The following is a 57671-nucleotide window of genomic DNA, read 5'->3' as shown; positions in this document are numbered from 1 at the left end:
AATTCTCTTCTCCCTCACCTCTGGAGGAGCAACAACCCCGCTTCACGGTGAGACCTACATCCTTTCTCTCTCCCACAATGGCTCCTTTATTTCGCTCCTAAATAGGAAAACAAAAAAGGAAATCCTTCCACTAAGGGAAAACACCCCCCTTTGGCAAATAGAATTCCTTGACGGAACAACGCTTTCATCAGTTGATGTTGACCCCAAGGATATATTGTGGCAAGAGAAAAACAATTCTATCACACTCTCCTACAAGCATCCCGATGCCGATGTTGAGGCAGAGGTCAAGGGAGAAGGGAAAGGCATCATTATATCTTTTTCTCTTCATCCAAAAAACAAAACCATCCTTACCCTCCGCTCGCCTATCCTCAATTTCCCGCCACCCGATAAGATAGATGTTTATATTCCCGAGGGGCTTGGCTTGGTTTTCAATGAGAAGTTCTTCACAGGTGAGATGGGACTTGCGCCCCAGCTAATCGGGGATGAGGGATTGCGAACGCTTGTAGGTGAGGGATGCATGATGCGTCCCGTTCATGATAGCCCTGTCCCCATAAGTTTGACTGATTTAGGGAAGGAATGGTTGGGCGAGGATGTAGAAGAAAAGATAAAGGGTCATACTATGATTGTCAATAGACCGCCCGAAGGGAAAAAAGAGATAATAAAGCTCGTTGATTCCCCCAACGGCGCTCTCCTTGCGGGATATAAAATCGGCGCTGGTTTGCTTTTCCGAATCGGCGGATGGGCGAGGAGGGAAGACGAGGATGTCATCTTCCTCCTTTTCCAAAGAACCGTTTTACATCTTTTGAAGGATAACTCAAAAGCAAAGGCAATTGCTATCTTGGACATCTCTGGGGGACCGTTGGGCGGTGCATTCAGCGAAATCCTCGTTCCTCAATGGGAGAATAAGCTCCCAGCCCTCCTTCCCTCTTTCCAACTGAAGAAAATATCTACGATTGACGAATTGAAAGATGCTTTAAGTAAACCCGAAGAATATCCTCTTATACTCAATCCCTATGGTGAATTCATTCCCACCGGTGAGAAGGGGGCATGGAGGGAGATATTGAGTTTGATAAGGGCATATCTGGAAAAGGGAGGAATTTGGTGGGAAACTGGCGGTTATTCTTTCTATTCTGAGCTCGTTCCCCAGATAGGAGGCTTTTGGCATACCGAGTATCCACCCGCCTTCTCCGATTTCCTCTATCTGGAAACTCCCGATGGTTCAATCGCAATCTATGGAATTCAAGACCAGAAAATCTTCGTTCCCGTGAGCATGGATGTGGGCAGGGAGGACGAGAATTGCTTCTTGCGTAGGGAATGGAGAACCTATGTGAAGGCTGGAGACCTTTGGAAGTCCCCTTCAGTAAAGCTGAGCATCGGCGTCCCTTTATTATCTGCCTTGGAGGAGTACGGCAAAATCAATGGTTTGAAGAAGAAATTAAAGGAAAAATTATCACCTGCCCTTTTCGAGAAACTGAAAAATAGCGTCTTGGTTAAATATGAGGGAGGAACGTTTCTGGAACAGATAGAAAAAGCGGTGAAACTTCCCGTCCCCTCCCTCGTCCACTTCGCAGATTATCTTCACGGTGGATTTGACAAACAATATCCCGACCACCTTCCTCCCAATCCTCGCAAGGGCTCACCTGAGGAATTCCGCAAGTTCTACGATACCCTCCATAAGCTAGGTCATTTGGTTATGCCGTATACCAATCCAACGTGGTGGTGCGATGACCCCAAGGGTCCCACTTTCTTGAGAGAAGGCGATGCCCCCTTGGCAAGGGATTTGAAGGGTGAGAAAATCAAGGAGGTCTACGGAAACAATTGGGGATGGGCTATCTGTCCCTGGCATCCCGCCGTTAGGGAGGCGGAGAGAAGGATTAGGGAACAGTTCACCAAGGAATACCCCAGCGATATATTGTTCCAAGACCAAATCGGGGCAAGGAACTGGATATACGACATCAACCCCGCCTCACCAACCCCCTATGCTTACACCCAAGGCTGGAAAAACATAATAAAGGAAACAAGTAAGATAGTGCCCCTGGCGACTGAAGGAGGTTGGGATGGCGTGATGAACGAGGAAACCCTATTTTGCGGGATAACATGGTTCCTACTCCCAAACGAATGGTGGCGTCCCGCTTGGGTTACCCTTTATCGCGAGCGATACCCTCCCGATGCCTGGCATTTCTATCCCTTAGCTATCTTCCTCGCCCATGATAAAGTCGGCTTTTATCATCACGATTTGGGACAGTTCGTCACCAACAACGAGACACTGACCTGGACACTTCTTCTGGGTTATGGGTTGAGCTACGCGATATGGCCTTCTGGCTTGGACGACGAGAGTAGGTTCAATTGGCTACATTGGCTAAGCCTGTTGCAAAAGAAAGTCGCCTCACTCTACTTCGCTGAACCTTTGAAAGGCTTTGAGATTCTTCGCCCCGCAAGTAGCAGAAATGGCTGCGGGGTTATGAAGGTGAAATTTCCCAAAATAGAGATAATCGCCAATACCGACCCCGAACCCTATCCCCTTTCTCCCGAGCTCGTCATTGCCCCCTATGGATTCTACGCGAAGGGAAGAAACATTGAGGCAGGGATAGTTCTGAAAGTGGAGGGAAAAGAATATCCTGGAGGTATATCATTTCTGAAGGAAGGGAAAAGCCTTTGGCTTTATAGAGAGGGGAAGTTGGAACGCTTACATTGAAAAATTTATCTATTGCACTTTATAGGGGATTTCTTTAAATTTTAAAAACAAAAATTTCTAAAAATTGGAGGTGCTTATTTATGACTGGTCGTGAAAGGATAATGCTCGCTCTTCAACACAAGGAGCCAGACAGGGTTCCAATCCATGATAGTCCTTGGGGGGCAACGATAGAGAGATGGAGAAAGGAGGGAATGCCAGCTGATGTAAGCGTGGAAGACTATTTCGGTTATGAGATGGCAGGATTTGGGGCCGATACTTCCCCTCGCCTGCCCGTTGAGGTTCTGGAGGAAACAGATGAATATATCATAGTGAGAGATTCATTTGGAAGCGTGAGGAAGAATTGGCGTGATTATACTTCAACGCCGGAGATAATAGATTGGGCGGTAAAGACGAAGGAGGATTGGCTTAGGATAAAGGAGAGGCTCGTTCCTTCTGAGGATAGGGTCGATTGGAATGGATTGGAAGCTGGTTATAAATATCACAGGGAAAAGGGAAGATTTATAACCTACAATGCGGCGGTAGGTTACGATAAACTCCAATCTTACATCTATTCCCCTCAGCTATTGATGCTTATAATAGATGACCCCGAATGGGTTATAGATATGTATTGGACTGATGCCAAGTTGGCGATGGATATGTGCGAGATAATGATGAATAAGGGTTATGTGTTTGATGGAGCTTTTCTTTTCTGTGACCTCGGATATCGCAATGGTCCTCTCTTCTCACCTCGCCATTTCAAGGAACAGCTTCATCCAGTATTTAAGGAGCTCTGTGATTTCTTCCACAAGAGAAATATGCCAGTTTTACTTCATTCCTGTGGAAATGTCGCTCCTTTGATAGAGTTTTTCATTGAAGAAGGGATTGACTGCCTTCAACCTTTGGAGGTCAAAGCGGGAATGGATTTAATAGAATTGAAGAAGAAATACGGGGATAGGATAGCATTTATGGGCGGTATAGATGTGAGGGCAATGGCGGCTGATGACCCAAGGGTGATAGAGGAGGAGATTAGGCGGAAATTTGAAGTGGCGAAGGTAGGAGGAGGATACATCTACCATTCCGACCATTCCGTGCCGAACAATGTCTCTTTTGAACAGTATAAGAGAGTTATGGAGCTTGTTCGGAAATATGGGCAATATTCATAAGATGATGAATAAACTTCTACTGTTTCTCGTCTTCCTTTCTTTAGCGAGCCTTTGTTTCTCACAGGAGGTGAAATCTATGAACGGTAATGGAAAATTAAATGTGCGTGATTTCGGAGCTAAAGGAGATGGGAAAACCGACGATACTCAGGCTTTCCAAAAGGCTTTGGATGAAGCAGGTAAAAAGGGAGGAATCGTTTTCGTTCCCCCAGGAGATTACTTAATAAAATCCCATCTCGTCATCCCTCCCAATGTTACCCTTGAAGGGGTTGCGAAAGCACCACCAACCACCTCTTTGGGCTTCGGCTCAACCCTCCTCGCCGTTGAGGGGAAGGGTAGCACCGAGGGAACGCCTTTCATAACTCTCCAGAGAAATTCTACCATCAAGGGTTTGGTAATTTACTATCCTGAGCAGGATGGGGAAAACCCCATCCCCTTCCCTTGGACGATTCAGGGGCGAGGCGACAACTGTTCAATAGTGGATGTCCTCCTCGTTAACTCCTATCAAGCAGTTGATTTCGGCACCTTCCCCTGCGGAAGGCATTACATAAAGGGTCTTTATGGTCAGGCTTTCCTAAAGGGTCTCTTCATAGATAAGTGCTTTGATATCGGCAGGGTGGAGGATGTTCATTTCTGGCCCTTCGCCACGGGAAGATTGAACAAGTTCTCAAGGGAAAACGGGGAGGCTTTCATCATCGGAAGAACGGATTGGGAATATATGGTAAATTGCTTCGCCATCTCCTTCAAAGTCGGTTTCCACTTCATCCACACAAAGGACGGCGCCCCCAATGTAGTTTTGACCCAATGTGGCTCCGATATAGGACCGACCGCGGTTTTGGTGGAGGATTGCCAAGCCCACGCGGGAATCTCTTTCCTCAACGGTCAATTTATGGCGGGAGTGATTATAAAGCCAACAAATACCGGTCCTGTGAAGTTCACCAACTGTGGGTTCTGGGGAATAGAGACAACCGATAACCACGCGATAGTAGAGGGCAAGGGTCAGGTCACCTTCAACTCCTGCCACTTCATAGGCTGGGCGCAACAGGATAAAAACGCCCCAGCTATCAAGGCTCTCAGCGGAAATATCACGATAATTGCCTGCGATTTTATGGATGGTGGTAAAAATCAGATTTATCTAGGCGAGAAGGTGGAAACAGCGATTATCTTCGCAAACCGCCTAAGAGGAGGAGAGAAAATCATAAACGAGAGCAAGGGCGATGTGCAAATCGGCTTCAATACCAAGAATTAGCATTTTAATCACATTACTGCTTGCCATTCCCCTCTTCGCTAAAGCAAGCCAATTCGCCATCGTTGAGGGAGAAAAAGCCTCCCCGCTGGAGAAATTGGCAAGTAAAGAGCTCAAGAGATATCTCTATCTCCTATCGGGCGAAAATATCCCCATTATCAAAGAAGCTACCTCCGACCGCTTCTCGCAGATCTTTCTCCTTGGCACTCCCCAAAATAACAGGCTCCTGTCAGTATATCTTCATAAGAACCGCTTACCCCTCTCAAATCTCCCCCAAGATGGCTTCATCCTGAAGACGATAAAGGATGGCAGGAAAACGATTTGTCTGCTCGCGGGCAAATCACCTGTGGCTGTTCTCTATGCTGTCTATACCCTGCTAGAGGATGGTTATGGCGTCCTCTTTAACCTTGCCGGCGATTTCCTCCCTCCCAAGAAGCCCCTCACCATCCCCAATCTTGACAAGATTTATAAGCCCGCTTTTGCAATAAGGGGGACCCTTCCCTGGTTCAACTTCTTTGATAGTCCCACCGCTTGGAACATTGAAGACTACAAATTCTACATAGACCAGCTAGCAAAGCAGAAGCTCAACTTCCTCGGCTTCCATTCCTACGATTTTGAACCTTTCTGTGCCTATCCCTTTGAGGGAAAGCTCATCGGAGGGGAGCCATTAGCAAGCACCGCTCAGCCGAATTGGGGAACCCATCCGATGAAAACAAGCGAGTTCGCCTTCGGCACGGACGCCTACTTCTCAGATGAATTCTTCGGGGCTGAGCCATCCTTGAATTACAAAAGCAGGGAAGAAGGAATTAAAAGGGCGCAGGAGCTTCTCAAAGAAGCCTTGAAATATGCCAAATCAAAGGGGATAAAGGTCTGTCTCGGCTTTGAGGTTTCCGGCGACCCAACCAATCCCATTGAGCAGGAAAGATTGAAGGTGAGAATTGAAAACCTCCTCAAAACCTATCCTTTTTTGGATTATGTCTGGATTTGGGAACCTGAGGGCATGGGTTTAAACGGCTGCGAACCTCCACCTATTCGCTCCCCTCTTGGAGCATATTATAGGCGATGGGAAAAGCATTTCTCTTATCTCAACGACCCAAGAAGAATCGCTGAAGCAACAAGGATGACCTTGTATTCCCTTCTTGCTCATCGTTTCCTTAAAAATATCGCTCCCCAAGTGAGGTTGATTGTCAGCGGTTGGGGAGGCGATAAATGGCTCCATTTCAGCGATTTCTACCCCGGTATGGACGAGATTCTGCCAAAGGATATAATCTTCTCCGCCCTTGACAACATCAATCCAACGGATGATGTCGCTTCCGCATATGGAAAGCTTTCACCTCAAAGGGAAAGATGGCCTATTCCCTGGTTTGAATTCGATGGGGACCAATGGTTTCCTCAACCTTGGAATTTGCGATATGAGAAGCTTATGCGAGATGCCTTGAAGAAAGGCTGTCAGGGAATCCTCGCCATTCATTGGCGAACAAGGGGAATAGAAGAAACCTGTTCATTCTTCAGCCAATTTCCTTGGCATCCAAATCTCAGCTTCAGGGGATTTTATGACCGCTATGCCTCTCTTTTAGTGGGAGGAAATGAGGGGAAGGAATTAGCGGATATCTTGAGAAACCTGCAAGAGCTGGGATATCGCTGGATAGGTGGGGCTGGGCAAGCGGAATGTGGAGGCTTCAGCTGGAGCGCCGGCGAGGAGGAGAAAGTGGGGAAAGTGAAGGAGTTAAGTGAGAGATTGTCCAATTTGAAGCAGAGATTGAAAAAAATGGACAGGGAGAATGAGGCAGAAAGATTGGATTATTACATCAAAACAGCCGAGTGGGCGATTCTCTATCATAAAACAGCAAGGGCTATGCTTGCCCTCAACACAATTTTAGGGAAAATGGAGGAATCAAGAATAAAGGGAGACCCATCAACGGCAAAACTTTTAGCCGAGGAAGCCCTTTCCGTTCTTCCCATCTCAACCTTCGCCCAGGCTATGAAAATTTATGGTGAAAATATTGCTTCCAGAGGCGAGCTCGGCGTCCTCGCCACGATTAACGCAAAGGCTTTCTGGGATTTCAGGGAGAAAAAGCGGAAAATAGAAAATATTTTGGGGAAAGAGATTCCCCTTCCCCATCTAAAGCCGGAGAAAATTAAGCCTATCCTGCCATCTCTCCCCTCAACAATCGGGGAAAAAGAAAAACTCTCCCTTCCCCTGATATTGATAAGCGATGAGCCGGTAGAGATAACGCTTTTCTATAAACTCCTTAGCGAAAAGGAGTGGAAGAGCGAGATATTGAAGGAAAAATTGAAAAATACATATAAAATAGAACTTCCCGTCGTTAATGGAGGAGATGTTCTCTTATTTTATCTGGAGATAAAGCAAGCAAAAACGAGATTCACATACCCAAAGGAGGGAGCCGCGCGTCCATTCGCCTTAACTATCTGGACGCCTTTTGTGAGAGAGGAATTCAAGGAACCGATTGATAAATTCCCTCCCTCGCCTCCCTCTAATCTTAAAGCGAAGAAAGGGATTTACAGCGTTCAGCTCAGCTGGGATGAAGGTCAAGATGATGCTGGCATAGATTGCTATTTAATATATCGTTTTGATGGAGAGAAGGAGAATCTGCTCTCTAAGGTGCGGGATAATTGGTTTGAGGATTGTGATATCAAAGAAGGGCTAACTTATCGCTATAGGATATTCAGCATTGATAGAGCGGGAAGGAAAAGCAAAAAAGCGAGCGAACTAACCGTGAAAATTGCCCAATTCCCTCCTCCATCTTCTCCAAAGGGGTTCAGAGGGGAAGCTTTGCCGGGCGGAATTAAGCTGGTCTGGGATAAAGCTGGGGCGGATGTAATCGGCTATAGGTTGGAGAAACTTGAGGGGAACGAGTTCAAATTAGCCAAGGAGATTTCCCCACCTAACTACTTCTCTCAAAATGTTATAAGGTTAAAGGAAAAGCCAGGTGAATCAGTTCAATATAGGGTAAGGGCGATTGCTCCAAATGGAAAGCTAAGCGAGCCTTCCTTGACGGTTTCCCTTATTCCCCTTCCCTTTCCTACAACACCCATCTTCTCCGCATCTTTTGAGGGAACACTAAAAGCAGAACCGGGTGGCGAGGGCTTTTCCTATTCTCCGCCCGTCTTCGCCAAAGAGGGAATCGGTCGCTCAATTTATCTCAATGGCGATAACTGGGTAATGTATCCCCATAGGGAAGAGCTCAATCCTCAATTTGAACTGACGATTGAGCTCTGGACGAAGGTTCTCTCCACAGAGGGGATGCCGATTTTGGTTGGATATGGGATTTGGAGGGAACATGGATACTTCCTCCAGATTCTGGGAGGGCAAATAAGATTCAGCATAGCTGGTGTGGGCGACTTCGATTCTCAATACCGCCCACCTCTCAATCGCTGGCTCCACCTCTGTGCCACTTATGATGGCGTTAAGTTCAGGTTATATGTAGATGGCAACGAGGTTGCGAGCCAAAACGCCGAGGGACAACCTCGCCCCTCCTCATCTCCTCTCTATTTGGGACGCTATGAAATCCCAGACAAGGTTTATTTCTTCAATGGATATCTGGACGAGGTGCGTCTTTACCCTTATGCCCTCTCCCCTGATGAGATAAAATCCCATTATGAGGAGGCAAAGGGAAAATGAATTCTCCTTTTAAAATATTTCTTCCGTTGTTCATCGCATCCTCTTCCTTCTTGGGAATGGCGAAGGAAACACCTTCAATAATCCTGCTTCCCTCCGGCTATCTCGCATTTTCCGATGGACGTCCCTTCTTCCCCTTGGGAGGCTTCTACGCTAATTGGCCAGCTGTTGTCAAGGAAGGAGAAGAAACATTGCAAGGCTACGACCTCTTCCCTTGTGGTCCAAACCCCTACAAGGAAGGCTACCCTTGGTCAGAGGAAACAGAGAAGATTGTGAGGAATTGGCTTGAGTTCTGCCATCGCTCTGGGGTTACCGCCCTCAGATTGATGCTCCGCAATATGGACATCGTCGGCGATGTTGACGAGGTTCAGCTAAAGGCTGTCAAACATCTCTTCGCCCTCGCCAAGCCATTGGGCATCTACTTTGATGTCGTTCTATTTGAGGACTTTGATAAACCTCCCTATGTCAACAGGGAAATACTAGAGAAGATAGTCCTCCCCAAATATGAGGGAAAGGATTTGAGCGTTCTTCCCGAATACAGAAAGCGATTCCTCGTTGAAAAGAGACTGGCGAAGGATAAATATACCGACCCCGATGCCATCGCTTGCCAAAAGGATTACCTCCGCAAGCTCATCCCTCAACTCGCTTCAGAATCCCAAATATTCTGCTATGAACTTGAAAATGAAATGGTCAACCCTCCCGTAGCTTGGATAAACGAAATGGTTGATTTCATAAAGGAGTTAGACCCCCGGAGACTTGTTCTCGCCGACCCACTCTCTTCCGACTTCCAGACCCCCCTCGCTTGGCGGGAAACAAAGATAGACCTTTTTTCCTATCATCCTTACAACGATGGTCTTCCCTATGCTGATTATGGAACGGTGATATATACGAAAAGCAAGTGGTCTGCATTGGTGGGGAAACCTCGCTTCACGGGAGAGGGCGGAATAAACCAAAATAGGTGGCAGCCGGGAGTGAAGAAAGTCTCAGAGGAGCAGGCAGTTAGGGGTGTTAGGGACCAAATCTGGCTCACGATAGCGAATGGAGAATGTGGAGCTTTCCTCTGGGCGCCAGAGCTGAAAGGAGAGGTAATGGAATTCGGTAAGGCGAAGGAAGTTCTCGCTAAATTAGATTTCAAAAAACTCAAGAGGAAGAAGCCGGAAATCGGTTTGGTCATCCCTAAACAAAATGCAGAGGAACTTTGTATGAAGTGGGCTTGGTTTATGTTGGATAAGGGGCAGGATTTTGACTTCATCCCCGAGGAAAGGAACGATTATAGGATTTGTCTAAAGATTGATTCGCCTCCCCGCGATATATCACTCCCTCCAAGCCCATGTAAACCCTCCCATGGCTACCAATCCGCCTACTTGATGAGTGAGGATGGAAGGCAGGTTCTCATCTATTTGAGAAATGCGATGGGAGGCATAAAGGACTTCGGAGACGGAAGACCCTGCTACTTGCGAGACCCTCAACCAGCGACAGCTTCCATTAAATTAAATCTTACAGGAACTTATAAGGTGCTGATTTACGATTTAGATGAAGGAAAGTGGATAAAAGAAGGAAAAGTGCAGGGAAAAGGAGAGCTTCTGTTGGAGAAGGAAACAACCCACGATTACATTGTGGTGTTAAAGAAATGAAAATCATGCGATGGACAGTAGAAAAATAGCGAAAGCTTTTTCAGTAAAGCAAACGAATTTTCCAAGAAAAACTCCCTCAAAAAAGTGATTAGGCTTTGGAAAAAGGCGAACGGTATAAAACCCCGCTTCACCAAAGCGCTATCAGCCTGTGGCTTGGTCAATTTGCTTCCTTATTTCAAATTGGCATAGATAAAGAAAGCAGAAGCGGCAAAGGAATCTTTTGGCGTTCAAATAAACATGATTCTCAAAAAGAGATAAAACTCCAAGGAAGGGATATTCTCCTTTATAGTTAATAGCCAAGCAATATGGGAAGTCTCCTAAGGAGTCTCAAATGTTATATGATGATACACGTTTTTAGAATTACGAAACATTTGGACAATTAAGCTAAAATCTTTATAATTAAAAAGAAGAATTTAACAATAGAGGTGATAGCTTGCTTTTAGGAACCCAGAGAATAAACAAAGCAGGACATCTTGAGATCGGTGGCTGCGATTGCGTTGATTTAGCAAAGCAGTTCGGCACACCCCTCTATGTCTTAGACGAAACCCTCATCAGGGAGAATTGCAGAAGATACACGAATTCCTTGAAAGAATTCTATAAAGAGGAAAGCAGGGTAGTTTACGCTGGAAAAGCTTTCCTCACCCTAGGAATTTGTAAATTGATTGAACAAGAAGGGTTGTGGCTTGATGCCTCCTCTGGAGGAGAGCTTTATACAGCCCTTCGCGCCGGCTTCCCTCCTCAAAAAATCCTCCTTCACGGCAACAACAAATCCCTTGAAGAGCTTGCTTTAGCCTTGGACAACGCTGTGGAACGAATTGTTGTTGATAACCTCTACGAGCTCCAGCTTCTCAATAAGCTGTGTATTGAGAAAGGGAAGAAAGCAAAAATCCTTTTAAGAGTAACCCCCGGCATAGACCCCCATACCCATAGGTTCATCAGCACTGGACAGGTTGATACGAAGTTCGGTTTGAATTTGAAAAATGGTCAGGCAATGGAGGGCATAAGAATGGCGCTGGAGATGGAAGGGGTGGAGCTTCTTGGTCTTCATTGTCATATAGGTTCACAAATGTTGCGGATTGGACCAATTCTAAAAGCAGCGGAAATAGTGATGGATTTTATGAAGGAAATAAAAGAGGAAACGGGAGTGGAATTAAGGGAACTGGATGTTGGTGGTGGATTGGGGATAAGATATCTCTCTTCCCATCACCCCCCTACAATTGAGGAGTTCATTGAGAGGTTGAGCAAGACAATTGAGAAAAAAGCAAAAGCTAATGGGCTCGCTCTGCCTATTCTTCTAATTGAGCCTGGTCGTTCAATAGTTGGTGAAGCAGGAACTACCTTGTATACTGTGGGAGCAATTAAAGAGGTAAGCTTCAGCAAAAATGGTAGACTCCTTAAGAGGATATACGCAATGATAGATGGCGGGATGTCCGATAACCCCCGTCCCCAACTCTACAATGCGAAATACGAGGCTATTGTTGCTAATAAGGCTTCGGAATCTCCCCAGATAAATTATACAATAGCGGGAAAACATTGCGAAACAGATGTCCTCATCTGGGATATCCTTCTTCCTCCTTTAGAGCCAGGCGATATATTGGCAGTGCAATCAACTGGCGCCTATAACTACTCTATGGCAAGCAATTACAACAGGTTCCCTCGCCCTGCAGTTGTGTTAGTGAGGGAGGGTAAGGCGGATTTGCTTGTGAGAAGGGAAACCTACGAAGACCTCATCAAAGCGGATTTAATTCCCCCTCACCTCAAATAATGCAATTAATTCTCACTCATAAATCGCCCGACGCTGACGCCCTGGCTTCCCTCTTAGGAGCATACCTGCTCTTTCCCGATTCCCTCCCAATTTATCCCGAAGGTTCCCCCTACCCTCCCGAGCTTCTCTCCCTTTACGCTGATACATTGCCCCTATATTCTAAGGAGGAAATCCCCTGGGAAAAAGTTAAGCAAGCCATCCTCGTTGATTGCAGTTCACTTCGCAGGACAGGAAACATCGGAGAAGAGGTAAGGAGAAGAAACATTCCCTTAACCATTATTGACCATCATCTTGAATCCCGAGGGGAAATAAATGTGGAAAAGAGTTTGCTCAAGCCTTACGGCTCAGCAACGACTATCCTTGTGAATATGATGAGGGAAAATAGCTTCATCCCCTCTCCTTGGCAAGCTACTCTCTTGGCGTTGGGAATCTACACCGATACAGGCTCTCTAACTTATTCCTCCACAACAGAAAACGATGCTCAAGCGGTTGCCTATCTCATCTCCTGTGGGGCGAATATCCCTTATCTTGTTCCCTTTCTCCATCCTACTCTCTCGGAGGAAGAGAGGAAACTGGAAGAGGAATTGAGAAATAACCTCAGGGTAGAAAATGTAAAGGGGGTAAGGGTGGGAATAGCGGGAGCGAAAAGAGAGGAGATGTCCTTTAACCTCGCCCCGATCGCCACCTCAATCTTAGAAAAGGAGGATTTAGAAGCCTTTTTCCTTTTAGTGGAGGTTGAGGGAAAAACTTACATAGTGGGGAGAAGCAAGGGAGAGGTATTCAAAGTAAACGATGTGCTTACAAAGTTGGGTGGTGGAGGACATAGAAATGCCGCCTCCGCAGTGACTTCAATGCCTCTTGAAGAAGCTATTCAGAGGCTTCTTTTCCTCCTCCCCAAAGGGGTGAGATGGGAGATTGAGGCAGGGGACATAATGTCCTCCCCAGTTAGGGTTATCTCCATTTCCTCATCTGTTAGGGAAGCTTTGGAGGTTATGCGCTGCTTCGGCTTTGGCGGGCTTCCGATAAACGAGCGTGGAAAAATCGTGGGGGTAATAACGAGGAAGGAAGCGGAAAGGCTGGTGAAGTATAGTATGGGTGAACAGCCCTTATCCGCCTTCCATTACCGAGAGCCGATATGCGTCCATCCTCAAACGAGCCTTTCCCAAATTATCAAGTTGATGAGTGAGCAAAATATAGGGAGGGTATTGGTTTGTTCAAAAGAGAAACTGTTGGGGATAATAACAAGGCAGGATGTGATAAACGCTCTTTATGGTCAGCGATATAAAGAGCTAAAAGGCGAACGCATAATTGAGGAGATACCAGCAGAAATAAAGGGATTGCTTCAGAGAATAGGTGAGTTGGCTGCTTCTCAAAAGACGAGAGCATACCTGGTGGGAGGGGTTGTGAGGGATATGATATTGGGGAGGGAGGTTAAGGACTTGGATATATTGGTAGAGGGGAGGGCGATAGAATTTGCCAGAAAAGTCAAGGAGGAAATGGGAGGAGAACTTACAACCCATCAGCGATTCGGCACCGCTACATTGAAGCTTCCCGATGGTCTGGAGATAGATTTCGCAACCGCAAGAAGGGAATTTTATGTAAGAGCGGGCGTCCTACCCACAGTTGAATCGGGCTCTTTAAGGGAGGATTTGTTCAGAAGGGATTTCACGATAAACGCCCTCGCCCTCTCACTTCATCCGAGGGAGTTCGGTTATCTTATAGATTATTTCGGCGGATGGGATGACTTGCAGAACAAAAGGATTAGGGTCCTGCATAGTTTAAGCTTTTGGGAGGACCCAACGAGGATATTGCGGGCGATAAGATTGGAAGCGAAGCTCGGATTCAAAATGGACGAATGGACGGAGAACCTGGCGAGAGACGCCATCAGGGCTCAATCCTTCGCCCCTCTCTCTGGCGACCGCTTGCGTGAAGAATTGATACTCCTTTTGGAGGAAAACCCAATCCCTTGCCTTCTCAGAATGGAGGAAATAGGCTTATCTCAAGCAATATATCCCAGGGCAAGATTGGATAAACAAACTCTGAAGAAATTGGAGAGGGAACCCCTTGAGGGTTTGAACATAGAAAAGTGGCTTCTCTTTCTTTTCACTTTATTTGGACATCTAAGCGAGGATGAGCTCAGGCGAGTTGCCTATAGGCTGAGATTTACCTCAAGCCAAAGGGAGAAGCTGCTTTCAATCGCAGATTTAGATTCAACTTTGCAAAGATTGTCTCTTCCCTACCTCAAAAGGAGCGAGATTTACGAGATTTTGAAGGATTTTCCTTTGGAAACAATAATCTTGATCAAGGTAAAGGGAGATATAAGGGTTAAGAGAAGGGTATGTCTTTTCTTGGAGAAGCTACGATATATAAGTCTTGCGGTGAACGGGGAGGAATTGAAGAGATTGGGAATCCCGGAGGGGCGAATTTTAGGGAAAGTGTTGAGAGAGCTCTTCAATGCCAAGCTGGACGGGAAGATAAAAACGAAGGGAGAGGAGATAGAGATGGCTCAAAATCTTTTAAAGGAGATAAAAAATGGCTGACAGATTGTTTTACTTAATAATCGCCGCTCCCTTCTTCATTTTGGGGATAGTTCTTCATGAATATGCCCATGGATGGGTTGCTTGGAAGCTCGGCGACCCGACCGCGAAATATTCGGGGAGATTAACTCTTGACCCGAGAGCTCACTTCGATCCTTTGGGCGCATTGATGTTCCTCATGTCGGCGCTTATGGGCATTGGCTTCGGCTGGGCGAAACCCGTTCCCGTTAACTTCTATAATTTGAGAAACCCCCGAAGGGACACGATCCTCGTCTCCTTAGCGGGAGCGGGCGCAAATATCCTCCTCGCCTTCGCTTGCCTTCTCATCCATTATCTGTTCAAGAACTCCATCCCTTTTCTTTCTGATTGGTTCGCAATAGGATTCGTCCTCAATCTTTTCCTCGCTCTCTTCAACCTCGTCCCCATCCCTCCCCTTGATGGCTCAAAGGTTCTAATGGCAATCCTTCCTCCCCGCTACGCCTATTCCTACGCACAGCTTGAGACATTCGGCTTCATCCTTCTATTCTTTTTCATCGTCAGTCCTTTCTTCGATATCCTCGTTGCCATTTTCCATAGGCTCGTTAATTTCTTCCTTTGAAATCCAAAAAGAAAACGAGGCGAGGTCATCTCATCTCTTTTTCATTGCCAGCCTCCCTTGCGGGAGGCACGGCAATCTCGATTTCGTGGAGTCAAGAAAAACAAGATTGCTGCGCCAACACAGCTCGCAATGACAGCGGAGGTTGTCATCGCAAGTCCGACGAAGGAGTACCTTAGAATTTCATTTCTTAGCTACGATTAAATACGAGATTGCCACGCCTTTTGCGAAGCAGAAGGCTCGCAATGACAGTGAGGTTATGACCTCGCTATGGAAGGAATTGGCACTAAAACCTATATCAATAGATGCGAGCCCGCCGTAGGCGGGCATGGCAATCTCCTTCTAAATGCAAAATTAAGGAACGAAGTCTACATTAAACCCCAATAATCTTCTTGACATACCTTCCCTCCTCTTTGAAAATTTATAGGAAATTCATTTAAAAGGAGGTCATTGAAATGCAAACTTGGTCTGTTTTAGTCTTGCTTTGTCTTTTCTCTATCGCCTTCTCCGCGAATCTCAACATCATTCCTCAACCTCAATATTTGACCACTAAACCCTTTTCCTTAACTATAGAGAAGAAAGCAACGATAATCGTCGGGGAGGGCTGCGACAAGAATATCGGGGAAATCCTTGGGGAAGATATAAAGAGTCTTGACTTGAATGTTGAGGAGATTTCCTCTTCGTTCATTGAGAAAGTAGAAAAGCCCATCATCTTCGGCATTCCTTCCCTTGATAAGAACATAGCCTCATTTGTGGAAAAGAAAGGAATAGATGTCCCCAAACTTCCTCGCGAGGGCTATGTATTGGAGGTAGGGGAGAACTATGTAGCGGTTATTGGCAACGATAGGGATGGCGTTTTTTGGGGAATGCAAACCATCCGCCAGATGTTGAGAGGCGGGAAGGGGAAGATCGAGATTCCTGGTGCGAGGATTGTTGATTATCCCAAGCTACGCTGGCGAGGAATAACCGATGATGTGAGCAGAGGACCCATACCAACTCTGGAGTATATGAAGAACATTGTGCGAACCTTGAGCGCCTTCAAGCTCAACATGTATACCCCTTACATTGAGCTTCATGCCTTCAATTTCAAATCCCACCCCGATATGTCCGCTCCCGGAGAGGGCTTATCCCCTGAGGAAATGAAGGAGCTCGTCGCTTATGGAAGGAAATATCATGTTGAGGTCTTCCCCTCCCTTCAGTCCTTCGGTCACTCCGACAAACTGCTCCGAAAGCCCCAGTATCGCCATTTGGCAGAGATTGAGGAAAGCCCCTGGAGCCTCTCTCCAGCTTTGGAGGAAACATATAAGCTTTTTAACGACCTTTATAACGAATTGGCGGAGATTTTCCCCTCTCCTTTCTTTAATATAAATTGCGACGAGACCTACGACCTTGGTCAAGGAAAGAGCAAACCTATAGCGGATGAGATAGGTCCAGCAAACCTCTATCTGAGGCATATCACCAGGCTTCAGGAAATGCTCAAGAAAAAAGGGAAGAGGGTCATGTTCTGGGGAGACATTGCCCTCCATTATAGAGAGATGATACCGAAACTCCCTCCCGATATAATCGTCCTCAATTGGGATTATGGCGGTGCTCCCTCGTTTGAGTGGAGATTGCAGCCTTTCTATGAGGCGGGATTGGAGCAATTCGTCTGCCCCGGTGTTTCCTGTTGGTCTCGCATCTTCCCCGATTTTGAGAATGCGACTGTTAATATAAACAATTTCGTGAGGGATGGAGTGAAATTCAAGGCAAGCGGGATGCTCAACACGACCTGGGATGACGATGGAGAGAATCTCTTTGGCTACAACTGGTATGGGATAGTCTTCGGCGCCGAGGCAGCTTGGTGTGGAGGGAACATTGATAGAGGAGATTTTGACAAGAGATTTGATAACGCCTTCTTCGGCTCAACAACACGCATAGTGGAGGCGATAAATCTTCTCAGCCAGACGAATCTATTTATGGCGCCGGGGATGTCTCCCGATGCCTTCTTCTGGGAAGACCCTCTTCAATCCTTGAAGAGAGCGGATACAATTGAAAAGGCAAAGGAGATAAAGAAGAGAGCGGAGAGAGCTTTGGCTATATTGCAGGAGGATGGAGGGAAGGTGAGGAAGAACAAGACAGCGATTCCCTATCTCGTCTTCGCTGGAAACAGGCTTCTATTCCTTGCTGATAAGATATTGGGGATGGCTGAGGTTTCCTCTATCTATGAATCTGTGCGGGAGAACCCTCAAGAAGGAAAAGAAAAGCTGGATAAAGCGAAAGAAATTCTGCAGGGCTTGATAGATAGGCTTTATCAGTTGAGGGAGAACTACAAAACGCTCTGGCTATCCGAGAACCTTCCCTTCTTCCTTAACAACAACATAGATAAATACAATCGTCTCATTCAGTATCTTGAAAGCAAGCGGGAGACGATTTTAAAAGCGAAGGAGGCGATTAGCAAAGGCGAACCAATCCCAGCTTTATAATTTTGACTGTAAGGATAACACTTGCCGACTTAGAATTAAAAAACAGCTTAAATAGTATCAAACAAGAGCAAAACTAAAAATAAAAAGAGGTGCTCTAACAATGTTAATGGAAAGACTTAAAAGAGGTTTTACCTTAATTGAATTGCTGGTGGTCATAGCTATCATTGCCATCCTAGCAGCGATTCTCTTCCCTGTCTTCAGTCGGGCAAGAGAGCAGGCAAGAAAAACCGCCTGCCTTTCTCATATGAAACAAATAGGACAGGCTCTTATGATGTATCTTCAAGATTGGGATGAAACATATCCATTCGTAACCTCTTGTAGCGCTCCAGGAGCAGGTTCTCCAAATGACTTGCCCCAAGGACAACTACATCCCTATATCAAAAATCCTCAAGTATGGAACTGCCCGTCAGCGTCTTCAGCTGTCCAAGCACCTCTCGTGGCGGCGTGGCATCGTCCCGATGGTGCGGTAGTGCCATGGTATCCCAATCCACCTTGGACTTTCCCAAAGGACTTTGTTGGAAGTTTTGTGACCGTCGCCTATGCAGAACCTCTTATGCGGAATGCTCTATGCGACTGGTCCCAAAAACCCGTTCGCCAATCCGAGGTGGTAACCCCTGCCGAAACCGTTGCTTTTGCAGATGCTGCCACATTTGGCTCCTGTGGAGGTAGAAGAGTTGTATATGCCAATATTTGTCAGGCTGCGTGTATACCGGAAAGACGCTTGAAGAGCAATACTCGCCATGTGGAAGGTGAAAACCTCGTGTTTGCCGACGGACACGCCAAGTGGATGAACTTCATGTCTATCGCTAACAATTGTGGAAAGCTCTTCGACCCATTCCGGCGGAGCGACAATGTCACCTTTTGGTCTCAGTTTGGGGGTGGTCCCGCGGATTGAAGCCTGAAAGATTAAATTGGCTTATCTCCAGATGAGATTATGAACAAGAGAGGGGCTGCTATCTTTGCACTGATACTAGCCCCTCTCGCTTGTGTTTGGGTCTTTTATAGCGAGATAGTTTATCGTTCCGCTGACCTCGCCTCTAACTCCCTCCCCCTGGCCGCCGTTATACTCCTTCTCCTCGTCATTCTGCTATTATGGCTCGCTAAAGGCAACCGCTTCGGTCTCTCCCTTTTATTTCTCTTCATCCTCTTCTCCTTTTCCATATTTTATAAATCTCCCAAATTATTGCTCCTAACTTTCGGACTCCTTTTCCTTCTCCTTTGGTTCCATTTCAGTCCCTTTAAAAACAAAGAATTAGCTTTAATCTATGCTACCCTCGCCACGACTGTGGGCATAGCAACTATGGGCTTGGTTCAGTTTCTCGTCACAACCTTGCTCGCACCCTTTTGGTTTGCCAGCCCGGAGAACCGCTGGAAAGATTTTTGGAAGTTTATACCCCATTGGGTTGCGCCAAGAGATGAAGATATAGTCAATGGCTTCTTCCTCGGAGGAATGAACTTCTGGGATGGAATCTGGAAAAAGTGGCTAATTCCTCTAATCCTATGGGGCTTATTCATCTTTGCCCTCCTTTCCGCAATGTTTTGCCTGGCTATGCTTTTCTACAACCGCTGGGCAAACAAAGAACGACTCACTTTCCCCATGATTTACCTTCCCCTTGCCCTCGTCGGCGAGGAGTTCTCTCGCTCCCATAGAGCGAAAAGATGGCTGATTCTTGGAGCGGTGCTGACCATTCTCCTCCAATCCATTAATGCTCTTCATTTCTCCTTTCCCTATATTCCCGAGATAAGGGTATTGCCTACTGAAATCTCCTCACGTTTCCCACCTCCTTATAACGATATCGGTCAGCTCTGGCTTACTTTCTATCCCTGCGTTATAGGTCTCTCCATGCTCGTTCCTACACAAGTGCTTTTCTCCTCCTGTTTCTTCTTTTTTCTCACGAAATTTGAGAATTTAGCGGGGAGAATCCTGGGTATTAAGGGGCAATGGGCTGGTCCCTTTTCCGCAGGCTTTCCCTTTCAAGGCGAACAGGCTCAGGGAGCGATTATAGCGTTGGCTCTTCTCGCCCTTTGGGGAGCGAGGAGGGAGATTTTCGCTTCCCTCAAGGGCGCATTGAAGGGGGAAAAGGACGAAAATATAATCTCTCCTCGTTCCTTATGGCTCGGTTTATCCTTCTCCCTCTTCTTTCTCGTGTTCTTCGCCTATAAGCTCGGGATGAGACCGCTTACCGCTATCTTCTTCTTCTCCCTCTTCTTCCTATCACTCGTCACCGTCTCTCGCCTCAGAGCTACTGTTGGTCCGATATGGAATCCGGGAAACGATGTATCATGGATTCTGCGAGCATCGTTGGGCACGAATAATCTCTTACCCTCTGAGCTCACCTCCTTGGCCTATCTTCGCTGGTTCTCTTTTGGAGATTTTCGCTCCCATCCTATGCCAACCTATCTTGAGATGATGCGTCTTTCCGACTCCGTTGGCTTAAATAAAAGAAAATTGCTTATCCCCATCTTTGTAGGTTCCTTACTTAGCATCTTTGCCAGCCTGCTAATCGCCCTCACTGTTTACTATCGCTATGGCGCCGCCTCCGCGGAGATAGACCAATGGCGCACATATCAGGGAAGAGTTGCCTTTGACCTCCTCAGCTCTTTCTTGAAATCTCCCGCAAAAAGCGACATAAGCGGTATGACAGCGATGGGAGTTGGTTTCGCGGTTTTATGCCTTCTTCAACTCGCTTATACGAAAATTCATTGGTTCCCCTTCCATCCTGCGGGATTCGTTATCGCCCAATCGGGAGCTCTGGAATGGATGTGGTGTCCGATGCTTATAGCTTTGTTTATCAAAAGCTTTCTCTTGAAAATAGGCGGAATGAAGGTATATCGCAACTCCCTCCCATTTTTCCTTGGCTTAATTCTCGGCGATTTCATCATGGCAGGCGCCCTATCCTTCCTATCAGTTCTCTTCCACATACCCTTATATAAACCTTTCCCGATATGAAAAATATCATTAAAATAGGAGGTGCAGAAGAAATGGAAATGAGAAATTTACTCCCGCCAATATTTGCGCTTCTTCTATGCCAGCATCTTTCCCTTCCCCAGCCTAAAGCTTGGAGGCTTTTCCCGAAGGGAAGCGAGTTCTATAATTATTCTGTCTTCTCAATTGAGGAAAAGGATGTTCATCATTTCTGGTGGTGCCAGAATGCCGACCCTTATCAGATTGTAGACCATATCTACTACCGCAAATTCCTCGTCTCAAAGAAGAAATGGACCGCTCCTCAGTTAGCCCTTGCCCCAAGCGAGGAGGGTTGGGATAGCCTCCATATTTGCGACCCCGCGGTAGTGAAAGGGGAGTTTAATTATCAAGGGAAATCCTATGAATACGCCCTCTTTTATCTTGGGACTTATTCGCCCGAAGTAAGACACAACCAGATAGGAGTTGCATTCTCTCACAGTCCCGAGGGACCCTGGGTGAAATATGAAGGGAACCCAATCATTGAGGGGAGCAAACGCACTTGGGGCGTTGGTCAGCCATCAGTGATAAGCCTTGACAAGAAGGGAAAGCTTCTCCTTTTTTACACAAAACAGGAAGAGAACTTGTCAACGAATACATATATGATAGAGATTGATTTCTCAGATATGAGAAATCCCAAATTCGGAAAGCCCATCCTCGTTCCAACAGCGGGATTGAAGGAGAGAGAAGAAGGAATGAAGGTCATTTTAAACGACGCTGATTTCGCCTACGACCCAAAAGAGGATGTCTTCTATCTGGTCAGACCTCAACATCCCTATCCATCAACCCCTTCCGGGGAGATTGCTATCGTCTCTTCACATATTCAGATAGCCCGCATAAAGGGCGAGGACTTACGCTCAGGAAGGGGTGGATGGAAGATAATCGGGGAAATTGGACCGGAAAATAGCGGCTTCCCCTTAAACCACAGCCCTTCCCTCGCTCGTAATTGGTATGGCTGGTTGGAAAACACGAAGCAATTGAGGATAAATTTCTCCGTTGGCAATTTGGAAGATTTCTTATGGTCATATACGAACTACGGGATAATCATACCAGTCGGAGAGGGATAGGTAATCGCGGATTAATAGTGGCGCCGCTTATCCCCCTTTTGCCATCGCTGGCATGGGTTAAAGGTTTTGAAAAATAATGGTGGATTTAAAATAACGTAAAGAGCAAAATGGCTCATGGAAAAAATCTATACCCTCAAGATGCGAGTTTGAAGAAGGGATGGCAATCTCCTCCCTTAGCTGCCATTAAATTAAATACGAGATTGCGAGCCTTCTGCTTCGCAGAAGGCTCGCAATGACAGTGGGGTTATGACCTCGCTATGGAAGGAATTGTCATTAAAAACTATACACATAGTTGCGAATTAATTTTCTATCGCCACCCTGTGAATCCTTCTTGGAAATATCCATCCTCCTTTTATCAAATCAATATGAACAACGACGAATTTATACCACATCTCCTTAATCGCTTTTCAATTTTGAGGTTTTTGTTTATATTTAATTTGAAATGGAACTCAAAGAAAAATTCATCAACCCCCCGATAGAGAATCTCCCTCTCGTCCTTTGGAGATTAAGGGACTCAGATTTCCCAGTCCCATCGTCGCTCTCCTATTGGAAAAACATCTGCTCGGGCATCATCCTTGAGGCTACCCCTAAACAGAAAGAATTAATCAAGCAAATCTGCCTATTAGCGAAAAAAGAGGAAATCCCCATCTTCATTTCTCTCCCTCCTTTCTCCCCCTTCACTTCCCGTTTGCAAGCGACAAGGGCTGGTGCCAAAGAGGGGGAGAAAATAGAGTTGGCGATAAAAGATAAGCCTATCTGGATTGGAGCCCTCTCCTTCAGAACCCCAAATCAACCCACAATCATTGACTTGCAGCAATTTTATCAAGATGGCTATCTAAAATGGTCTGCTCCCTCGGGCATATGGGAAATCCTCATCATCTCCTCCTCAGCGATTGAGAAAAGAGAGAATCCCATAGAGGTCGCAAACTTCTGGATGGAGGAATTAGCAGGTCTATCCCCTCCCCTCACTGGGTTTTATATTCCCGTATTGGAACTCTTCCCCTTCCCCTGGCGAGATGATTTACCTGAGGAGTTTCAAAGGAGGAGGGGATATCCTTTCCAACCCTCCTTCCCCTCCTTTTGCCTAGACATAGACGAGAAGTCACCCAAATTCCGCTATGATTTTCGCAGAACGGTTTACGAGATTTGGGAGGAAAGTCTCCGAGCAATTCAAAGCAGTATGAAGAAAAAGGGACTTTCCCTGCTCGTTTCAATTGACTTCAGCGAGCGCTGCTGGGGAGAAATGCTTCTTCTCTCCTCCCAAATACCTCTTCCCATCCTCACCCCTTCCCCAAATCCCCTCTTGAACGAGCTTGCTTCAACCCTCCTTTCCTCAAATTCCTCCCCTTTTCTAAAAACCGAGCTCAAATGGTCATCATCGCCCGAGGAGATAAAGAGGGATGTCAACTATTTCGCCGCCTTAGGAATAAACGGCACAATTATTTCCCTTCCCTCTATTAAAATCGCTTCCGCACTCTGGGAAAAGCTACTGCCCGTTTTCTCCTCTTATCAATCTCGCATCAACTTTCTCGCTTCTCAATTTCCTAAAAAGAAAAAGACGGTTATGCTCCTCCCTCGCCTTTCTCTATGGTCTCATCAGAGACTGGGAGAGGACGACGAGTATTTCCGAGCCATTGAGAGGGACCTGTTTTTCCTTACCGAGCTTCTCCATAAAATACATTACGATTTCTCCTTCGCCGATGAAGATGATTTGCCAAATATCCCCGATTTGAAAACCGTTATAATCCCCTCCACAACCACTCTTAAAAGGAGCACTTTGGGTTGGCTAGAGAGATTTTACGAGGGTGGAGGCAACCTCATCGCTCTCGGCATGCTCCCCTTCCGCTCAGAGGAAAGAAGAGATACAAGCTTGGAGAACGCTGTCCGTGCATTATTCAAGGTCAACGTGGAGGATATCAACAGTTTATATCTCGTATCTGAAGCCATGGGAATGGGTAGCGGGGTTGTTTATGCTGTGGGAAGGATACACCCATTATCGCAGGGAAAGGTTTATTCCTATCAACCAGCAGCCAATCCCGATAGGGGAGAAGCCCTTCGTCAAACGAGGCAAATCCTACGTAATTGCCATCCACCTGACTTGGATTCCCTCCAAGAGGAAATCCTCTGCCTACCGCGAGGCGATGGTTTGTTCTTTTTCCTGAACAAAGGAGAAAACATATCCAAGCTTAACGCTATGCTTCCGATAACCGGAAAACCCTACGAGTTGGATATTGAAAAAGGGAAAATAAAAGATATATACACCTATTCCTTGATGGAGGATGGACGCATCATCGTTCCATTAGAGCTTCATCCATACGAGCTTTCCATTTTGTTATTAGAAGAAGGAGAGGAATTGCATATAGACCAGGCTAATTTCTTCGTGGAGGATGTGAGGATAGAAGGAGGAGAGATAGAGATTAAGGGGTGGCAAAGGGGAGATGAACCTTGCTTCGCTGTTATAGAATTCAAGGGGGAAAGGAAAATCGTTGAAGCTGAGCCTTCTCCCTCTCCTCCTCCAATCCTTCTTCCCACGGAATGGAGGGTTGAACCCGAGGAGGAAAACATCTTACCTCTTAAAAACTGGGAATATAGGAAAAAGGAGGGCTTTTTCGCCCGTTTATTGGGGAAAGAAGGAAGGGAAGGCTGGGTTCCGATGGCTTCGGATTATGAACCCGAAGGAGAGGTTTGGTACAGAACCTCTTTTTCCCTCAAAGAAATTCCCGAAGATGTCAAGTTATGCTTAGGACATCCCGTTGAGGCGATAATCTTAAATGGGAGGAAATTAAAGGTGAAGGGCGAAATTTCCCTCAAAGGATATCTTCAGGAAGGAACGAACTCTTTGGCTCTCCTCATAAATCACAACCGATATCATTCTCTTCCATTGGCATATCTCAAGGGGAACTTCTCGCTCTCTCATTTGGAGGGAGAATGGATTATCGGGAAAAGAAAACAGAGCCTGGAAGTGGGTTCTTGGACTGAGCAAGGATTTCCCTTCTATGTTGGAACAATGGATTATATAGCGAATTTTTCCCTCCCTTCATCACATCTTGACGCCAAAGCAATACTTTCCCTTGGTCAAATCAAGGAAGCGGTTGAGGTAGAAGTTAACGGGAAGATAGTAGGTAATCTCTTCTCAGCTCCTTGGGAGTTGGAGGTAGAGGATTTTCTTAAGGAAGGGGATAACGAGATTAAACTGAGGATAACGAATTGTCCACCCCAAGTTTTTGGAGAAGAGTGTAGAGCCTCTGGATTGCTTTCTCCCGCTAAAATCTTCTTCTTTAAAAAGGTCCAAATTCGTCTTCCCTTATAGGGTAACGAGCTCTTTCCCCTGTTGGCAGAGGCAGAGCTTTTAGGGAGGGATAGAAAGAAGCCTTGTCTTGCTGGCATGGGTTAAAGGTTTTGGAAAATAGTGGCAATCTCCTTATGAAAATTATTTGTGAATTTTCTCCTCCACCGAGCTTAAACTTGCGATTTCCCTCTCTATTTCCTCTACATTTATTGGATAACGGGCGAACCTCTGCCTTATATAAAGCATCGTGAGATAATTCTCCAGGGGCATTCCCTTGAAGGGGACATTGCTTGTCGTTAGGAAATGTCCTCCTCCGGGAGAAGCATCCCTTATCGCTCTGAGAGTATCAATCATCACCTTCCTTGGTGATTCCATATGCAAGATGGCGCAATTGACATTTCCACAGAGGCACACCCTTTCTCCATAAAGTCTTTTCACTTCCCTTATGTCCACTTTAGCCATCGGGTCAAGGGAATGGAGGGCGTGGGGACGAGCCGAAAGGAGCTGGTCTATTATCGGCATTATATTCCCATCCGTGTGAAGGATTACATATAACCCCATATCCCTTTGCGCCCCTATTATCTCCTGAAGATAGGGGGTGACGAACTCGGAGAACATCTTCGGGGAAAGGAATGGACCGGCATTGAAGCAGTAATCGGTGCATTGGGTAACGCAATCAAGCCCAGCATCCCTCAACCTTTTGCTCCTCTCTATCGCCCAATCGCGCATCTGCCCTGCATATTGATGAGCCTCCTCCCTTTTATCAAAAAGGAAATAGGCAAATTCCTCCATATTCTCGCCCGAGGGAATTCCATAGGTTCCGCCTGCCTCACAAGCTATAAGATATTCATCCCCCACTTCCTTTTTGAGGAATTTAATCGTGAAAATCTCGTCCTCAATAGTGGGAAGCCAGTTTATGCGGATTATTGAATAATCAAGCGCATCCGCTACTCTTATCATAAGAAGGGCGTTTTCTATTAAAAGCTTTTCCCTCTCCTTCCCCGTCGCCCCCTTCAAATCTTCCCCCGTCAGGAACCTTACGCCCTTGCCAAATAGCTCCTCCGTCAACTGGAACTCCAGCTCAAAAGTCGGAACTATATCATCAGGCTCTTGAAGATTTAAGGCAGCTATAGCTCTCTCCTTCGGCTTCAATCTGATTACCTCCCTTCAATAACCGTCCTCCATATCGCTATGAAGTTCCTCAGCAAGATGGCAGGTATCGTTTAAAGCAACTATCTGCCAGCCCCATTCCTCAAAATAATCAAAGATATTGATATTTGCGTTAGCCTGTTTTATTCTCCTGAAAGGCTTTAGAGTTCCCAGGATGTGGCAAACGAAAGCTCTTATCGGTCCACCATGAGCAACTAAAAGAATTTCCTCCCCTTTATGCTTCTCTTTCAATTCCTCTATGAACTCAACCACCCTCCTCTGCATCTCCAGAATTCCCTCTCCCTCGGGCGGCAGCGATTTTCCCTCATACCAAAGCTCCAATTCATCTCCCCATCCGCTCTTTATTTCCTCAATCGTAAGCCCCTCCCACTTACCGAAATCGGCTTCCTGCAAGGAGGGAACAGGTATCACTTCCAGATTATGAGGGCGAGCTATGATTTCCGCTGTTTTCATAGCCCTGCTTAAAGGGCTGGTGTAAATCGCTTTGAGGGGTAGATTGGCAAGCTTTTTGGCAAGCAATCTCGCCTGCAAGATGCCTGCTTCGTTCAAAGGGACATCCGTTCTTCCCTGCATCTTTCCATCATCGTTCCACTCGGTCATTCCATGTCGGGCGAAGTATAGCCTCATCTTATCCATAGATAGAGGTCGCTCAACTCCTTTCCTGGAAAATTTAGGGTTCCAAACAATAATACATTATAACTGAATTGTTTCAAACGGAAAGTAAGTGTATAGATCCATAACATTTACAAGATTTTTTTGACATTGTTCATCCATCGTTGCTTCCCTAATACCGTGTCTCCTATCTAAAGTCCCTCTATTTTAAGCGAGCCTAAACTGATGGTTGCAATCTTCTGAACATCTTTAAAGGGAGTGAGGATTTTCAATTTTTTCGCCGAGAAATCTATCTCTTTTAGAACACAGACATCCATATATTCTCCCCTTTCATCCATTATCCCTGCATACCTATTCAACAATTCCTCCTCCCTGATTATATTTATCCTCCTCCCCACCTCTTTCTCCAAAAGATAAGTGGAATAAAATCTATTTTCGCCGCGAACAACAAGCGTCAGCCCCCATTTGTCCCCCTCACCCCAAAGGATTTTAGCCCCCAATTTCAGTTCAAACCTCAAAAAGAGCGAAGGATGAAGCGGAGGGGAAGAGAAGATGGGAGAGTTGCGAAAGGCTATATTATCTAATGAGAGCTCATAAATCTCCGAATTCGCGAAATGCTCCCTGAGCTTTCTTTCCCTGTTCTCCCTTCGTTCCTCATATGAGCGAGGAGTTGCCATTGGGGAAGGAGGAAGGCGATAAATCCTCAACCAGCTCGTTTTCTCCCAACCCTTTATTATATGCTCAACCTCTCCTCCTTTCTGCAAAGCCACCACATAGTTTGGGCGAATAGCTTCTATCTTGAATCCCTTTAGCTTCCTCGCCACCATCCCGCTCACCAACCCAGTTGTATCAACTATAACGAGCTCGGCTCCCAAGGAGAGAGCCTTTTCCACCATCTTTTGGGTCCCCACCACCATATCAAGGAAATGACCCTGCGGGGATATATCTCCGATGAAATATAATGCGGAGAGAGGGATATCTCCCAATTCATTCATACCGGGATGGGCGAAACCCATCCCGATTGTCCCCGGTGGTCCGATATCGGATTGACCCACATCCGCATCCACCACAGCAACAATCTTATGATACTGGAGGGCATGGAAGGCTACGGCGGCGCAAAATGTGCTCTTCCCTATGTCCACAGCGCCCACCACCATTGCCACACCACCTTCCCTCGCTATCCTATCGCCTGCTTCCTCCCAAACAGAATGAAGAGCAAATCTCCTCATTTATAGTTATCTATTAGATAGATAAGAACCTCCGTAAGGAAAAGCAAATCATCCGCCTTCACCCATTCCCTCTGGGAATGAGCTATAGCCAAGTCTCCCGCACCGAAAACGACGGGTTTTATCCCCTTCCTTATTAGATTAGCCGCGTCCGTCCAGCTCCTCATACCTCCGAATCTCTTTTCCCTTTCCTTTTTCTCCATAAATTCCCCTATGATATCGCATATCTTAGGGGGCTCGGATATCTCAAAGGGGTGCGCCACGTCAATCAAGCGATAACTTACGCCTTTTGATAAGAGAAATCCCTCAATCTCTTCCCTCGCCTTCTCTATGTCTACATTTGGGAGTATATGGATGTCAATCTGAATCTTACAGGATGAAGGAACGAGGGTTATGAAGTCTCCTCCCTCTATCTTCGTCAAGATTATAGATGGTGGTGGGAAAAGGGGATGGCGAGCTTTCATAATTGATAGACTATGAAGCTCTTGATAGAGGGAATAAGCCTTGAGGATGGCGTTTTCCCCTCTTTCCGGGGTTGCGGAATGGGTTGCCCTACCCTTTACCTCAATCTCATATTCCAAAGAACCGGCTTCGGAAAGGCAAAGCTCAAAATTCGTAGGCTCCAAGACGAGCGCTTCCTCAGCTTCTATCTCCAAAACCTCTGAGCCCTTTCCCTCTCCCTCCTCGTCCACGGTAAGGGCAAGCTGGCATGCACCCTTTGAGTGTTTCAGGGCTACTAAAAGGGATGCCAACTGCCCCTTAGCATCCACCACCCCTCTGCCAATAAAATTGCCATCCTCCTCCAACAACTCAAAGGGGTTGGGATGTCCGTAAGAATGAACAGTATCAAGATGGGTGGAGATGAGTAGCGGGCTTTCCCCTCTTTTGGCAATCAAATTGTAGGCTCTCGGTCTGACCTCCTGTCTGGTGAGGGAGAATCCCATAGATTTGAGGATTCCCTCAACTTCAAGGCAAATCCTTTCCTCTTCCTTAGTTGGGGAGGGAATAGCGATAAGCTTTTTCAGAATTTCTCTTATTTCCTCTCTCATTTCTCACCTCTGCAAATTATGGAGACACCGAAGGGAAAGGATATCCCCCTTTCTATCAATTTCGCTTCTCCTAATAAGATACGAAAGAGGATTTCGTTGAGGATGGTAGGGAGGATTATGAGCGATGTCTTCGGTTCCCTATTAGTCCCTCTTGTGAATCTTTGCAGGAGACGAAACAAAGCAATGGGAAAGAAAGGGAGGACGATTGCGTGAGAGAGGAATTTTATTTTGAAGCCGACTCCCTCCATCTTCCCTTTCAGCTCACATTTGGAATATCTGCGGAAGTGATGGAGCGCCTCATCGTGCTCGCTCCAGAGGAATTTGTATGCCGGCACGGTAATCAATACATTTCCGCCTTTCCTAAGCACCCTATGCATTTCCCGCAATCCTTGTATATCATCTGGAAGATGTTCAAGCAAGTCCAAAGCGAGGACGAGGTCAAAGGAGTCGTCCTTGAAGGGAAGGTTCTCCGCTTCCCCTCGGCAAAGGATTGCTTCAGGCTTTCTTTTCTGGGCTAATTTCAAAGCCTGGAGGGAAACGTCCAAGCCGACAACAAATCCATTGAATAGGGTTAGATTACCTCCCGTGCCGCAGCCAACATCCAAGACATCTTTCGCCTCTATTCCCTTTATCGCTGAGAGGAGGATTTCTCTTCGTCCCTTAAACCACCAATAGAAATCTTCAAGTAGGAACATCCTCTCGTATTCTTCCTTGTTCATTTTACCCCTCTGAACCTCGTTTTGAAGATGTCAAAAAAGGAAGTTATGCCGTTCCTCAATACTTTGACTTTCGAGCCTGGCGAATGCCTCCAGATGACCGGCACTTCCTTAATTTTATAACCCAACCTTTTTGCGATATATAAAACCTCAAAGTCAAAGGAGAAACCGCTAAATCTCTGCCTCTGGAAAATCTCCCTCGCTACTTCCCTGCGAAAGAGCTTGAACCCGCACTGCGTATCGTAAATGCCAGGGAGAAGGAAGAGCCTCACGAGAAGATTGAATAATCTCCCCATAAACTCCCTATAAAAAGGTTGATGAATCTCCAGATAAGCTCCTGGACACGCCCTTGAGGCAATCGCTATATCGTATCCCTTTTTAATCCAATAAAAAAGCTTTGGGAGCTCCTCAATAGGGGTTGATAGGTCGGCATCGGAGAAGAGGATGTATTCCCCCTGCGCGTTTAAAATTCCCGTTTTAACGGCGTATCCCTTCCCTCTATTCGCGTGAAGCCTTATTAGTTTGAGCTCCTTATGATTCCTCATCCTTTCCTCAACAATTTGCGATGTGGCGTCCTTTGAGCCATCGTCAACCACTATAACCTCAAACGAGTTATGCCACCTTTTCATAAACTCAAGAATCGCATCCAAGCTCTTCCCCAACCTCCCCGCTTCATTATAAGCGGGAACGATGACAGAGAAATCCATTAGAAATCGTATTCCAGCCTGACCTCCCAGTTAACTCCCTTACTCACTTTGCCCGCGGATTCGCTTCTATAGGGAGTAAGGGTTAGGCTGATGGATTTATCCGAACCCAAATCATAAGGAAGCAGAATGCCAAGAGATGTGGTTTTTATGGAATCGGGTTGGCTTCTTCTTTGGGTAACCTGCCCCAATTGGAGGATGATTGGTAAGCCCTTGTGAAGCTCAAAGCGTGCGAAAATTCCACGGGAATCTGGTCCCAAGGGATATCCCATCAGATAACCCTTGTAAAGATAGTCGTTATGGGGATTTTTGTGGGTGTATGTCGCGTTATCCACATATACATATTCGAAGCGGAGGGTGAAGGGCGCAAAATCCCTTCGTCCACCCAATAATATAGCCGTCTTGCGTGGGACACGGTAAGGGAAAGTAGTGATATCATCTATGAACCAATCGCAATAAATTGCTCCATTAGAGAAATTTTTCGCCGCTTCTAACCCAACGACTATATTGACATTGTAATCGTTTTCGAAGAAGTACTGCACAGCGTAAAGAGGGAGAATTGGAATAAAGGCAAAGGCGCTGGGAAATTCGTCGGATATGTGGATTTCATATATTCCCAAATCCCAACTACCGATACTTTTCTCCAGCCTCCTGCCAATAAAGTATCTTCTTACTCCACCCGATTTATAAGTTGTATGAAACTGCTTGAGGTTGAACCAACCCCAACTTCCAGCTTTAAAGTTCTTGCTGATTAAAAGGTAGTCGTAAGGAGGCGGAGTGTCATTTAACCAGAGGGAACCAATGAAACCATGTCCTAAGCGGACATATCCTTTCCCTATCTCCCAATCCGCATCCCAGAATGGATATTTTATAATTGCGCTATCCATTAAGGGGAAATCATTTGGTTTATCCGCAAGCCAGCGCCTCTCGTTGCTGGCGGAAATGTAAGCAAAACCTTCGCCCACGGGCATTAAGGAAAATACTCTATAAAGGAGGCGGGCTTCATCTTCGTCCTTGGCATCATCATAATACCAAGCGCCTTGAAAGCGAAAACCCATAAAGATTTCCTTATAATAAGAAAGCTCCAAATCCTGCTTAATTTTTTCCACATCCACTCCCAATGAGCGAAGCTCGGAGGAAAATTCTTTCATTAGATTTCCCAGGACGAACAAATCCTCATCGGAGAAATCCCAGGGTTCCTCGGATGCTTTCTCTATCAAAGTTTTGACGATTTGCGCGGTTTCAATGCGGGAGTAAGTTCCATCGGAGAAAAACAAGCGGCTAGGGACATTAATCAATCCCTTAGCGGACATACTCCCCAGAGCCGACATCACCCAGCTGCGAGAGGAAACTTGGTCCGATTGGAGGGGAAAAGCAAGCAACGGCAGAAATAGTAAAACGAGGAAAAGAGATTTATGGTTTTTCAATTTTTTATCCTCCTTTTTCTTCAATTTTGGTGATTTCGTTGTTCTCATTCAGATAAATTACTTTATAGGTCCAGTTCTTTACCTCGTCCTCGCTCACGAGACTATAAGCCAAGACGAGGACGATGTCACCGGGATAAGCGAGGCGAGCAGCAGGACCATTTAATATAATTTCTCCTTTTTTCCCCTCTATCACATAAGTTGTGAAGCGTTGTCCATTGTTGAGATTTAAAACCTGAACCTTCTCTCCCGGCAAAATGCCGGATGCCTTAAGAAGTTCCTTATCAATAGTAATGCTTCCCTCGTAATGGAGAAGAACATCCGTTACACGAGCGTTATGTATTTTGGCGCGAAGCATCTCCCTGAATTGCAATACCAATCACCTTCCTTACTTTAAAGGAAATACAAAAATAAATTTTAAATTTTGGCAAGTTAAAGTCAAGCGAAATTCCTTTTGAGCGCATATGGTTTTTTTACGAGATTGCTTCTTCGCTTCGCTCCTTGCAATGGCAGTGGGGACCTACACAAAAAAGAGATTGCCATGTCCAAGTGCTTACACAGTCAGGCTCGCAATGAAAGAGAGGGTGCCCTCATAATGACAGCCATAAAATTGTCATTGCAAGGTTTCCTGAAAGGAAGCAATGGCAATCTCTTATTTTGAAGTAAAGGGTGTCCTTATCGGACTAAAAAGGCTTAGAAGAGGCAGTTTTTAACCATTAGCTGTATAAACAAGGTATCTTCCCTCACTGTGAGTTGTGTTGGGATGGATAACAGAAGCGAATTTGCGGGGGAACTTGGAGATTTCCTGAACCGAAGATTCTCCTTCAGAATTATAGTCAACCAATAAGGGGAAATCTCCTAAGGAGTCTCAAATACCATGGAATTATACAGAATATTGACTTTTTGAGATTAAAAGGTAAAATTAAAAATTTGGAGGCGAATGATATGCAGATTTTGACTGGAACTTGGCGCGTTAAAGTTGGTCTCGCCCAGATGCTCAAAGGCGGAGTCATAATGGATGTTACCAACGCCGAACAGGCAAAGATTGCCGAGGAGGCGGGAGCAGTTGCCGTTATGGCTCTTGAGAGGGTTCCCGCCGACATCAGGGCGCAGGGCGGGGTTGCAAGAATGGCTGACCCTGCGAAGATTAAGGAAATTATGGAAGCTGTAACCATCCCCGTTATGGCTAAGTGCAGAATCGGACACTTCGTAGAGGCGCAAATACTCGAGGCTTTGGGCGTTGACTTCATTGACGAATCGGAAGTGCTCACTCCCGCAGATGAATCCCATCATATAGATAAACATAAATTTACCGTTCCCTTCGTTTGCGGAGCGAGGGATCTGGGAGAGGCACTTCGCAGAATCGCCGAGGGGGCGGCGATGATTAGGACGAAGGGCGAGGCGGGAACGGGAAATGTCGTTGAGGCTGTCCGCCATATGCGTCTGATAATGGACGAGATAAGGAGGTTAACCGCTCTTCCTAAAGAGGAGTTGATGGCGGAAGCTAAGAGATTGGGCGCTCCCTATGAGTTAGTTAGATGGGTAGCGGAACACGGTCGCCTCCCCGTTCCCAACTTCGCCGCCGGTGGAATAGCGACTCCCGCAGACGCAGCTCTTATGATGCAGTTGGGAGCGGAAGCGGTTTTCGTAGGCTCGGGAATCTTCAAGTCCGAAGACCCTTACGCCAGAGCTAAGGCGATAGTTGACGCGGTTACTTATTACGATAATCCTCAAATCCTCGCCCAGATATCGGAAGGACTTGGCGAGCCAATGCCGGGTATTGATATAAGAAAACTTGAGGATAAAGACCTATTGGCAACGAGAGGTTGGTAATGAAGGTAGGAGTCCTCGCTTTACAAGGCGATTTTCAAGAACATCTTGAAGTTTTAAGGAGTCTCCCAGTGGAAGCTTTCCTTGTTAAGGACGAGGAAGGTTTAAATAAAATAGATGCCCTCGTCATCCCCGGTGGAGAATCTACCACGATGGGCATCCTACTCACTCGCTGGGGCTTGAGGGAGAAAATAGTGGAGAGGGCAAAGAACGGAATGCCCATACTCGGCACCTGCGCGGGTATGATTCTCTTGGCTAAGAAGGTAGAGGACCATCAGCAACCGCTTTTGGGTCTAATGAACATAACTGTTAGAAGAAATGCCTTCGGCAGGCAGAGGGATTCCTTTGAGAGCGATTTGGAGATTAAAGGAATGGAAGGACCACCTCTTAGAGCGATATTCATCAGAGCTCCCATCATAACAAGCGTCGCTCCCTCTGTTGAGGTTTTAGCACAAATTGATGATAAAATAGTTTTGGCTAAGGAGGGAAACCTTCTCGCCTGCGCCTTCCACCCCGAGCTAACGGGGGATACCCGCCTATATCGCTTCTTCCTCGGCTTATAGATGCGATTAAGGCTAATCCCCCTTATCCTCTTCTCCCTCCTCGCTCTTTCCGAGCCCATCAGCACCCTTTGGAAGCTTGACATCCAAGCGGAAGGAGGAAATTCAAACGGAAGGGCACTCCTCCTTTGGGGGAAAGGGAATGTCTATAAGATAGATAAGGGAGGGAAGATAATCTGGAAACGCTCCTTCAAGGGGTTAACGCGCGCTTTCCTCCTTCCCGATGGTCAGGCGCTTGTGATAACCAAACAGGGAAATAGCTATAGGCTCATCCTCCTCAATTTAAGTGGCTTTCAGTTCTGGCAGTTCAATATAGGAAAAGTCAATCTAATCGCCTCAAGGGGGAAAAAAATAGCACTAACAGCCAATGAGAGCTACCTTTACATTCTAACCTTAAGAAAATCACCCAGCCGATTAAAAGGCTGGCGAAGATACAATTTCCGTAAACCGATAAACCATTTAGCAATCCTTCAAGATGGAAGAATCGCCCTTGCACTGCCAGACAAACTCTGTATCTTTCAGGAAGGAAAGCAACCTTTGTTTTTCCCTTTCCCCAACATAGAGAAAATATCCCCCTTAAGCGATGGAGGGTTCTTATCGCTCGTATCCCATTCCGACCAGCTCTATCTATCTCGTCATATCCCTTCTGGCTATGTTTTGTGGAGCAAGGAGTTCAAGGGGAATGCCTGCTCCTTCCTCTCCACTCCCCCATTTCTTTGCCTTGGAATTGAACAAGAAATAAAGGACAAGATGGAGGAACGAAAGCTCCTCGTTTTAGACCAAAGCGGGGATGTTAAGTGGCAAAGGGGCGGACTTCTACTGAAACCCATCCCCTTGCTTTTATCCCCAAAAGGCGAGCTCCTTTGTATGGATGATAATAGGGATAAGCTTCTATTATTTAATCAAAAGGGGCGCTTCATCTGGGAGAGAGATTGCGAGGGGAAGATAGAACATTTTGTCATCCTTAATCCCTACTCCGTTCTCCTCATCTATAACGATAAAGTTGAAATGATGGAGGTTAAGGTTGAGTGAAGGATAAGGGAGAGCTTTTGAGGATTTTAGAGGCTTTCAAGAGGGGAGAGCTAACCCTTGAGGATGCAATGAATTTGATTTTGGATAAGGGATGGGATGATTTGGGGTTCGCCAAGGTGGATTACGGTCGTTTGAAGAGGATTAGAATCCCCGAGGTCGTCTTCTGTCCCGGGAAGAGTATAGAGGAAATAATCGCTATCTTGAAAAGGCTATATGAGAAAAACGGAAGAGCTTTAGCAACGAGGGCTAGACAAGAAGTTTGGGAAGCTATAAAGGATAGTTTTCCTCAGGCGGAATACTATCCAAGAGGAAAGTTGATAGTTGTGGGAGAGCTTCCCCAGCCCAGAGGGGAAAGGTATGTGGCTGTTGTGACCGGTGGGACATCAGATATACCGGTTGCTGAGGAAGCAGTTGTAACCCTACGCTTCTTGGGGGAAAGGGCGAAGGAAATCTATGATGTGGGAATAGCGGGAGTTCATCGTTTGCTTGACAATATTGAGCATTTAAGGGAAGCGAGCTTGATAATTGCGGTCGCAGGAATGGAGGGAGCATTGCCATCCCTCATTGCCAGTCTCCTCGGCAAGCCAATAATCGCTGTGCCCACTAGCATCGGCTATGGCGCATCATTTGGTGGAATCGCTCCCCTTCTCTCAATGCTTAATTCCTGCGCGCCCGGCGTTGTGGTCGTGAACATAGATGCGGGATTTTCCGCCGCGGTCTTCGCCCATCTTCTGCTTCAATCCCTTACCTGAGCCCAATCTCCTCCAAAATCTCCCTTGCCTTCTCAGCGAAGCGCGCGGGGACCACAATCTCTACTTCACCCAAGCCGTCGGCTGTTATTCCCCCAACCGTGAATCCGAGGGATTCGTATCTTAACAATACTCGGATTCCTTCACTCTCAAGTCTACCTTTTAATACAATAGCTTTGGGATAATCTGTTATCCAAACGGTCAAAAGTTCCTCTTCTTTTTCCATCACATTCACCAATATTAGTTTATGGTTTTGCAAGATTTTACGCAAATTCTCGGGAATTAAATGTTATTAAGCGTCTTGTTGCATAAATAAATTTAAAAACACACTTTTAAGGGGCTGCTCTGATTTAGAAAACTCCCTTTAAAGCTTTACAAATTTTCCAAAAGTTTTTACTTTCCTTATCGGCTTATTAATCTTTAGTTTCCAACAAACACCTTAAACTTGTCTACCTAAATCTGCTATCTAAAAAAGAACATTCTTGATTTTTTTCTACAAAATTTTTTAAGGTAATATACGAATTTCAAAAGCAGAAATTTGAACTTTTCCTCGCCTTTTATCGTCTAAAAATATGGAGGTGATTTTTATGAAGAAGTTCGGTTATTTGCTTTTAGGTATTTTCCTCGCCACCCTATTGGTGGCGGTTCCCCTTCTTTCCCAGCAGGCACAGAGGGGAGCAAGGGTGCCCGCTCAACCCGGGCAAGGTATGCAGCAGGCGCTGACGAGTCTTGCGAAAGTCCTGGATAGTCTGAATCTCACTTCAAAGCAGAAGGATTTAGCTCTGAAGATAGCAAAGGAGCGCGCGGATGCCTTCGTTAAGTTCGCAACTGCCCAGGCACAGCTCGGGAGGCTCGCGAGGGATATAAGGAACGGTCAGCAGGTCTCAGACGATGAAGCGAAGAGGGCTCTTGAAACATATTACAAAGAACAAGCAAACTATTTCAGGACCTTGATGAACACCGAGAGGAGCCTGCGAACGCTGCCACCTAAGGCGCAGGTGGTTATTCTGGCTCCGGGCTTCGCTGGTGGTAGAGCTGTAGGTGGTAGAGTGGGAGGAGGCTTCGGTCAGCTTCAAGGACCGATGGGGAAGGGACCGAAGGGAAAGGGACCAGCGGGCAAGTAAGGATAGAGTTTGAGAGCTGATTTTGGGCGACGCCCTCCGTTGGGGGCGTCGCCCTTTTTATTAAATCAATAAAGCTTTGATTTGAACTTGCCCCATTATTTGTTCGTCAATATATGTGGGAGGTGATTTTTTATGAAAAAGCTCGGTTATTTGCTGTTAGGTGTTTTCATAGCCAGTCTCTTATTAACTGTTCCTCTATTCGCTGCGGATAAGCAGGAGAAGGTTTCCCGCCAGCCCAGACAGAGCATTCAGCAGTGGTTGACGAATCTTGAGAAGCTCCTTGATAGCCTGAACCTCACAGCTGAACAGAAGGATTTGGCACTGAAGATAGAAAAGGAGCGCGCAGAGGCTTTCATTAAGTTTGCCACCGCTCAGGCACAACTACGCAGGCTCGCAAGGTATATAAAGAACGGTCAGCAGGTCTCTGACGAGGAAGTAAAGAAAGCTCTTGAGACATACTATAAAGAACAGAACAAGTATTTAGCTACATTGAAGAAAACGGAGAAGGAACTGGGAACGCTTCCACCCAAGGCGCAGGTGGTTATTCTGGCTCCGGGCTTGGTTGGCGGTAGAGCTGTAAGTGGGAGAATGGGAGGCGGATGGCAGAGGCAAATGTGGCTTGGAGGACCCAATGCTGGCAGATGGCAAAGGCAGGCTTGGCTGAGGAGACCCAGTGCTGGCGCATGGTGGGGGCAAGCGTGGTCTAGAAGACCTGGCGCGTGGTGGAGGCAAGCGTGGCCTAGAAGACCTGGCGTATGGTGGAGGTAGATGTAGCAAGCTCTCATAGAGCAATAGAATCTGTTTAGAAGAGATGATTTTGGCGACGCCCTCCAATGGAGGGCGTCGCCCTTTTTATGAACTCAACAAAGGGAAATCAAAAGTTGTGCGAGCCTCCTGGTATCGTGGCGAAGGGGCAATAATTGACGCATCAGCGGTTGGGCTATCACCCTCACTCTCATCCTCCTCAATTCATCTATATCTGGCTCAACGAAATCGGCACCCTCTTCTTTATACTTCTCCAGTATCTCAGGACGTGGACGAGTTGTATTGACAATAACATATTGGAAGGGAATCTTTCCTATCATTTCCCTTATCGCCTTTATATGGTCGGAAGCCTTGAAGCCATCCGTTTCCCCCTTCTCCGTCATCAAATTGCAAATGTAAACCTTCTTCGCCCTACTGCTCTCCAAAGCCTCAACCATACCCTCAATTAACAAATTGGACAAAAGGCTCGTATATAAGCTCCCCGGTCCGATGACTATCAAATCAGCCGACCTTATCGCTTCCTCAGCTTCGGGCAGGAGGGAAGCCAGCGGCTCTATGAAGAGACGTTTTATCCTTTTGCCATAACTGACTATATTCGTCTCACCCACTACGATTTGCCCATCCTCCATTTCCGCTTTGAGGGTTATCCTCTCCTTTGTAGAAGGTAGAACCCTCCCTCTGACGGCCAAAATATCGCTTATCTGCTCTATCCCCTTCTCAAAATCCCCAGTTATCCTCGTCATTGCGGTGATGAGGAGATTTCCCAAGGAATGCCCCTTTAAACCCTCTCCCTTATCAAATCTGAATTGGAAAAGGTTCTGCATATAGGGCTCGCACTCCGCGAGAGCCACAAGGCAGTTCCTTATGTCGCCTGGTGGAGGAATATTGTAATCCTTCCTCAACCTTCCTGAGGAACCGCCCTCGTCTGTCACAGTCACAATTGCGGTGATATTGGAGGTAAATTCCTTCAAACCCCTTAATATAGTGGATAACCCCGTCCCGCCACCTATAGTTACGATTTTGGGACCAGAAGAGAGAAACTTTCTGTTATAGATGACATCGGAGAGGGATTTACCCTTTGGCGTTTTAACATTGACCAATATTCCCTTTATCGCCCTCTGGATAGCAATCACTAATATCGTTGTCCCTATAAAAAGGAGCCCAACTCCCGCCCAAGGAGTGGGCAATAATTTGCCGGTGAAGAGATAGAATTGTTTGATTGTCCAGCCGAGAACATCAAGGAGCCTCAATTCAAAAAGGAGGATGATTCCACCGCAGAAAAGAACAGCACCCAGAAGGGAGAGGAGAATCCATCTCTTTACCCCCATACCTGGATATAGCCACCTAAGGCGTCTCCTAATCCTTGCCCATGTCTTTCGCCCACCTACCAAGCGATAAATCTTTCTCGTTATCTTTCTCATTACTCCTCTCCAACCTCCAAATCCCTATGAAAAACAACCACGCTATAGCCCTCTTCTTTCAAAATCCTCTTTAACTCCTCCCCTATCACGACTGACCTGTGCCTTCCACCCGTGCAACCTATTCCAATGGAAAGATACGCTTTACCCTCTTTCTCATAGAAAGGAAGGGTAAAGCGGAGGAAATCCATCAAATACCTCATAAACTCCTTGGTGATTTCACTATCCAGCACGAATCTTTTAATTCTCTCGTCTAAACCGTTTAGTTCTTTGAGCTCTTCCTCGTAATAGGGATTGGGGAGGAAACGAACATCAAAGAGAAGGTCAACTTCCATAGGGATTCCATTCTGGTAGCCGAAGGAGATGATGGAGATGGTAAGGGGTTGAGTTTCGCCCGCGAAGTATTCCCGCAATCTTTCCTTCAGCTGAGCAGGGCGAAGGGCGGAAGTATCAATTATCAAATCCGCGGAATCTTTTATTTCGCTGAGTCTGCGTCTCTCTTCCTTTATAGCTTCAGATATAGTCCTTCCTTGCTGGAGAAGGGGATGCTTTCTACGAGTTTCCTTAAAGCGATTAATGAGGACATCGTCCCTTGCATCTAAGAACACGAGCTTTACATCCACTCCTTCCTTTCTTTCTCGTTCCAATGTTTTAAGGAGCTCGCTTAGGAACTCGCCTCCCCTCGCATCAACAACTGCAGCTACCCTCTCAAATCCGCCATGGGAATGGCACATCCTCAAGAGAGGAGGAAGGAGGGAAGGTGGGATATTATCGGCGCAGAAATATCCCAAATCCTCAAGGAAATGCATACATTGGGTCTTCCCCGCTCCGGAAACACCAGTTATAATCACGAGCTTCATCTTTTCTCTCTATAAATTTAATCTATTTTGAGAGTAAAAGCAAGGTATATGATAAAGGTTTAGAGAGATTAAGGTTTTGAAGGGCGAAACTTTTAACAGAGATTGCCACGCCCACCTTCGGTGGACTCGCATATAGATGAAGCAAATCTTTTTATTGTAGCAAAAATTCTTTGATGATAAATAAGCGATACTTTTATCTCTTACTTTTACCTCCTCAGTATAGCTACGATATCGTTTGGGACGAAGCCCGGGACATCGCCCACAGCCCAAACATAGCCTGGTCCGAGGGCGCAAATAGCGCTTATCGTCTTATCGCCTCCCAAAACAACTCGCCAGCTCTTCCCTCCATCCCTCGTCTCATAAAGAGTTTCTTTGAGATGATAAATATCCTTGTTTTCCACTGAAGCAAATCCCCTTCCGAACTGGTCAAACCAAAGAGAGGTGATGAACTGATTTGTTGGCAAATTGCGAAATTCCCAACTTTCCCCTCCATCCTTAGTGAAAATTATCTTTCCCTCGGGCAACCCAATCCAACCCATCTCGCTAGTTGGAAAGCACATTGGACATCGCCACCAATAGGGACCGGGCAAACCTGAGGGAAGCACAATTTCCCTCCAGCTTTTTCCGCCATCCTCGCTCCTTATCAACTTCCACCTCTCCTTATTCCCTTCCCGAACGCTTCCCAGAACATAAACAACGAACCCATCCTTTGTTGGCACATCGCCCGGAATCGCTATTGAAACAGCGGAAAACAAAAGATTGCCCCAAGGATTTTCCACCCAGCTTTTCCCTCCGTCATCGCTATGATAAGAAGGAAAGCTATTGCAAATCACCCAAACTTGGTTGAATTTGGCGTAAAGGTCGTAATAGTGGGCGATTTTCCCTCGCAAAACCTCCTCCCAAGTTGTTCCATTATCAACTGTGTGCCAGAGCTTAGCCTTTCCCCAGCCACCCGGGTGTTCACCCTCCAAGAGCCAAACCTCCTCCTTCCCCGCCAACCTTATATGATACCATCCTCCGGGAGGCTTCACTCTCTTCCAATTCAGCCCTCCATCCTCCGTGCGGAAAACGCCGCCATAGCCACAAGCCCAGCCGATTTTATCATCCCAAAAGGAGACATCTAATAGTGCATAATGAGGGTCTCCCCTTCCAAACCCTCCTCCCGTTCCGCCCGTGTTGGTCAGAAAGAATTGGGAAACCTCCTTCTTTCCCTCTCCCTTTATCGTCGGATAAATATATCCCTGCCATTGCCCTTCAGCTAAGATAAGGACGGCAGAAAATAAGAAAATAAAGAGCTTCTTCATATACTATTCCTCCACTATGAAGTAGCCCCAAGCATTGGGAGATATATTCGCCTCCAAGGCAAGGTCGCTTACCAATCCCGATACGGGATTGCACCAATACATCCTCAGCTCGTTTATCCTGCCCGATTTGTCAGAATAGACAACTCCGAAATCGCCCCTATAGGTCTTGCCGGGCTCAGGTTTAAATCCGAGGTCTTTCAGAGAAACCACAATTCTTACTCCATAGGATTCTCCCCATCTGTCTATGGAAATCTTCGCTTCCTTAAGAATCCTCACTTCATCAATTTTCGTGGTAGTTACAGGCGAGGCGAATTCAACGGGTTTCTCCGTTCCGGGAACTTTGTAGCGATAGAGAACAGCTATGGGATTCCCCTGGAAGACGCTTACCAATAATCTGAGGTCTCCAGGGATTATCTCCCTTGAATCATTATTCGGAATTGTTCTCAATTCAAATTCAAGGGCGTCGCCGGTTTTGAAGAGAGCACGAGGGTCGTTGCCGTTGTTTATCATCGGCGTATCATCTCTAATATCCCGGAAGCATAGGTAAAGATTGTCATCATCGTAGCTCCAAGTGGCTCGGGCATAGTGTAAGGGGTCGAATCTCCAAGAGGCAACCCGGGGGTCGCTCCAATCGAAATCATCGTAATTGGGAATCCCCTCTATTTTCTTCTTCATTCTCGCTATCCTCAAGGTGTTTTGGAAGCTTGGCTTTCCCGCCTTCTCCTTCAGCATTTCCTCAGCCTTAGCGTAATCCTCCTTCCTGAAAACGAGCTTCTGAATAGGGAGGAGGCGAACGGTATCCAAGCCAACCACTCTTGTGACAATGGCACATTCCCTTCCTCCGCTCACTGGTCCAACGATGTAGAAATTGCCATCTATGGGATTTTTGAAGAAATCACCGCCGAAGGGCTCACTACCTGCGGTAGTTGAATTAACGCTCATTCCCCTCTTTGGTTCATCGGGAAGCATATCGGGAGCTGACCTGCAATCTCGGAAAACGCTCCCGATGTAAAGCCCATCGGTTGTCATCAAATATCGCTCGCCCAAATTACCACCTATGCAGAATATCTCACCTACACCCTTCAGCTCGCCAGAGCCCATAACATATAGAGGACCGATGAGGCGTCCCCTCTTCGCCTGGGGAGCAGTGTGGGAACCATGGACGCCAGGCCAATTATTGGGATAGCTCCATAATAGCTTCCCCTCCTTGGAGAACATCTGAAGAGGCAAATGGTCCACGAGGATATTCCCCCTACTGTCAGCCCATTCCGAGGCTCCCTCGGGCTGGGGAAGAATGGGTTGGTCAACGACGAGCTTAGCTTGTTTTATATCGTAAACTGGAGCTCCCACTTCATTCCATTTTGTTATCGGAATAGCCCAAATCTTCAATCTCCCACCCCAATAGGCGACAGCATAGAGGGTCAAATCATTGGGATTATAGGCAGCTCGCCAGAACATCCCGAAGCGCAAGCCTCCCATTTCGTCCGCATTGAAGAACTGAATTTCGTCCTCTTGCACCAAACCATCCCCATTTTTATCAACCCAGAGGAATTGGTTTCTAACCCCTGGCTCACTCAACATAGACGCTACATCGGGATGTTGGCTTCCCATCCCGTTGAAAGCTGTTGGATGCTTCTGCTTTAGCTCCTCCAATCTTTTGGGGTCTGAAACGAGGTTCTTCAGAATTATATCCGGCCACCTCGCCCCTCCTTGATAAAGGGAGTAAACCGAACCGATAGCTGAGAGGGGCTTTGCATAACTCCCTTTAAGTTCAGCTACACAGAAAAGACCTCCAGAACCGCTCGCAACTAAAAGTTCCCTTCCCTTAATCCTCACAACTTCCATTTTCAGCCAATCCTTGTTCAATCCGAAAATCGCTTGCGGATTAGCCATCCTCCAAAGAGTTCCCGTTACTCGCCATAGCCCCCTCTTCCAATCAACCTCGCAGATGTTTCCCATTATAAATGCCTGCTTCGGATTATATTTGTTTATATAAACTCCCATTCCTCCATACCAAGTTGAGCCACAATATTCCCTTATGAGCTTGCCCGTTTTCGTATCCCAAACGCTTATCCTTCTCGGAGTATTGTCATATTCCGCTACCCACAGCCTTCCCTTCTTATCTACCGCTATACCCCAAGGTAGAAACATCCCTTCTGGCTCATACTTCCCAATCAGCTGACGCCCACCTTTCTTCCCTATCATCCTTAGAAGCTTCCCCTGCGGCGAGAATACCTTCACGCACATAGCATCTCCCCAATCCGAAACATAGATATTTCCCTCACCATCACAGGCAAGACCCACAGGAGCGGACAAACCTGCCTCAACCACCGGCGTTACCTTTTTAGAATCAGCCTCTACCCTAACAACATTTTTCTCGCTAATCGCATAGAGATTCCTTCCATCACTGGCAAGCCCAGCGGGATGGGGGATTGAGATTTCTCCAACTGCTTTCCCCTCATCTGGGTCCACTACAACGATTTTGTTCTCATAATAAAGGGAGGCGTAAAGCTTTCCATCAAAAGCGGTGAGTCCCATTGTTTGCCTCTGACACCATTCAGCATTGAATAGATGCTTGGCGACAACTTCTCCCTCTGGAGGGCGTGGTTTAAACCACTGCTCATAAGGCGGGATTTCGGCAATTGTATGCATTGCCTTTCCATCGGAGAAGTTGGCGTAATTTCCCGTTTTAGCATCAAATCTCACTATCGCCACCTCGTTTGCCGGAGGTCCACCCCAACCTATCGTAGGTCCACCTACGAGCATATAGAGATAACCCTTATAGGAAACGAGCATGCCACCGTTAATGTTTCCCACTCCCCACTGCTTCTGCCCATTGTAATCAAGCCTCATCACGGTTGTCGCCCCCTCGGCGAAGGGAGCAGAGATATATATCCCCTCCTCATCACAGGCAACGGCCATAGGAGGGCAGTGATTAGATAGCCAACCTCCTCTTCCAGAAGCAGGGTCATCATAGGGCGGATTTCCGGGATTACCCAAGGCGAACTCATATAGAACATCTAAATCCTTATGGAAAAGCCCCCTCACCCTATATTCCCCTGGCTCAACAAGATGCCCATCGTCATCCGTTCCATCCCAATAATCCACATTCAATCCCTTCTTGCGCGGATAATCGGATATGAGATTTTTAACCCTCGTTCCATCTGGCTTCTCAATGACGAGGGTTACATATCCGTCCTCGGGAAGCTCATAGCGGATGGGGACAACTCCCTCTGTTGAGTATTGCTGGGCTATCCACTGCTCAATCAAGGAAACCTGCTGAATAGATGGTGAGGGAGGAAGATGCCCCTCCTTCATAAGAACCGCTTTGCCCCAGGCTCTTGAATTAGCCCAGAAGAATTCCCTTTGGGGATGTTCGGGATTGATGAGGTCAGTGAGGCGATGTTCAGGCCAACGGGAGGCAGTGGCATCTCCCCAAAAGCATTCTATTCCCAGTCTGAAGCTCTCACCCGGCTTATATGCTTCACCTGAAGGGCGAAGGAGCTTCCAGGGAATAGCCATCTCCTGCGTATAGCCCTTTCCATCCTTATCCACTTTAAAAGCCATTTGGCATCCCGCTTCAATGCCATCCGGGATGACCTTTCGTATTTTGTTGGAGCTGAAATCAGCATATTGGATATAAATTACGGAACGCTTTTCATCGGTGTAATAATAAGCATCTATATGGATTGGGACATCCCAATCGGTGAGGATGCGAAGCTGAACGCAATCCGCTTTCCAGCCCTCGCCGGGGCGAGTCTTGGGGTCAATGTGATTGAGCATAGGAGTTTTATCCTTGAAGCGAAAGGAGAGATAGAGATATTGGTCATCGTACATTCCCGCTACGCGAACGGAGTGGGTATCAAGGAGGGTTGAGAGGTCATAGCACATAAGGATTTCGCCCGAGAGGTCCCAATCGCTTAAATCCCCATCTATCACGACCTTTGCGGGAGCGGGAACGAGCCTCAGCTCATAATTGCTCGTCTGCTGAGCGGATGCCGATAGGATGAGGAGAAAAATAAAGGAAAAGAATATCATCTTAAAATTTCTCCGCATTCTCATCACCTCCATAGAGGTTTTCATTTCTTTTTAGCATATGCTCTTACCCAGTCAACGAACATATAAGTTGGGCTCTTCACTTCATTTATCGGCCAGCCACCGCCGAGAGCTAAATTCAGGAGAATCATCAATGGCTTATTGTGCTCAGGAGGAGTTTTCACTCGCCAAACTTCCACTCCATCAAAGTACATAATAATCCACTCAGGGGTCACCATACAACCATAATTGTGGAAATCGTTAGATATCTCATATGGTCGCGTGGTAATCATCATCCCCTGGGCTCTATGAGGCTTTGGCTCCCAGATGTGAACGGTAGACATATAGGAATCCGGGAAACCATAATACTCAATGACATCTATTTCAATAGACCCATCCTTTCCCGCCTCTGGGTTAGTCCTATCATAGCTTGAGACCAACCAGAAGGCAGGCCAGACTCCCTTCCCAGCGGGAAGTTTGGCTCTCATCTCAAAGTAGCCGTATCGGAGGGAGAAGCCCTGTCCTTTGGGGTCGTTTGAGCAGAGAAGACCGGAGCGCCATGACCTTTTCCAAGGGTCGCTTTTCGCGAACTCCTCGTCCTTCCTCGCCTCAATTCTCAGGATTCCATTTTGAATTGTGAAGGGGAAATCGGGAGTGGGGTCGGCGAAGGCAGCGTCTCCAAAATCGCCATGCCAAGGCGTGTGGGCAATCCATCTCGTGCCCGGACCCCAGGGAGAGACATCCAAAGGTCCGTTAAAATCCTCATTGAAGACGAGCTCATATCCCCTTAGGTCCAATGTATTCTTACCAGCCGTATCGGGAGGAGCGGGGGAAGCCTTTGAATCAACTATGAGCGTTCCAACCCTATATCTCAGTCCCGTCTCCTCAACAACTCCTTTTCCCGCCTTCAGCTTCAGCCTGCCATTTTTATTGTAGAGACCGAGGACTATCCTATATGAGCCGTCGGGCAAATCCTTGGGGACGATGAACCTTCTCTCATAGCTTATTCTGCCTTTAAATTGGGGAAGGTTTGTTTGGGTTAAGGGCGGTTCGTGGTCTCCTTGAAGGACGATTCTATCGTTGGCATCAAGGAAATGGAGGAAGATTTGGTATTGGTCGCTAAGTGGCTTCTTTACATCCCAATTGAGAAATAGCTTGAAAGGGCTGCCCGGCGGCACTTTGGAGGGGATGACGCGAGCGGGGAGGACGGTTACGAGGAGCTCGTCTTCCTGGATATTTTGCCCTATGATGAGGGGGAGGGCGAGGAAGGGGAGGAGGAAGATTTTAGGAAGGGGCGATATAATAGATTTTTCCATTTATTAAGCCTCCTTTTTCAATTATATAAAAAAGGAGGAAAATATAAAAGAAGTGGGCGGGACGCCTTCGGCGTCCCGCCCCTTCTTTATGAGCTGCTCTTTGAATCCAGCTATGGCACCGCCGTCAAGCCCCTAATCTCAAACCAAGTCTTCCCTACACGCCAATCGTTCTTCGTCGCACTGAACAGATATCCGCACTTATTGGCTATCTCCATGGCGTTCATCCACTTCACATGCCCATCCGCGAATACGATGTTATCTCCGCCCGAGTGGCGGGTGTTCTTGCTCCAGCTCCTGAATCTGTTAGGGTCGCTTGGACAACATAGCCCACCACAACAACCATTGGCGAAGATAACCCTCGCTCCACCACATCCAGAGAACATAGGAGCATCAACAAACGCCACCGTTTCCGCTGGAGCAGGGAGCTCTGCCATTTTGTTGGGGCGTCCTGTCCAACCGCAAGCGAGGTTGGGCATCAGTACCTCGTTGCAACCTATCGTGATGTTCACCCCTACGAAGTCAATGGGATAATACCAGCCTCCATCAAAGGCAAAGGCGCCTACCTGGTAGGGACGAGTTCTCCGCGTAGTTGCCGAGGGGCATTCCCAAACTTGAGCGTTCTTTATGTAGGGATGGAGCTGGCTCTGGGGCGTTGTGTTCGGCTTGTCCTGCTCCACATTGGGGCAAGCGGTGATAAAGGGGAAGGTCTCATCCCAATCCTGGACATACATCATCAACGCGTTGGCGACCTGCTTCATATTTGACAAGCAGGCTGTCTGCCTCGCCTTCTCCCTTGCCCTGGAGAAAACAGGGAAGAGAATCGCCGCCAGAATAGCGATGATAGCTATGACGACGAGCAGCTCTATCAGCGTAAATCCTCTCTTCTTCATTCTTTTTCACCTCCTTTCCTTTTGGTTTCTATTAAAAATTTTACCAGAATACAAATTCGTGTCAATAGTTTTTTAAAACTGTGTAATCAATTTTTTAAATTATAATCTATCACGACATCGTTTAGCAAGAGCTTTTTCCCTTCCCTTTTCAACTTCCCATTTGAGGGAGTAATCACAAGGACATAGGCGGATTTAGGAGATAGGATGACCTTCGCTTTCCCCCTTAATCCCCTCTCAATAAACCTATGGCTCACAGCATCATAGATGTCCTTAAGTTCATCTCCAAAATCCAAAACTATCTCCTTCTTCTCGCTATAGGGATTAAAGACGAGATAGGTTGGATAGGCGGGGGAATGGAAGAAATCGGTGGCTAAACAATCAGACATAACTATTCCCTCAACATTGGTCTTTCCGATAATTGAGGCTAAAAGACCGATATGACCAGAACCGTATAAGCCAAGGTCTGTCTTCGCCCAGCCGAAGCGAAGGGCATCGCCGGTGCCATAAGGGCTCTTGCCCTCCCAATTCTGCCTCAACGCCTCATAAGCGATTGGCACTTTCCCTCCTACCTTCTCCACCCAGAAATAGGACGATTGATTCTCCTTGGGAAGCTCCGAGGGGAAGTATAGGCGAGCCGAATTCGCTACATTGAGGAGATATTTCGCAATGACATAGGCATAGCGGGAATCATAGCGAGGGATGGGGGCAAGTGCTCCTGCTTGGGCGAATGTGTTCATCGCAAAGGCATAGCCTCCGAGGTCAACAGCACTTCCCACCAAGCCATAACAATCGTATCCGCCCCAATTGCCCAGAATCGTTCCCCATCCCCAGCGATAATCGCTCATCCCAAAACACCAATTGAGAAGCTTCCCCACATCATAATCTCTCCCTAACTCCCCATTCGCCCGCGCGGATATATAAGCTCCCCAGGGAAGGAGGACCTCATAGTATGGGTTTTTAGAGAGGCTCTCAAGGTATCTCAAACACAAATCAACCGCTTGAAGATATCTCTCATCTTTGAACTTCAGCCAGGCGATGTATTCAAGCCAAGCTATTCCCGCCGAACTATCCGGCTCTTCCCAACCCCTATCTATTGGTTTTTGCTGGAGAAAATCGTAAGCAGTATGATTGAAATCTGGCGATCCCCTTTCTCCCTTCAATCTCACGCAAACATCATACCATCTGTCGGCGATGGATTTTACGATTTTCCCCTCTTCATCAAGTTGGGGATATCTATCAACAAGCATATAAAATAGAAGGGATGGCCATATATCATACCACCAATCTCCGCTTGAATTCTTCATCCCCTTCCCATTGAGAACCAAGCCGAGCTCCGGGCTGTAATAAGCCTTAGCCATAGGGACGAATTCCCTCTTATCAACCCCCACCAAGCTCGCCGTGAGGAGGGCGGAGAGGGTTGTGACAGCTTCGTGTTCCCTGCCTTTTTGTCCCGTTCCAACATAGCTTTGCAAGCCGAAAGCGGGATTATCTTTATCCGTATCATCAATCCAAATCAGGGGAAGAAATTCCCCCTTCTTATTGAAATCAAATACGAAGTTGATGTATTCACGGGCGAGGGAGCGCCAATCAAGCATCTTATAGGGATGAGGCAAATCGGGCATCAAATCTATCGCTTCTATCCCCGAGCCTTTGCCTTGCTTTATCTCTCCTTTTATGAACTCAACGGATTTGAAGATGGCATAGGCGCCCGGCTCGCCCTCCAAGCCGAGCTGAATCTCTATCGGCGATTTCCAGTGGATTGGGAAGCGAGGGTCTATATTGACCCTCTCAATTCCCGGCTTTGAAGATGTGAACAGATGGAGGGTTAAATCCCTTCCATTGCCCAAAAGGTCTCCCCTGAGCTTCATAACCCATCTTCCCTTCGGGCTTACATCAGCGACCTCAACTTTGACAGCTCTTATATCGTTTGTTAGATGGAGATTTGAGTAATAGGCAAGCCCCCAATTCCTTCCCGGGGCGATCTCGACCCTGAGCCCAGATTTGTCAACATCTATGATGGCATCGTTCATACTCCTCCAAATCTCCTTAGAAAATAGCATTGAGTTGTCCCAGCCTCTTGATATTTTAGAGGAAGCAGTAGCAAAGAGCGGAAAGATGATGAAGGCAAGGAACCGATATCTCATAAATTCCCCTCCTTAAAATTTTATTCCTGTTTTAGCGAGAATGACATCTATGATCAAGGCTATGAGATAAGCGATGCCGAATCGTCTGTTATGCCAGAAGGCGCCCGCAACGAACCAAAGAGGCCAAACATCCTCCCTATATCCCTCCGGCATCTCTTTCGGCTTCCTCTCTTTGAACATCCGAAAAACATAGAGAAACGAGGGGAAAACCAGGAAAACCAAAAGCAGAATGGGGGAGAAAAATCTCACTGCGACGAGATATAGAACGAGGAGGTATTGGGAGAGCATAACGATTATCGTGAGAATTCTCGCATTTCTCTCCCCAAGGATGACTGGCAATGTCTTTATTCCCCTCGCTTTGTCAAACTCATATTTGTCAATGTGCTTCCCCAAAAGGACGGAGGTTACTCCCAAGGCGTAGGGGAGAGAAGCGATTACGACCTTCCAGCTCCATTCACCCGAGGAGATATAATAGGAACCGCCGACCATAAGCGGTCCCCAGACGATGAGAACCGCTAACTCCCCCATCCCAATATATTTGAGTGGGAAGGTGTAGAAGAGGAGGAAGAAGGAGCCAGCAAGGAAAAGGTAAAGGGCGATGGGGAAGCGGAGGTAAACGAGATAAACGCCGATGAGGAAAGCGATGAGCCCGGTGAAGAATATGTAAAGGAAATGGGTTTTGAAGCTCATCAGTCCGTTTTCCAAGGGCTGGGGACCGTATTGGACGCGGAAATAATTATCCCTATCAACGCCCTGAAGATGGTCTATGAGGTCGTTGAGAAGGTTGTTGGTAGCGTGCGCGAGCATCAATCCCAATGTGCAGAGGAGCCAGGGGAGGAATTGGAATTTTCCTGCTTTATAAGCGAGGAGCCCGCCAATGGCGGAGGATAGAAAGGTCATAATGAGAACGACGGAACGGGTAGCTATGAGCCATTTAGTTATGAAATCCAACCTCTCCCATTCCTCTTTTCTTACCCGAGGGACAATGGTGAGCGCTATGAGCCATTTGGATATGAAATCCAATCTTTCCCATCCCTCAATTTTATCCACACGAATGCGGTCGGAGGAAGTGAGGATTTTCAGCCAAATAGAAAATTTGAATTTCCCCATATTCTAAATTATAAGACAACCTCTGTATCTTACCAACATAACATCTATAATAAGAGCTATTATAAAGGCAATGCCAAATTTCCTGTTGTGCCAAAAGATAGCCGCTCTGAACCAGCGAGGCCAATTGTCAACACCGAAATCCAAACTTTCCTCTGGTTTCTGCATTGGCATAGGGGATTCCAAAAGCTTCAGGACTTTCAAAAAAGAGGGCAGTGAGAAAAGGGCAAGTAGCATAACGGGAGAGAAAAAGCGAGTGGCTATAAGATAAAGGAGCGTTAGATATTGAAAAAGAATGGTTAATATTGTCAGCATCCTTGCTCTCTTCTCCCCTAAGATAACAGGGAGGGTCCTTATACCTTTCTTTTTATCAAACTCATATTTATCCAAATGGTCACCTAAAAGAACAGAGGTAACCCCGAGCGCGTGTGGAATCGAGGCGAGAACTACTCGCCAGCTCCACTCTCCTGCGGAAGCGAAATAGCATCCACCTACCATCAAAGGTCCCCAGATGATGAAAATCGCTAACTCACCTAAACCGATATATTTCAAGGGATAGGTATAGAAAAGGAGGAGGAACACTTCAATTAGAAAGAGGAGGAGGGTGAAAGAACCATAAAGGTGAATAAGATATATCCAAGGCAAAAAAGATAAAGCTCCTGTTAAGGAAGTCCATAAGAGGTGCTCTTTCAAGCTCATCAGGTTATGAGCCAGTGGGTGTGGTTCATCGTAAAGGCGAAGGTAATCTCCTTTATCCACACCCAGGACATAATCTATGAGGTCATTGAGTATATTGCCGGCAGCGTGCGCTAAAAGAAAACCCACAGTACATAAAAGCCAGCTGGAAAGGTGAAATTTTCCAATTTTAAATGCTAAAAGACCACCGATCAGGCAGGATACAAAGGTCATAACGAGAAATCTTGCTCTCACAGCGATGAGCCATTTAGATAATAAATCCAGGCTTTCCCACTCATCCCTTGATAAGTAAGGGACAGCTGTAATTGTTCTCAACCAGAAAGTGGGTTTAATTCTCTTCATATATTAAAATAATAAGCCCCTTCCCCTAAAGGGGAAGGGGGCTTATGGGGGATGGGGTCAGTTCCTCTACCAGTTCTCTACCAATAGCTCGTAGTAATTCTTGGAATGCCCGCAGGCAGGACAAACCTCCGGCGGCTCCGTTCCCTCGTGAACATATCCGCATTCCCTACACTTCCATTTCACAACCGTATCTCTCTTGAACACCTTGCCCTGCAGTATGTTATCGCGCAGGGCTAAGAATCGCCTCTCATGTTGTCTCTCCGCAACGGCTATCGCCCGCATCACAGCAGCTATGACGGGAAATCCTTCCTCCTCCGCCACCTTTGCGAATTCGGGATACATAATCGTGTTCTCATAATGCTCGCCATCGGCAGCCGCCTTTAAGTTGTCAACTGTGCTACCAATTACCCCTGCGGGGAAGGAAGCCTGTATCTCAACCTCTCCTCCCTCCAGGAAACCGAATAGCCTCTTCGCATGCTCCCGCTCGTTCTCAGCGGTCTCAAGGAATATCGCAGCAATCTGCTCATAGCCTTCCTCCTTTGCCTTCTTGGCGAAGAAGGAATAGCGATTTCTCGCCTGCGATTCCCCAGCGAAAGCTGTCAAGATGTTCCTCTCCGTCCTTGTTCCTTTAAGGCTCTTCAACTCGTTTCACCTCCTTTCTTCTCCTTAATTTCCACAATATCTTCCCTAATGCGGTAAAGGATGACGAGGGCTTCCAAGTAAACCCTCGTAGCGCAGAGATTGAGGAAGAATACCACCGGCGCCAAAATAAGCATAGCTAAAGCGGACAAAGCTTCAGCGAAGCCCGGATGAGCAGCGAATATACCTATTGCGCCCACAACGATGAATAAACAAATCACCGCAGTGAATATTACGGCGAGGATATAGAGAATCCTCACCAAATCCAACATAATGAATTTCCTGAAGGAGAAGTCAAAGAGAATCCGCCAACCTCCCTTCTCTTCTTCCATTTCCTCACCTCCTTTCTTTTTAATCCCCTATTTTTATGACCCTATCTTTCTATTCCAACAGGCTCGTGAAGGTATCGTGGTGCTCCTCCTCGTCGTTGAGTATGGAACGGAAAAGGCGAGCGGTCGTATAATCTCTCTCCTCCTGCGCCTTCTCTATTATCCTCTTATATAGCTCAATCGCCCATTCCTCAGCCATTTTGTCCTGCTCCAGCATTTCCCTTAGATTCTCTCCGATAGTAATCGGGGTCGGCTGTGTTGTGGGCTTGCCTCCGAGATAAACCAATCTCTCCGCTATAGCCTCCGCGTGCTTCATCTCCGTAATCGCTATTTTCTCCAACTCGTCCTTCACAGCGAACCCTTGGACGCCTTTCCACAGTATATGCTGCCACATATACTGGATGGAAACCTGCAGCTCCCTCGCTATCGCCTGATTTAGAAGCTCCAGCAACTCCTTAGATGCCATATGCATCCTCTCCTTTCTTTAATATTTTTAAATATTATCGGATTAATTTAAAGTTAGGTCAATGATTTTTTATAGAGAGGCTAAGAAATCAGCCCTTATATTTGAAGAGAAGATATAGCGATGGGTTATGCTGAGCTCTTCACCGACCTTCAGGTCCCTTTGGGGTGAATAAATCTCAAGATTATAGAAGTCCTTCCCATTATAAATCATATATCTGCCCACTTCCGCAGGATTGAATTCATTGATAAACCCTTTTCCGCTCTTTTCATCAACCACCGCCACCGCTCCACCGGAGAAAAGTTCCTTATCAAGAAAATTATCCTCCGGCTTCAATTCTATCTTCCTCCATTCACCTTTATCGTTTCTCGCGAAGAAAATCACCCCCGAATCCTTTGCGAAGCTGAATTCGGGATGAATACGCAAAATAATCCCTTTCGCTTCCTCATTGCCCTCATTCCTCAACGAGGAGCTTATCTCCACTCCCTCCGGCAGAAGCCTTATGCCTCGCCTCAACACCAAACCTTTCGGCAGTTTGCAGGTCAATAAAGCGGATTGACCATCGGGCGACAATTCAATATCATATGCCTCCTTCCATCCGGGCGCACCCAACTTCTCCCCAACGAATTCCTCATAGCCTCCCAAATCCCTCCATCTATCCCCGCTGTAAAAGGAAAAGCTCATAGGGGGACGCCAGAGAAGTTCAATATTCTCCTTTTTCCAAAATATGCTCCTAATCCTCCCTCCCAATTGGGGCAATATCTCCAATCTCACCGATTCGTTCTCTAATTTAATGCTTTTCGGCTTTAGCAGGGGAATTATCTTGTTCTCATAGGTATCAATAGGATTTTTGATAAACTCCCTTATAATCGGCTCCTCCCACCAGTGATACCAACCGACATCCTGCGGTCTATAGCCGAGCCTCTCCCCAACCCAATCCATAAATGGCGTCCAAGCAATGATGTCGTTCCATTCAAAATAGGCACATATCCTGAGAAATTCCCCCAATTTCCTCAGCTGTCCTTCCAATGGCAGGGAGACAAATTCCCCGGAGTCGATCTTCGGATAGTTCCAATAAAGGGAGAGGTCGGCGAAGAGAAGCCCCGCCTTCTCCTTCCATAACCTGCTCAAATACTTTTCATTCCCCTTACAAGCTCTTTCCGCCTCCTCAAACAATCCATAGGCTCTCAGGAAGAAATCGGGGGTGAAGAGCTCCTTGGGAGGAAGGGTCCAGGGATTGAAGCAAGCCTTCCCGCTCTCCACCAATTCTCGCAAGAGACGAAGATAATCCTTCATATAGGGAGCGGCTGGTCCATACCATTCCTTCAAGAATTCGTTTATGAATTTATCCGCCTCAGCATCGGGATTCCACATCATCCTGGGAACAACATAGGAGAAGAGGTGGGCGAGATGATTCCTGCTATCTATTCCGCAGATATAGAGCCCCCTTATATGAAGCCTCTTATAAAGCTTGAGGTTCTCCAAGTAGGCGAAGAGGGTTGGGAAGGGCTCTATAATGTAGGCGTAGTTTATAGGATAATCAAATGTCAATATACCCATTCCCCCTGATGGATGCTTTTCAATCCAGCCGAGAAGGACATCCAAATTCTCCTTATTACAGGGAGCCCGCCAGGAGTGTATCTGGCAGGCGTGTATTGGGCAGAACCAGACCAGGACATTTTCCCTTGGCTTATCCCGAAGTGGTGGGCGATAAGCCTTGACATAAGCCAACATCGTGACGAATTTTTCGGGATGATGCTTTGCCACGACCTCAGCGATGGCATTGGTGAATTGCACCATCCTGTCAGCTTTATTATTTGGGTCTACATCCATAGCGTTGCATCTATCGCATTGGCACCAGAAATCGCTATCGCCGGCGTGAACGGTGAAATAGCGGGCTTCGGGGTGGGAATCCATAAGGGGAAGGAGGGTATCCAAGATGACCTTCCTCACCTCGGGATTGGAAACGCAGGGATGAAAGAGCACCTGTTCATCCCATCCAGAATATCTTTTCAGCTCGGGCCAGCGCTTCCCATCTATTAGGCAATAATACTCCGGATGGGTCTTGCCGTATTTTTCAAGGGGGAGATAGCCGTTCATAGGGTGGTGCCAGAAGAAAGGAGCGCCCAGAACCGCAGGGACATTCTCCCCATTTAACACTTCATCTCTTATCCCCGGGTCAAGATAGCATTTCAATCCATCTATAGTCGCGTCAAAATATCGCCATTCAAAGGCGGGATTTTCCCGTGTCTCCTTAACATCTATTTTCAATTTCCCCACCCTCGGGACAATCTCTTCCTCCCTTGCCAAGAATTTACAACCCAGAATCTCCAATAGGCGATAGACGGCGAAAATCGTCCCCATATATTTCTTCCCACATAAATAAAGATTTCCTCCCTTTCGCCGAATTATGAATCCGTCGTCCTTGAAATTGGCGAATTCCTCCTCCTTTATAAACCCAAGATTTCCCACGAAAATGAAGCCTTCACCAGCCTTAACCCCCTGAAAGATAGGAAGGGATTTTCCAGTCATCCTCTCAAGATATTTCCTCAACTCCTCCCCAGCCGATTTCTCTATAGGAGAATTTGTGGGCACAATGATTCCCGTTAGAGGAATCTCCCTTCCCCTTTCCATTAATACGATTTCGCCTTCCCCTATTTCCTTTTTCCTTTCCTCACAGGTTATAGCAACCGATGTCTTCAGGAAAATCCCATTTCCCACCGAGACGCCGGCCGCCCAAACCCATATCCTCCTATCATCGGGATGGAACCAATCGCTTCCCCGAGCGTCGTGAAAGAGCAGCTTTACACCTTCCTTTGACTCTATCAGGATATCAAATCCCTCCTTCGTCCTGACCCTCGCCTTGAGAAATGAAGGTCCATAATCCCTTGATTTCGCTGTTGCCTCCTTGGGAAATACTCCCTCGGCTTTTCCCATGGGAACATCCAAGATATATTCCTCACCCTCAACAAGCCCCTCGGGGAACATCCCCACCGCATATTCCCTGGGACCTGCAGGAAGAGTTGGGTCGTTTATCTTTAAGGCTAAATTTATCAAAAGCCCATTTTCGCTAAGCTCAAGGCTATAAATCCCCTCCAATTCCCCTTTTTGAGAGCGGAAATTTACCTCCAATTTATTCCCTTCAATTCTTGCCTCTCCTGAGCGAAAATAGAGGTAGTCCGGTCCCTCATAATTTGGTTTGGCTAAGCGGAGATACGAGCCTGAGATGATTTTATGACCCCTCCAGCTGACCTCCAATCCCCTCTCGGAAAGAGAGGCGGAATAGTCCCCCAAGGAGAGGATAGCTTCCTGAGCGAAGCAGAAAAGCGGGAAGAAAAGCAAAAGGAACTCCGCTCGCAAATCACTTCACCTCCAAGACGACATCGTCAAAATAGACATTCCCCTCTTCAGCAATCAAGCGAATATATGCCACTTTGCACTTCGGCGGAGGGGAAAGCTCCAGGCTTATTTCCTGCCATTCATTTTTACAGGGGATTAAATCAGAAGAATCAATCTGATGCCCACAGGGAGTTGCCACCTCATCATACCTCTCCCACCAGAGGATTTGCATCCCCGCTTTACCATCGCCCCTAACCCAAAGGGAAAGCCTATATTTCTTCCCCGCCTCAACAGAGAATACATCGGATTGGAGGAATGCCTTTCCGAAATCGGAATAGGCAAGAGGAGAGGAGATTTCCCTTGTTTTGATGAGATAGGAAAAATTTCCCCTATGGGCATCTGTGGAGAGCTCGCCTCTCGCTGGAGCTTTAATCACATAAAGCAACCAATTTGGCGGGGAATAGAATCTATCCAATTGCCCCGCTTCAAAGCCAGGGTTGAGAAGGACAGCCAGAAGATTGATTAAAGCGAACATCCGCTCATATTGTCCAGAAAAAATAGATTTAGGTCAATGCTTTTTTGCTTGGCGGATAATTTTGTCATCGCGAGACCTTCCTGAAAGGAAAGCCGTGGCAATCTCTTTGATATTGCTTCGTCGCTTCGCTCCTCGCATCTATGGGTATAGGTTTTAGCGACAATTCCTTCCGTAGCGGGGTAAGAGCCCCTTTATCATTGCGAGCCTTCTGCTTTGCAGAAGGCGTGGCAATCTCGTATTTAATCATAGAGAATGAATGAAA

The 57671-nt window shown here is 46.7% G+C and carries 44 protein-coding genes (1 of these 44 running past the window's edge); 19 read left to right on the top strand and 25 right to left on the bottom strand.

The genetic code is table 11. The features are described 5' to 3' along the window. From H5T88_08525 to H5T88_08490, 8 genes are all read left to right on the top strand, one after another. A protein-coding gene (locus H5T88_08525) for a hypothetical protein (protein ID MBC7330386.1) crosses the window boundary here: on the top strand, window positions 1-2695 show its 3' portion. Its footprint begins 29 nt before the window's first position; only the last 2695 of its 2724 coding nucleotides appear in the window; the start codon falls outside the window, past its left edge; the stop codon is at window positions 2693-2695. A gap of 80 nt (window positions 2696-2775) precedes the next feature. Next, window positions 2776-3837, top strand: a complete 1062-nt coding sequence (locus H5T88_08520) for a hypothetical protein (protein MBC7330385.1) — start codon at window positions 2776-2778, stop codon at window positions 3835-3837. Further along, window positions 3773-5083, top strand: coding sequence for a hypothetical protein (locus H5T88_08515; protein ID MBC7330384.1), 1311 nt, complete (start codon window positions 3773-3775; stop codon window positions 5081-5083). Before H5T88_08520 ends, H5T88_08515 begins: the two co-directional genes overlap by 65 nt. Further along, the gene (locus tag H5T88_08510) at window positions 5052-8723 is read left to right on the top strand and encodes a hypothetical protein (protein MBC7330383.1); all 3672 of its coding nucleotides are present in this window, start codon (window positions 5052-5054) and stop codon (window positions 8721-8723) included. Before H5T88_08515 ends, H5T88_08510 begins: the two co-directional genes overlap by 32 nt. Window positions 8724-8749: 26 nt before the next feature. Then, on the top strand, window positions 8750-10354 hold the full coding sequence (locus tag H5T88_08505) for a hypothetical protein (protein ID MBC7330382.1): 1605 nt from the start codon (window positions 8750-8752) through the stop codon (window positions 10352-10354). A gap of 433 nt (window positions 10355-10787) precedes the next feature. Continuing rightward, on the top strand, window positions 10788-12119 hold the full coding sequence (lysA, locus tag H5T88_08500) for a diaminopimelate decarboxylase (protein MBC7330381.1): 1332 nt from the start codon (window positions 10788-10790) through the stop codon (window positions 12117-12119). Beyond that, window positions 12119-14659 carry a CBS domain-containing protein gene (locus H5T88_08495; GenBank protein MBC7330380.1) on the top strand — a complete coding sequence of 847 codons (2541 nt, stop codon included), beginning with the start codon at window positions 12119-12121 and terminating at the stop codon, window positions 14657-14659. Before lysA ends, H5T88_08495 begins: the two co-directional genes overlap by 1 nt. Continuing rightward, window positions 14652-15254, top strand: a complete 603-nt coding sequence (locus tag H5T88_08490; protein ID MBC7330379.1) for a site-2 protease family protein — start codon at window positions 14652-14654, stop codon at window positions 15252-15254. Before H5T88_08495 ends, H5T88_08490 begins: the two co-directional genes overlap by 8 nt. A 180-nt stretch (window positions 15255-15434) precedes the next feature. Here the strand turns inward: H5T88_08490 and H5T88_08485 are convergent, their stop codons facing one another. Then, complete coding sequence (locus H5T88_08485; protein MBC7330378.1) at window positions 15435-15581, bottom strand: hypothetical protein; 147 nt, start codon at window positions 15579-15581, stop codon at window positions 15435-15437. A gap of 125 nt (window positions 15582-15706) precedes the next feature. Between H5T88_08485 and H5T88_08480 the strand changes: the two genes are divergently transcribed. The 5 genes from H5T88_08480 to H5T88_08460 all read left to right on the top strand — a co-directional run bounded on the left by H5T88_08480 (window position 15707) and on the right by H5T88_08460 (window position 25052). Further along, on the top strand, window positions 15707-17713 hold the full coding sequence (locus tag H5T88_08480) for a family 20 glycosylhydrolase (GenBank protein ID MBC7330377.1): 2007 nt from the start codon (window positions 15707-15709) through the stop codon (window positions 17711-17713). Between the two features lie 106 nt (window positions 17714-17819). Beyond that, window positions 17820-18608, top strand: a complete 789-nt coding sequence (locus H5T88_08475; protein MBC7330376.1) for a prepilin-type N-terminal cleavage/methylation domain-containing protein — start codon at window positions 17820-17822, stop codon at window positions 18606-18608. A gap of 39 nt (window positions 18609-18647) precedes the next feature. Continuing rightward, window positions 18648-20663 (top strand): hypothetical protein, encoded by a 2016-nt coding sequence (locus H5T88_08470; protein MBC7330375.1) that lies wholly within the window; start codon window positions 18648-18650, stop codon window positions 20661-20663. A 32-nt stretch (window positions 20664-20695) separates the two neighbouring features. Continuing rightward, entirely contained in the window at window positions 20696-21742 is a 1047-nt protein-coding gene (locus tag H5T88_08465) for a hypothetical protein (protein MBC7330374.1), read from the top strand. A 442-nt stretch (window positions 21743-22184) separates the two neighbouring features. Continuing rightward, window positions 22185-25052 carry a hypothetical protein gene (locus tag H5T88_08460; protein ID MBC7330373.1) on the top strand — a complete coding sequence of 956 codons (2868 nt, stop codon included), beginning with the start codon at window positions 22185-22187 and terminating at the stop codon, window positions 25050-25052. A 120-nt stretch (window positions 25053-25172) separates the two neighbouring features. On the opposite strand, the gene H5T88_08455 is transcribed toward H5T88_08460, so the two are convergent. The 8 genes from H5T88_08455 to H5T88_08420 all read right to left on the bottom strand — a co-directional run bounded on the left by H5T88_08455 (window position 25173) and on the right by H5T88_08420 (window position 32290). Then, window positions 25173-26183: a hypothetical protein gene (locus H5T88_08455; protein MBC7330372.1), complete on the bottom strand. Its 1011-nt coding sequence runs from the start codon at window positions 26181-26183 to the stop codon at window positions 25173-25175. Window positions 26184-26198: 15 nt separating this feature from the next. Further along, complete coding sequence (locus H5T88_08450; GenBank protein ID MBC7330371.1) at window positions 26199-26837, bottom strand: histidine phosphatase family protein; 639 nt, start codon at window positions 26835-26837, stop codon at window positions 26199-26201. Between the two features lie 167 nt (window positions 26838-27004). Next, the gene (locus H5T88_08445; protein MBC7330370.1) at window positions 27005-28042 is read right to left on the bottom strand and encodes a hypothetical protein; all 1038 of its coding nucleotides are present in this window, start codon (window positions 28040-28042) and stop codon (window positions 27005-27007) included. Next, a complete protein-coding gene (locus H5T88_08440) occupies window positions 28039-29088 on the bottom strand; it encodes a M20/M25/M40 family metallo-hydrolase (GenBank protein ID MBC7330369.1) in 1050 nt (349 codons plus the stop codon). The genes H5T88_08445 and H5T88_08440 overlap by 4 nt, the downstream gene beginning before the upstream one ends. Beyond that, complete coding sequence (locus tag H5T88_08435) at window positions 29085-29807, bottom strand: class I SAM-dependent methyltransferase (GenBank protein ID MBC7330368.1); 723 nt, start codon at window positions 29805-29807, stop codon at window positions 29085-29087. The genes H5T88_08440 and H5T88_08435 overlap by 4 nt, the downstream gene beginning before the upstream one ends. Then, the gene (locus tag H5T88_08430) at window positions 29804-30511 is read right to left on the bottom strand and encodes a glycosyltransferase family 2 protein (protein ID MBC7330367.1); all 708 of its coding nucleotides are present in this window, start codon (window positions 30509-30511) and stop codon (window positions 29804-29806) included. The genes H5T88_08435 and H5T88_08430 overlap by 4 nt, the downstream gene beginning before the upstream one ends. After that, window positions 30511-31935, bottom strand: a complete 1425-nt coding sequence (locus H5T88_08425) for a hypothetical protein (GenBank protein ID MBC7330366.1) — start codon at window positions 31933-31935, stop codon at window positions 30511-30513. Before H5T88_08425 ends, H5T88_08430 begins: the two co-directional genes overlap by 1 nt. A 4-nt stretch (window positions 31936-31939) precedes the next feature. Continuing rightward, the gene (locus tag H5T88_08420; GenBank protein ID MBC7330365.1) at window positions 31940-32290 is read right to left on the bottom strand and encodes an aspartate 1-decarboxylase; all 351 of its coding nucleotides are present in this window, start codon (window positions 32288-32290) and stop codon (window positions 31940-31942) included. A gap of 587 nt (window positions 32291-32877) precedes the next feature. Here H5T88_08420 and pdxS point away from each other — a divergent pair. The 4 genes from pdxS (at window position 32878) to larB (ending at window position 36106) form a co-directional block, all read left to right on the top strand. Continuing rightward, window positions 32878-33765, top strand: a complete 888-nt coding sequence (gene pdxS, locus H5T88_08415) for a pyridoxal 5'-phosphate synthase lyase subunit PdxS (protein ID MBC7330364.1) — start codon at window positions 32878-32880, stop codon at window positions 33763-33765. After that, window positions 33765-34325, top strand: coding sequence for a pyridoxal 5'-phosphate synthase glutaminase subunit PdxT (pdxT, locus tag H5T88_08410; protein MBC7330363.1), 561 nt, complete (start codon window positions 33765-33767; stop codon window positions 34323-34325). Before pdxS ends, pdxT begins: the two co-directional genes overlap by 1 nt. After that, a complete protein-coding gene (locus H5T88_08405) occupies window positions 34326-35354 on the top strand; it encodes a hypothetical protein (protein MBC7330362.1) in 1029 nt (342 codons plus the stop codon). 68 nt (window positions 35355-35422) lie between these two features. Next, window positions 35423-36106 (top strand): nickel pincer cofactor biosynthesis protein LarB, encoded by a 684-nt coding sequence (larB, locus tag H5T88_08400; GenBank protein ID MBC7330361.1) that lies wholly within the window; start codon window positions 35423-35425, stop codon window positions 36104-36106. Here the strand turns inward: larB and H5T88_08395 are convergent. Then, window positions 36099-36338 (bottom strand): DUF2007 domain-containing protein, encoded by a 240-nt coding sequence (locus H5T88_08395; GenBank protein MBC7330360.1) that lies wholly within the window; start codon window positions 36336-36338, stop codon window positions 36099-36101. The two genes, larB and H5T88_08395, sit on opposite strands and share 8 nt — an antisense overlap. 352 nt (window positions 36339-36690) lie before the next feature. Between H5T88_08395 and H5T88_08390 the strand changes: the two genes are divergently transcribed. Further along, window positions 36691-37227, top strand: a complete 537-nt coding sequence (locus tag H5T88_08390) for a hypothetical protein (protein ID MBC7330359.1) — start codon at window positions 36691-36693, stop codon at window positions 37225-37227. Between the two features lie 132 nt (window positions 37228-37359). Further along, window positions 37360-37995, top strand: a complete 636-nt coding sequence (locus H5T88_08385) for a hypothetical protein (protein MBC7330358.1) — start codon at window positions 37360-37362, stop codon at window positions 37993-37995. A gap of 92 nt (window positions 37996-38087) precedes the next feature. On the opposite strand, the gene H5T88_08380 is transcribed toward H5T88_08385, so the two are convergent. The 15 genes from H5T88_08380 to H5T88_08310 all read right to left on the bottom strand — a co-directional run bounded on the left by H5T88_08380 (window position 38088) and on the right by H5T88_08310 (window position 57656). After that, window positions 38088-39320, bottom strand: a complete 1233-nt coding sequence (locus tag H5T88_08380) for a YvcK family protein (protein MBC7330357.1) — start codon at window positions 39318-39320, stop codon at window positions 38088-38090. Window positions 39321-39412: 92 nt separating this feature from the next. Then, window positions 39413-40270, bottom strand: a complete 858-nt coding sequence (gene rapZ, locus H5T88_08375) for an RNase adapter RapZ (GenBank protein MBC7330356.1) — start codon at window positions 40268-40270, stop codon at window positions 39413-39415. A 206-nt stretch (window positions 40271-40476) separates the two neighbouring features. Further along, window positions 40477-41493, bottom strand: a complete 1017-nt coding sequence (locus H5T88_08370) for a hypothetical protein (protein ID MBC7330355.1) — start codon at window positions 41491-41493, stop codon at window positions 40477-40479. Window positions 41494-41577: 84 nt separating this feature from the next. After that, entirely contained in the window at window positions 41578-45630 is a 4053-nt protein-coding gene (locus tag H5T88_08365) for a hypothetical protein (protein ID MBC7330354.1), read from the bottom strand. Window positions 45631-45653: 23 nt separating this feature from the next. Next, window positions 45654-46925: a glycoside hydrolase family 16 protein gene (locus H5T88_08360; protein ID MBC7330353.1), complete on the bottom strand. Its 1272-nt coding sequence runs from the start codon at window positions 46923-46925 to the stop codon at window positions 45654-45656. A gap of 110 nt (window positions 46926-47035) precedes the next feature. Further along, window positions 47036-47815 (bottom strand): DUF1559 domain-containing protein, encoded by a 780-nt coding sequence (locus H5T88_08355; protein ID MBC7330352.1) that lies wholly within the window; start codon window positions 47813-47815, stop codon window positions 47036-47038. An 86-nt stretch (window positions 47816-47901) separates the two neighbouring features. Continuing rightward, window positions 47902-49959 (bottom strand): hypothetical protein, encoded by a 2058-nt coding sequence (locus H5T88_08350; GenBank protein MBC7330351.1) that lies wholly within the window; start codon window positions 49957-49959, stop codon window positions 47902-47904. 12 nt (window positions 49960-49971) lie between these two features. Beyond that, window positions 49972-51069 carry a prenyltransferase gene (locus tag H5T88_08345; GenBank protein MBC7330350.1) on the bottom strand — a complete coding sequence of 366 codons (1098 nt, stop codon included), beginning with the start codon at window positions 51067-51069 and terminating at the stop codon, window positions 49972-49974. A gap of 3 nt (window positions 51070-51072) precedes the next feature. After that, a complete protein-coding gene (locus H5T88_08340; protein ID MBC7330349.1) occupies window positions 51073-52104 on the bottom strand; it encodes a prenyltransferase in 1032 nt (343 codons plus the stop codon). A gap of 66 nt (window positions 52105-52170) precedes the next feature. Continuing rightward, window positions 52171-52746: a rubrerythrin family protein gene (locus tag H5T88_08335; protein MBC7330348.1), complete on the bottom strand. Its 576-nt coding sequence runs from the start codon at window positions 52744-52746 to the stop codon at window positions 52171-52173. Further along, the gene (locus tag H5T88_08330; GenBank protein ID MBC7330347.1) at window positions 52743-53075 is read right to left on the bottom strand and encodes a DUF4282 domain-containing protein; all 333 of its coding nucleotides are present in this window, start codon (window positions 53073-53075) and stop codon (window positions 52743-52745) included. The genes H5T88_08335 and H5T88_08330 overlap by 4 nt, the downstream gene beginning before the upstream one ends. 49 nt (window positions 53076-53124) lie before the next feature. Further along, entirely contained in the window at window positions 53125-53538 is a 414-nt protein-coding gene (locus tag H5T88_08325; GenBank protein ID MBC7330346.1) for a ferritin, read from the bottom strand. Between the two features lie 69 nt (window positions 53539-53607). Then, a complete protein-coding gene (locus tag H5T88_08320; protein MBC7330345.1) occupies window positions 53608-56895 on the bottom strand; it encodes a DUF4838 domain-containing protein in 3288 nt (1095 codons plus the stop codon). 1 nt (window position 56896) lies between these two features. Next, window positions 56897-57409: a hypothetical protein gene (locus H5T88_08315; protein MBC7330344.1), complete on the bottom strand. Its 513-nt coding sequence runs from the start codon at window positions 57407-57409 to the stop codon at window positions 56897-56899. A gap of 64 nt (window positions 57410-57473) precedes the next feature. After that, window positions 57474-57656 (bottom strand): hypothetical protein, encoded by a 183-nt coding sequence (locus H5T88_08310; GenBank protein ID MBC7330343.1) that lies wholly within the window; start codon window positions 57654-57656, stop codon window positions 57474-57476. Window positions 57657-57671: the final 15 nt, after the last annotated feature.

The sequence above is a fragment of the bacterium genome (assembly GCA_014360495.1).
Taxonomy (GTDB): Bacteria; Armatimonadota; JACIXR01; order JACIXR01; family JACIXR01; genus JACIXR01.
This window is presented reverse-complemented; position numbering and strand designations above follow the sequence as displayed.

Coding starts and splice junctions, on each gene's coding strand:
- H5T88_08520 (MBC7330385.1), top strand. CDS start 2,776: ATGACTGGTCGTGAAAGGATAATGCTCGCTCTTCAACACAAGGAGCCA.
- H5T88_08515 (MBC7330384.1), top strand. CDS start 3,773: ATGTCTCTTTTGAACAGTATAAGAGAGTTATGGAGCTTGTTCGGAAAT.
- H5T88_08510 (MBC7330383.1), top strand. CDS start 5,052: ATGTGCAAATCGGCTTCAATACCAAGAATTAGCATTTTAATCACATTA.
- H5T88_08495 (MBC7330380.1), top strand. CDS start 12,119: ATGCAATTAATTCTCACTCATAAATCGCCCGACGCTGACGCCCTGGCT.
- H5T88_08490 (MBC7330379.1), top strand. CDS start 14,652: ATGGCTGACAGATTGTTTTACTTAATAATCGCCGCTCCCTTCTTCATT.
- H5T88_08485 (MBC7330378.1), bottom strand. CDS start 15,581: ATGCCCGCCTACGGCGGGCTCGCATCTATTGATATAGGTTTTAGTGCC.
- H5T88_08480 (MBC7330377.1), top strand. CDS start 15,707: ATGCAAACTTGGTCTGTTTTAGTCTTGCTTTGTCTTTTCTCTATCGCC.
- H5T88_08475 (MBC7330376.1), top strand. CDS start 17,820: ATGGAAAGACTTAAAAGAGGTTTTACCTTAATTGAATTGCTGGTGGTC.
- H5T88_08470 (MBC7330375.1), top strand. CDS start 18,648: ATGAACAAGAGAGGGGCTGCTATCTTTGCACTGATACTAGCCCCTCTC.
- H5T88_08465 (MBC7330374.1), top strand. CDS start 20,696: ATGGAAATGAGAAATTTACTCCCGCCAATATTTGCGCTTCTTCTATGC.
- H5T88_08460 (MBC7330373.1), top strand. CDS start 22,185: ATGGAACTCAAAGAAAAATTCATCAACCCCCCGATAGAGAATCTCCCT.
- H5T88_08450 (MBC7330371.1), bottom strand. CDS start 26,837: ATGGATAAGATGAGGCTATACTTCGCCCGACATGGAATGACCGAGTGG.
- H5T88_08445 (MBC7330370.1), bottom strand. CDS start 28,042: ATGAGGAGATTTGCTCTTCATTCTGTTTGGGAGGAAGCAGGCGATAGG.
- H5T88_08440 (MBC7330369.1), bottom strand. CDS start 29,088: ATGAGAGAGGAAATAAGAGAAATTCTGAAAAAGCTTATCGCTATTCCC.
- H5T88_08435 (MBC7330368.1), bottom strand. CDS start 29,807: ATGAACAAGGAAGAATACGAGAGGATGTTCCTACTTGAAGATTTCTAT.
- H5T88_08430 (MBC7330367.1), bottom strand. CDS start 30,511: ATGGATTTCTCTGTCATCGTTCCCGCTTATAATGAAGCGGGGAGGTTG.
- H5T88_08420 (MBC7330365.1), bottom strand. CDS start 32,290: ATGCTTCGCGCCAAAATACATAACGCTCGTGTAACGGATGTTCTTCTC.
- pdxS (MBC7330364.1), top strand. CDS start 32,878: ATGCAGATTTTGACTGGAACTTGGCGCGTTAAAGTTGGTCTCGCCCAG.
- pdxT (MBC7330363.1), top strand. CDS start 33,765: ATGAAGGTAGGAGTCCTCGCTTTACAAGGCGATTTTCAAGAACATCTT.
- H5T88_08405 (MBC7330362.1), top strand. CDS start 34,326: ATGCGATTAAGGCTAATCCCCCTTATCCTCTTCTCCCTCCTCGCTCTT.
- larB (MBC7330361.1), top strand. CDS start 35,423: ATGAATTTGATTTTGGATAAGGGATGGGATGATTTGGGGTTCGCCAAG.
- H5T88_08390 (MBC7330359.1), top strand. CDS start 36,691: ATGAAGAAGTTCGGTTATTTGCTTTTAGGTATTTTCCTCGCCACCCTA.
- H5T88_08385 (MBC7330358.1), top strand. CDS start 37,360: ATGAAAAAGCTCGGTTATTTGCTGTTAGGTGTTTTCATAGCCAGTCTC.
- H5T88_08380 (MBC7330357.1), bottom strand. CDS start 39,320: ATGGGGGTAAAGAGATGGATTCTCCTCTCCCTTCTGGGTGCTGTTCTT.
- rapZ (MBC7330356.1), bottom strand. CDS start 40,270: ATGAAGCTCGTGATTATAACTGGTGTTTCCGGAGCGGGGAAGACCCAA.
- H5T88_08365 (MBC7330354.1), bottom strand. CDS start 45,630: ATGCGGAGAAATTTTAAGATGATATTCTTTTCCTTTATTTTTCTCCTC.
- H5T88_08360 (MBC7330353.1), bottom strand. CDS start 46,925: ATGGAAAAATCTATTATATCGCCCCTTCCTAAAATCTTCCTCCTCCCC.
- H5T88_08355 (MBC7330352.1), bottom strand. CDS start 47,815: ATGAAGAAGAGAGGATTTACGCTGATAGAGCTGCTCGTCGTCATAGCT.
- H5T88_08350 (MBC7330351.1), bottom strand. CDS start 49,959: ATGAGATATCGGTTCCTTGCCTTCATCATCTTTCCGCTCTTTGCTACT.
- H5T88_08345 (MBC7330350.1), bottom strand. CDS start 51,069: ATGGGGAAATTCAAATTTTCTATTTGGCTGAAAATCCTCACTTCCTCC.
- H5T88_08340 (MBC7330349.1), bottom strand. CDS start 52,104: ATGAAGAGAATTAAACCCACTTTCTGGTTGAGAACAATTACAGCTGTC.
- H5T88_08330 (MBC7330347.1), bottom strand. CDS start 53,075: ATGGAAGAAGAGAAGGGAGGTTGGCGGATTCTCTTTGACTTCTCCTTC.
- H5T88_08325 (MBC7330346.1), bottom strand. CDS start 53,538: ATGGCATCTAAGGAGTTGCTGGAGCTTCTAAATCAGGCGATAGCGAGG.
- H5T88_08315 (MBC7330344.1), bottom strand. CDS start 57,409: ATGTTCGCTTTAATCAATCTTCTGGCTGTCCTTCTCAACCCTGGCTTT.
- H5T88_08310 (MBC7330343.1), bottom strand. CDS start 57,656: ATGATTAAATACGAGATTGCCACGCCTTCTGCAAAGCAGAAGGCTCGC.